This is a genomic window from Micromonospora sp. D93 (genome assembly GCF_018070365.1).
Lineage (GTDB): Bacteria > Actinomycetota > Actinomycetes > Mycobacteriales > Micromonosporaceae > Micromonospora > Micromonospora ureilytica.
This window is the reverse complement of record NZ_JAGPXW010000003.1, coordinates 108844-166514: the sequence shown is the minus strand read 5'-3', so window position 1 is coordinate 166514 and position 57671 is coordinate 108844. Positions and strand designations below refer to the sequence as shown.

Annotated in this window: 42 protein-coding genes and 1 pseudogene (2 of these 43 only partly in view); 17 read left to right on the top strand and 26 right to left on the bottom strand. The window is 71.7% G+C overall.

Annotated elements, in window-relative coordinates; all coding sequences use genetic code 11:
• Positions 1 to 2094, top strand: partial view of a Gfo/Idh/MocA family oxidoreductase gene (locus KBX71_RS05170; RefSeq protein WP_210816788.1) — the 3' portion only. Its footprint begins 75 nt before the window's first position; 2094 of the gene's 2169 nt are visible here — the last part of the coding sequence; its start codon lies beyond the left edge, outside the window; the stop codon is at positions 2092 to 2094.
• Positions 2095 to 2118: 24 nt separating this feature from the next.
• On the opposite strand, the gene KBX71_RS05165 is transcribed toward KBX71_RS05170, so the two are convergent.
• Positions 2119 to 3306 (bottom strand): glycosyltransferase family 4 protein, encoded by a 1188-nt coding sequence (locus tag KBX71_RS05165; RefSeq protein WP_210816787.1) that lies wholly within the window; start codon positions 3304 to 3306, stop codon positions 2119 to 2121.
• Entirely contained in the window at positions 3303 to 5303 is a 2001-nt protein-coding gene (locus KBX71_RS05160; protein WP_210816786.1) for a heparinase II/III family protein, read from the bottom strand. Before KBX71_RS05160 ends, KBX71_RS05165 begins: the two co-directional genes overlap by 4 nt.
• Before the next feature lie 484 nt (positions 5304 to 5787).
• Here KBX71_RS05160 and KBX71_RS05155 point away from each other — a divergent pair, with 484 nt between their 5' ends.
• Complete coding sequence (locus KBX71_RS05155; protein WP_307846961.1) at positions 5788 to 7125, top strand: hypothetical protein; 1338 nt, start codon at positions 5788 to 5790, stop codon at positions 7123 to 7125.
• Here the strand turns inward: KBX71_RS05155 and KBX71_RS05150 are convergent.
• From KBX71_RS05150 to KBX71_RS05130, 5 genes are all read right to left on the bottom strand, one after another.
• Entirely contained in the window at positions 7083 to 8276 is a 1194-nt protein-coding gene (locus KBX71_RS05150) for a glycosyltransferase (RefSeq protein ID WP_210816785.1), read from the bottom strand. The genes KBX71_RS05155 and KBX71_RS05150 overlap by 43 nt on opposite strands.
• 21 nt (positions 8277 to 8297) lie before the next feature.
• Positions 8298 to 9629 carry a glycosyltransferase gene (locus KBX71_RS05145; RefSeq protein ID WP_247682951.1) on the bottom strand — a complete coding sequence of 444 codons (1332 nt, stop codon included), beginning with the start codon at positions 9627 to 9629 and terminating at the stop codon, positions 8298 to 8300.
• 17 nt (positions 9630 to 9646) lie between these two features.
• Positions 9647 to 11065, bottom strand: a complete 1419-nt coding sequence (locus KBX71_RS05140; protein WP_210816784.1) for a lipopolysaccharide biosynthesis protein — start codon at positions 11063 to 11065, stop codon at positions 9647 to 9649.
• A 147-nt stretch (positions 11066 to 11212) separates the two neighbouring features.
• Positions 11213 to 13084, bottom strand: a complete 1872-nt coding sequence (locus KBX71_RS05135; protein WP_210816783.1) for a polysaccharide biosynthesis protein — start codon at positions 13082 to 13084, stop codon at positions 11213 to 11215.
• Positions 13085 to 13197: 113 nt separating this feature from the next.
• Entirely contained in the window at positions 13198 to 14457 is a 1260-nt protein-coding gene (locus KBX71_RS05130; protein ID WP_307846960.1) for an aminotransferase class I/II-fold pyridoxal phosphate-dependent enzyme, read from the bottom strand.
• 352 nt (positions 14458 to 14809) lie between these two features.
• Here KBX71_RS05130 and KBX71_RS05125 point away from each other — a divergent pair, with 352 nt between their 5' ends.
• Together KBX71_RS05125 and KBX71_RS34395 are read left to right on the top strand one after the other, a co-directional pair.
• Positions 14810 to 15364, top strand: coding sequence for a DapH/DapD/GlmU-related protein (locus KBX71_RS05125; RefSeq protein WP_231397247.1), 555 nt, complete (start codon positions 14810 to 14812; stop codon positions 15362 to 15364).
• Positions 15364 to 16062 carry a DapH/DapD/GlmU-related protein gene (locus KBX71_RS34395; protein WP_210816782.1) on the top strand — a complete coding sequence of 233 codons (699 nt, stop codon included), beginning with the start codon at positions 15364 to 15366 and terminating at the stop codon, positions 16060 to 16062. Before KBX71_RS05125 ends, KBX71_RS34395 begins: the two co-directional genes overlap by 1 nt.
• Before the next feature lie 20 nt (positions 16063 to 16082).
• Here KBX71_RS34395 and KBX71_RS33525 read toward each other — a convergent pair.
• A pseudogene (locus KBX71_RS33525) lies at positions 16083 to 16640 on the bottom strand (glycosyltransferase); the annotation flags it as partial.
• 815 nt (positions 16641 to 17455) lie between these two features.
• Between KBX71_RS33525 and KBX71_RS05115 the strand changes: the two are divergent.
• The 3 genes from KBX71_RS05115 (at position 17456) to KBX71_RS05105 (ending at position 21472) form a co-directional block, all read left to right on the top strand.
• Positions 17456 to 18916, top strand: a complete 1461-nt coding sequence (locus tag KBX71_RS05115) for a lipopolysaccharide biosynthesis protein (protein WP_210816781.1) — start codon at positions 17456 to 17458, stop codon at positions 18914 to 18916.
• Positions 18917 to 19091: 175 nt separating this feature from the next.
• Positions 19092 to 20192 (top strand): glycosyltransferase family 4 protein, encoded by a 1101-nt coding sequence (locus KBX71_RS05110; protein WP_210816780.1) that lies wholly within the window; start codon positions 19092 to 19094, stop codon positions 20190 to 20192.
• Between the two features lie 2 nt (positions 20193 to 20194).
• On the top strand, positions 20195 to 21472 hold the full coding sequence (locus tag KBX71_RS05105; RefSeq protein WP_210816779.1) for a glycosyltransferase: 1278 nt from the start codon (positions 20195 to 20197) through the stop codon (positions 21470 to 21472).
• A gap of 36 nt (positions 21473 to 21508) precedes the next feature.
• Here the strand turns inward: KBX71_RS05105 and KBX71_RS34235 are convergent, their stop codons facing one another.
• Positions 21509 to 22810, bottom strand: a complete 1302-nt coding sequence (locus tag KBX71_RS34235) for an O-antigen ligase (RefSeq protein WP_210816778.1) — start codon at positions 22808 to 22810, stop codon at positions 21509 to 21511.
• Between the two features lie 136 nt (positions 22811 to 22946).
• Positions 22947 to 24182, bottom strand: coding sequence for a glycosyltransferase family 4 protein (locus KBX71_RS05095; protein WP_210816777.1), 1236 nt, complete (start codon positions 24180 to 24182; stop codon positions 22947 to 22949).
• A 227-nt stretch (positions 24183 to 24409) separates the two neighbouring features.
• On the opposite strand from KBX71_RS05095, the gene KBX71_RS05090 reads away from it, so the two are divergent.
• From KBX71_RS05090 to KBX71_RS05080, 3 genes are read left to right on the top strand one after another with little or no spacing between them, the layout of a single operon-like run.
• Complete coding sequence (locus KBX71_RS05090) at positions 24410 to 25354, top strand: NAD-dependent epimerase/dehydratase family protein (RefSeq protein ID WP_210816776.1); 945 nt, start codon at positions 24410 to 24412, stop codon at positions 25352 to 25354.
• 8 nt (positions 25355 to 25362) lie between these two features.
• A complete protein-coding gene (locus KBX71_RS05085; protein WP_210816775.1) occupies positions 25363 to 26772 on the top strand; it encodes a lipopolysaccharide biosynthesis protein in 1410 nt (469 codons plus the stop codon).
• Positions 26759 to 28132, top strand: a complete 1374-nt coding sequence (locus KBX71_RS05080; protein WP_210816774.1) for a glycosyl transferase family 1 — start codon at positions 26759 to 26761, stop codon at positions 28130 to 28132. Before KBX71_RS05085 ends, KBX71_RS05080 begins: the two co-directional genes overlap by 14 nt.
• Positions 28133 to 28149: 17 nt before the next feature.
• Here the strand turns inward: KBX71_RS05080 and KBX71_RS05075 are convergent, their stop codons facing one another.
• Positions 28150 to 29406 carry an O-antigen ligase gene (locus KBX71_RS05075; protein WP_210816773.1) on the bottom strand — a complete coding sequence of 419 codons (1257 nt, stop codon included), beginning with the start codon at positions 29404 to 29406 and terminating at the stop codon, positions 28150 to 28152.
• 270 nt (positions 29407 to 29676) lie between these two features.
• Between KBX71_RS05075 and KBX71_RS05070 the strand changes: the two genes are divergently transcribed.
• From KBX71_RS05070 to wecB, 3 genes are read left to right on the top strand one after another with little or no spacing between them, the layout of a single operon-like run.
• Complete coding sequence (locus KBX71_RS05070; RefSeq protein WP_305798213.1) at positions 29677 to 30717, top strand: polysaccharide biosynthesis protein; 1041 nt, start codon at positions 29677 to 29679, stop codon at positions 30715 to 30717.
• Positions 30711 to 31835, top strand: coding sequence for an NAD-dependent epimerase/dehydratase family protein (locus tag KBX71_RS05065; RefSeq protein ID WP_210816772.1), 1125 nt, complete (start codon positions 30711 to 30713; stop codon positions 31833 to 31835). Before KBX71_RS05070 ends, KBX71_RS05065 begins: the two co-directional genes overlap by 7 nt.
• Positions 31836 to 31857: 22 nt before the next feature.
• Positions 31858 to 32982 (top strand): non-hydrolyzing UDP-N-acetylglucosamine 2-epimerase, encoded by a 1125-nt coding sequence (wecB, locus tag KBX71_RS05060; protein ID WP_210816771.1) that lies wholly within the window; start codon positions 31858 to 31860, stop codon positions 32980 to 32982.
• 58 nt (positions 32983 to 33040) lie between these two features.
• Here wecB and KBX71_RS05055 read toward each other — a convergent pair whose 3' ends face one another.
• From KBX71_RS05055 to KBX71_RS05025, 7 genes are all read right to left on the bottom strand, one after another.
• Positions 33041 to 34261: a glycosyltransferase gene (locus KBX71_RS05055; RefSeq protein WP_210816770.1), complete on the bottom strand. Its 1221-nt coding sequence runs from the start codon at positions 34259 to 34261 to the stop codon at positions 33041 to 33043.
• On the bottom strand, positions 34258 to 34905 hold the full coding sequence (locus KBX71_RS05050) for a NeuD/PglB/VioB family sugar acetyltransferase (protein WP_210816769.1): 648 nt from the start codon (positions 34903 to 34905) through the stop codon (positions 34258 to 34260). The genes KBX71_RS05055 and KBX71_RS05050 overlap by 4 nt, the downstream gene beginning before the upstream one ends.
• Positions 34902 to 35552 carry a sugar transferase gene (locus KBX71_RS05045; protein WP_210816768.1) on the bottom strand — a complete coding sequence of 217 codons (651 nt, stop codon included), beginning with the start codon at positions 35550 to 35552 and terminating at the stop codon, positions 34902 to 34904. The genes KBX71_RS05050 and KBX71_RS05045 overlap by 4 nt, the downstream gene beginning before the upstream one ends.
• Positions 35549 to 36736, bottom strand: a complete 1188-nt coding sequence (locus KBX71_RS05040) for a DegT/DnrJ/EryC1/StrS aminotransferase family protein (RefSeq protein WP_210816767.1) — start codon at positions 36734 to 36736, stop codon at positions 35549 to 35551. Before KBX71_RS05040 ends, KBX71_RS05045 begins: the two co-directional genes overlap by 4 nt.
• A 260-nt stretch (positions 36737 to 36996) precedes the next feature.
• Positions 36997 to 37461 (bottom strand): hypothetical protein, encoded by a 465-nt coding sequence (locus KBX71_RS05035; protein ID WP_210816766.1) that lies wholly within the window; start codon positions 37459 to 37461, stop codon positions 36997 to 36999.
• A gap of 24 nt (positions 37462 to 37485) precedes the next feature.
• Positions 37486 to 38376 (bottom strand): aminoglycoside phosphotransferase family protein, encoded by an 891-nt coding sequence (locus KBX71_RS05030; protein ID WP_247682950.1) that lies wholly within the window; start codon positions 38374 to 38376, stop codon positions 37486 to 37488.
• Positions 38377 to 38647: 271 nt separating this feature from the next.
• Entirely contained in the window at positions 38648 to 41113 is a 2466-nt protein-coding gene (locus KBX71_RS05025; RefSeq protein WP_210816765.1) for a Tex family protein, read from the bottom strand.
• 117 nt (positions 41114 to 41230) lie between these two features.
• Here KBX71_RS05025 and KBX71_RS05020 point away from each other — a divergent pair, with 117 nt between their 5' ends.
• Entirely contained in the window at positions 41231 to 42742 is a 1512-nt protein-coding gene (locus KBX71_RS05020) for a deoxyguanosinetriphosphate triphosphohydrolase family protein (RefSeq protein ID WP_210816764.1), read from the top strand.
• Between the two features lie 21 nt (positions 42743 to 42763).
• Here KBX71_RS05020 and KBX71_RS05015 read toward each other — a convergent pair whose 3' ends face one another.
• The 7 genes from KBX71_RS05015 to KBX71_RS04985 all read right to left on the bottom strand — a co-directional run bounded on the left by KBX71_RS05015 (position 42764) and on the right by KBX71_RS04985 (position 51034).
• Positions 42764 to 43903 carry an MBL fold metallo-hydrolase gene (locus tag KBX71_RS05015; protein ID WP_210816763.1) on the bottom strand — a complete coding sequence of 380 codons (1140 nt, stop codon included), beginning with the start codon at positions 43901 to 43903 and terminating at the stop codon, positions 42764 to 42766.
• Between the two features lie 124 nt (positions 43904 to 44027).
• Positions 44028 to 45032: a serine hydrolase gene (locus KBX71_RS05010; protein WP_247682949.1), complete on the bottom strand. Its 1005-nt coding sequence runs from the start codon at positions 45030 to 45032 to the stop codon at positions 44028 to 44030.
• Positions 45033 to 45144: 112 nt separating this feature from the next.
• Complete coding sequence (locus tag KBX71_RS05005; RefSeq protein WP_210816761.1) at positions 45145 to 46074, bottom strand: SDR family NAD(P)-dependent oxidoreductase; 930 nt, start codon at positions 46072 to 46074, stop codon at positions 45145 to 45147.
• On the bottom strand, positions 46071 to 47255 hold the full coding sequence (locus KBX71_RS05000; protein WP_210816760.1) for a zinc-dependent alcohol dehydrogenase: 1185 nt from the start codon (positions 47253 to 47255) through the stop codon (positions 46071 to 46073). Before KBX71_RS05000 ends, KBX71_RS05005 begins: the two co-directional genes overlap by 4 nt.
• Before the next feature lie 347 nt (positions 47256 to 47602).
• On the bottom strand, positions 47603 to 48367 hold the full coding sequence (locus KBX71_RS04995; protein ID WP_124818571.1) for a succinate dehydrogenase/fumarate reductase iron-sulfur subunit: 765 nt from the start codon (positions 48365 to 48367) through the stop codon (positions 47603 to 47605).
• Complete coding sequence (locus KBX71_RS04990; protein ID WP_210816759.1) at positions 48364 to 50301, bottom strand: fumarate reductase/succinate dehydrogenase flavoprotein subunit; 1938 nt, start codon at positions 50299 to 50301, stop codon at positions 48364 to 48366. Before KBX71_RS04990 ends, KBX71_RS04995 begins: the two co-directional genes overlap by 4 nt.
• Position 50302: 1 nt before the next feature.
• Positions 50303 to 51034: a succinate dehydrogenase cytochrome b subunit gene (locus KBX71_RS04985; protein WP_210816758.1), complete on the bottom strand. Its 732-nt coding sequence runs from the start codon at positions 51032 to 51034 to the stop codon at positions 50303 to 50305.
• Between the two features lie 35 nt (positions 51035 to 51069).
• On the opposite strand from KBX71_RS04985, the gene KBX71_RS04980 reads away from it, so the two are divergent.
• Positions 51070 to 51999 carry a LysR family transcriptional regulator gene (locus KBX71_RS04980; RefSeq protein WP_124818575.1) on the top strand — a complete coding sequence of 310 codons (930 nt, stop codon included), beginning with the start codon at positions 51070 to 51072 and terminating at the stop codon, positions 51997 to 51999.
• 165 nt (positions 52000 to 52164) lie between these two features.
• Entirely contained in the window at positions 52165 to 53205 is a 1041-nt protein-coding gene (gene rfbB, locus KBX71_RS04975; RefSeq protein ID WP_210816757.1) for a dTDP-glucose 4,6-dehydratase, read from the top strand.
• 45 nt (positions 53206 to 53250) lie between these two features.
• Here the strand turns inward: rfbB and hrpA are convergent, their stop codons facing one another.
• Complete coding sequence (gene hrpA, locus KBX71_RS04970) at positions 53251 to 57315, bottom strand: ATP-dependent RNA helicase HrpA (RefSeq protein WP_210816756.1); 4065 nt, start codon at positions 57313 to 57315, stop codon at positions 53251 to 53253.
• 144 nt (positions 57316 to 57459) lie between these two features.
• Between hrpA and KBX71_RS04965 the strand changes: the two genes are divergently transcribed.
• Positions 57460 to 57671 carry the 5' portion of a cytidine deaminase gene (locus KBX71_RS04965; protein ID WP_210816755.1) on the top strand. It continues 181 nt past the right edge of the window, so only the first 212 of its 393 coding nucleotides appear in the window; its start codon is at positions 57460 to 57462; its stop codon lies beyond the right edge, outside the window.

Sequence of the window (57671 nt, the reverse complement as noted above, 5' to 3'; positions counted from 1 at the left end):
ACCGAGGTGCTCGTCGCCACACGCCGGTCCCTGCTGTCGGCGGGTACCGAGCGCGCCGTACGCGAGTTGGCGTCCGCGAGCCTGCTGCGCAAGGCCCGGGCCCGCCCGGACCTGGTCCGCCAGGTCGTCAACCGGGCCCGCACCGGCGGGGTGCGCTCCACACTCGCCGCTGTGCGCAGCCGGCTCGACGAGGACATGCCGCTCGGGTACAGCGCTGCCGGTGTCGTCGTCACCGCCGGCGCCGCTGCGGACGGGATCCGACCCGGGATGCGCGTGGCCACCGCGTCCGCCGGGCACGCCGAGTACCAGACGGTGCCGGGCCTGCTCGCGGTACCCGTTCCGGAGTCGGTGTCGGACCAGGAGGCCGCCTTCGGCGCGGTGGCGGCCATCGCACTGCAGGGCCTGCGCCAAGCCGAGGTGGGCCTGGGCGGCTCGGTGGCCGTCGTCGGCCTCGGCCTGGTCGGGCAACTGACGGTGCGCCTGGCGCTCGCCTCGGGGCTCAACGTGATCGGCATCGACCTGCGCCAGTGGACCGCCGAGCTGGCCGGGGGTGGCGGTGCGGTCGGTCTCGTCGAGGCGGGTGCGGCGACCACGGAGCAGATCAGGGAACTGACCCGTGGTCGAGGTGTCGACGCGGTCCTGATCACGGCGGCGACGTCCTCGTCCGAGCCGGTCGCGCGAAGCGCCGAGATCGCCCGCGACCGTGGCCGGCTGGTCGTGGTCGGCGACGTCGGCCTGGACCTCGACCGGAGGCGGTTCTACGAACGTGAGCTGGACCTACGGTTCGCTCGCAGCTACGGCCCAGGCCGCTACGACCGTGCCTACGAGGAGTGGGGCGTCGACTATCCGATCGGCCATGTGCGCTGGACGGCGCGACGCAACATCGAGGCGTACCTCGACCTGGTGGCCAGCGGGCGGGTCGCGGTCGACGACCTGGTCACGCACGTCTTCGACGTGCAGCAGGCGACCTCGGCGTACGAGGTGCTGGCGTCCGATCCACGCTCGCTCGCCGTGCAGCTGAGCTACTCGGCTCCCGCGCAGGTGTCCCGGCAGACGATCACGGTTCGGCCGCGCCGCACCTCGGCGTCGCCACGGGCCGGTCTGATCGGGGCGGGTAACTACGCCAAGGCCACGTTCCTGCCCGCCCTGAAGGCGGCGGGCTGGGCGGACGACCTCGCCGCCATCACGTCCGCCAGAGGGTTGTCGGCGCGCCACGCCGCGGAGCGCAACGGCATCGCCGTGGTGGCGCCGACGGTCGAGGATCTGCTGGTCCGCGACGACGTCGACGTGGTGTTCGTCCTGAGCCGTCACGACTCGCACGCCCGCCTGGTGGTGCAGGCGCTCGACGCAGGCAAGCACGTCTTCGTGGAGAAGCCCCTCGCGCTGACGCAGGACGAGCTCGACCAGGTCACGGCCGCGTACGAGCGCAACGCCGGTCACCTGTTCGTCGGTTTCAACCGCCGGTATGCGCCCATGGTGGTCCAGGCCAGCGAGGCCCTGGCGGCCGGGTCCGGGCCGATAACCGTCGCCTACCGGGTCAACGCCGGGCAGTTGCCCGACTCGCACTGGTACCACGACCGGCGCCAGGGCGGGCGCGTCCGCGGCGAGGTGTGCCACTTCCTGGACCTCGCGTCGTGGCTGGTGGGCGAGCAGCCCCGGGTCGTGTCCGCGCACGGCAGCGGCCGTGGCGAACCGGGCCTGGAGGAGGACGTGAGCGTCCTGTTCGGATACCCGAACGGGTCCACCGCGACGATCACCTACTCCACGCGTGGGCACCGGCGCACACCCAAGGAACGCCTGGAGGTCCTCGGTCGAGGGCGGACGATACTGATCGACGACTTCCAGCGCCTGGAGATCGACGGCCGCGAGGTGAAGCGGGTCCCCGGCGGCAAGGGACACCGGGACCTGCTCGCCCACACGCGCCGGGTCGTCGTCGGCGAGGCGTCCGACGAGGGCCATCTGGAAGCCTCGTTCGGTACGACGAGGGCGGCGCTGTCCGCTGTCGCTGCCCTGACGGGTATCGAGGAACACTCGTCGCGCCTGCCCACGCAACTCGACGCGGACAGCGGTGTGCGCGCCGGCTTCACCCTCTGACCGGGTGGAACCGGCGGTGCCGGATCAGCGCGGTGCGTCACCCGCGCCGTCGACCAGCGGGGCGAGAAGGCGTGTGAGCGCGTGGGCCATCGCGGTGCGGGACTGGTGCTCACGGATCCAACACCGGCCGGCCGCACCCATCTTCGTCAACCCGTCCGGGCTCGCCTGCACCATCTGGGTGAGACCGTGGGCGAGGTTGCCCGGCGGGGTCACGTACCCGGCGGCCGCGCCCATGACGAGGTCACCGACGATCCCCGGGCTGTTGGTCAGGATTGGCAATCCGGCCGCCATGTAGTCGAACACCTTGTTGGGGCTGACGCCGGCCCGGAACAGTTCGACGTCGGCGAGCACGTGCAGGCCGACGTCCGCGGCGTGCAGCAGGTCGGGGATCTCGGTCTTGGGAACCGGGTCGAGGAATCGCACGTTGTCGATGCCGAGCGCCTTAGCCCGCAGGCGCGACTTCTCGACACCCGAGCCCACCAACACGACGTCGATCTCGGGCACCGCTTCGGCGGCGGCCAGAAGCAGGTCGAGCCCGTTGGCCGGGCCGTGCGCCCCCGCGTAGACGGCGGTGCGGCGGGTGAAGCCGTACCGGCGGCGCAGCTCGTCGCGCCCCACGCTGGGTGTGAAGTCGTCGGGGTCGGCCGCGTTGGGAATGAAGGCGATCCGGTCCGGTGCCACGCCCGTGGCCTCGATGGCCGCCCGTACGCCCGGCGCCATGATCACGATCCGGTCGGCGCGCCGGTACAGGAACCGTTCCAGGCGCTCCAGCGCACGGTTCGCCACCGACGTCTCCGACAACGTGCCCATCTCGACGAGCACGCGTGGCCACAGGTCCCGAACCTCCAGGACGAACGGCGTGCGCCGCAGTGCCGCCACGACGCAGCCGGAAAGGCCGGCCAGCAGATGCGGCGAGGACGCGTAGACCACGTCGGGGCGGGGCTGGCGTAGACCGGCCACCGTGGCCGTCACCGCGTAGCTCACCCAGTTCAGCACCCGACCCAGGCCGTTGCCCCGGTACGGCGTCACGGCGACCAGATGAAACCCCGGCTCCGGACGTTGCGGCGCCCCGGTGATCATGTTGCGGCGACCGGCGAGGATCACGTACGTCCAGCCGGGCAGCCGGCTGAACAGCTCGACGTGCCGGGTGCCGCCCGGATAGCCCGGGGGGACGGCGAAGTGGTTGAGCACCAGGACCCTGCGGTGTGTCATCGCGGCGCTCGGACGTGGTGGACCGTCCCGGATGCGAGATGCGTGACGGCGAGGGACGCCCCGCTGTCGCTCCAGGTCACCTCGAATCCCAGGCCGTCGAGGGCGTCCGGTTCGGGCCGCGGTCCGGCTACCGTGCCGAGCCCCCACACGACCGTGTCGTCCCGGCTCTCGGCCGTGATCCACGTCGCCGGCTCCCACCGACCGTACGTGCGGCTGTGCCAGCCCGCGAACGGCGCCGACCGCCCCCGCACCGCCTCGTGACCGTCCAGCCCGAAGAGGTGGAGTTTGCTCTCACCCGCCACGAGCGTGTCGTTGCGCACCGCCACGTCGGGGTGCAACGGAACGGTGAGCGACCAGGACCCGACTGCGGCCTGCGGGTCGGCGAACTCGACGATCGCCACGTACTCGTCGGCGACCAGGACGGCGCGGCCGACCCGGACCGGGCGCTCGCCGCGCTCGTACGCGTCGTGCCAACCGAAGAGGATTGTCCGATCCGGCAGGTCGAGCGGCGGTCCGAGGTGCCCACGTCCGGCGTGCAGCCAGCGGAACGCGCGATGGGGGACGAGCTGGTCCTGCCCGTCCGGCCGGCGCACCGGATGCGCGGCGGAGGTGCGCAGCCCGTTGCGGACCTCCAGTGGCCCGTTGTAGGTGCCGGTGCCCGGGTCGGCGATCAGCCATCGGCCGTTGTGCGTGACCCAGACCGAGGTCAGGTCGGCGTGGCCGTGCGAGGCGCCGCCGTCCACCTTGAACCACACCCGCCACGGCCCCCGGTCGACCACAGCGATGCCTCCGGAGGTCGTCGCCGAGGACCGAGCCGGCGGGCTCCAGGTGACCTCGTCCGCTGTGGTGTCCGGTGCTGGCGCGTACCATGCCAGTTCGTCGAATTCGGCGTACCACCGGGCCGGGAGTCGCTCACCGCACAGCGCGAGCCCGAGCGCGGTCGAGCCGGACACGTCGAGCGGGTCACCGGAGGACGCGAGCACCCGACCCTCGTCCCAGTCGCCGTACTGCGGGACGTCCCCGTCGAACACGCCGAGCCGGGCCAGGTGCAGGCTGGCCGCGCGCAGGTCACGCCGGACGCTCGACGGCGCGCCGCCGAGCAGCATCCGCACGGTGAGCATTTCGAGGACGAAGCGGTGGTACGACACCGAGTCCTCGATCATGCGGCCGTCGGGACCGAAGTGCCGGCGTTGCTGAGTCGCGAACATCCTCTCGCCGGTGCGCGCCCACCAGCGGGCGCGTGGAGCGGTCGGGTACATCCGGGAGAGCAGGATCAGGCCCAGCGCGTCGCCGAGCATGTGGTTGTTGCGCATGCTGCTCACCGTGTAGGGCAGCTCGACCATCAGGTGCCGGGCGCTGGCCAGCAGCAGCCGGTCCATGGCGCTCGCCACGTCGTGCGGAAGCCGGTCGCCGACAAGCGTCAGGATCTGGTTCCAGGCGATGGCGCGCAGGGCGAGTTCGAGGCTTGAGTACCAGTTCACGCCCTGTTCCGGCGGGCACTCGTCGCACCAGGACCGCAGCAGGCCGTTGAGTCCGTCCTGCCAGGGCCCGTCGGGGTCGAGTCGCGCGGCGCGGGCCAGGACGACCAGGTCGCGGTGGCGTGCCGCCTCCCAGATGTGCTTCACGTCCGACAGTCGTGCCTCGGACCGGATGTCGATGCGCCACCACGGCTCGCCGGCCGGCCACTGCCGCCCGGTCAGCGGGTCGGTGCACCACGGCGTCGACACGCCCGTGGTCACCCGACCGCCGAAGACCCGTAGCCCGTCGTGCAGCACACGCCCGGCGTCGTCGAGGCAGCGCTGCCGCGCCTCGTCGCCGAGCGGCAGCAGGTTCGTCAGCGTCACCGGTGCGGCCGGGTGGTGGCGGCGGGTCTCGGCGCGGAACAGGACGGCGTGGAAACCGGTGCGCTTGGACGCCTCGTACGCCGCGCGCAGTGGCGCCGAGCCGCCCAGGGCGCGCAGGTCCGCGGCGATCCCACGAAGAGCGTTCTTCACCATCAGCTTCCCCTTGGGCGCGGCGACGGAGGCGATCGCGGTCTGGGTGGATGCGAGTTGTTCGCGGATGCCGAGCTCAGGGCAGCTCGAAGCAATGCGGCCGACGATATCAGCTTGTTAAGGGTGATTAGCGCAATTAGAACGGACTCTGACCACGTGTTCAGGAATTCCCGATTCGAGGTCACACCGGCCGCGTCGCGCGTTGCCTGGTCGGTCGTGAGGTCGTTGCGCGTGGTGTGTCCTCGAAGGTGTGGCGTGGGGAATCGCAGAGTGCTCCTCGGGGTGACTCGCGGTGGCTCGGTGCTGCCCGATCGCCGGAGCGGGCCGCCGGGAGTGGGCAGTGCTGACCGCCGTTGACGGAACAAGCCGTGCTCGGCACCGGTCAGCACTGGGCGACGGCGGCGACGGGAGGTTCGCCGCGGCGCAGCCACGTGACGGTCGCGCGGGCCGGGTGGCGATCCACACCGGAACGCCGGCCTCTCCGACGGTGACCTGGCTCCCGTTGTGGCTGGCCCTGGCCTGGCTGCTCGGCACGTTCGGCGCGTTCTGGCTGACCGGGCTGTCCCGAAAGGTCGACAACCCGTTCCAGCTCTGCGTCTTCGTGTTCGCGGCGACAGCTCTCTTCGCCGTTGGATACGTGGCGCAGATGGCACGCCGCCCACCCGCCGTCGCTGTCGCGACCCACTCGGTCGATCGCATCCGACAGGTGCGCCAACTGGTCCTGGCCAGTTCCGTCTACTACATCGTGGTGAGTCTGACCCGGCTGGCCGAATTCGGCGCCACCGGTCCGCAGAGCGTGTGGACGAGCATTCGGACGCCGGCCACCGGCTATCTGAACAAGTTCGAGATCTACCAGCAGGGTGTCGGGACCACGAGCCCGTGGATGAACGTCCTGTTCCCGCTCGGCGTCCTCAGCGTGGCACTCGTGCCGCTGCTGGTGGTCCACTGGCGCAGTCTGCCCACCTGGCTGCGGCTCGCCGGCATCGTCGGCACGGCGCTGTACATGGCGTTCTACCTCTTCATCGGCACCACGAAAGGGCTCGGCGACGTCGTCATCATGTTGGCGGCGGGGATGCTGATCGCCCGCGCGTCGGTCCGGCGTCGGTCTCGGACGCGCTCGCGGCGTCGCGGGGTGCTCGTGCTGGTCGGCGCGGCGTTCGCGCTGCTGGCCATCTACATGACGTACAGCCACGCGGCGCGAGCGACCGAGTTCGGCACCACGGGCGCCCTGGTGCAGGTGAACCCCTCGGTGGAACGTGTCGTCGGGAAGCCGATGGCCGAGGGTATCGCCGACGTGATCGGCTACCCGACGCATGGCTACCTCGGGCTCTCCTACAACCTGCAGGTGCCCTTCGAATGGTCCCGTGGTCTCGGCAGCGCACCGTCTGCGGCGATCTTCGCCGAGCACACGTTCGGGGCGGACCTGACCGAACACCCGGCCTTCCCCGACCGCACCGAGCACGAGAAGGGGTGGCCGGCGCGCATGTACTGGGCCACCATCTATCCCTGGCTCGCCTCCGATCTCACATTCCCCGGTGCGGCGTTGTTCATGGGGCTGGTGGGTTGGCTCCTTGCCGGCTCCTGGCGCGCGGCGGTGTCCTCCCGGCGGGTGATCCCGACGTTGATCTTCGCGCAGCTCTGCATCCTCATCGTCTACGTGCCGGCGAACAACCAGCTCGGCATGGCGCCGGAATCCATCGTCGGGATGGCCACCCTGCTCGCGTTGTCCGCGATGCGGTCACTCACCGGCGGGCACCGGCAGCCCGCGGCGGCCCAGGACCGTCAGCCCCAGTTCCGGAAGAACCTGCCGATCGGCTCCGCGTAGGCCCGATAGTCGAACGACTCGAGCGCCTGGCTGCGCGCGGCCTGGCGCATCACGGCGCGCTGCGCGTCGCTCAGCCGGGCGGCGGCGCGTACCGCCTCGGTGACCTCGGCCACCGTGTGGTCCCGGCAGACCAACCCCTCAAGGTTGGGGCGCAGATACCTCCCCATGTCGCTGGTGAGGTTGGCGATCACCGGTGTGCCACTGGCCAGGCTCTCGCAGAACTTCGTCGAGAAGCCCGCGTCGGCCGCCCGCTCCGGGCGCCGGATGAGGACTGTGAAATCCGCCCCCTGTAGGGCGTTCGCCACCTCGGCCTGCGGTAGGCGACCCAGGCACCGCACACCGTCGGGCAACGGCCGGTCGGCGAAGAGCCGGCGTGCCTCGCCCGGCGTCGGCCCGTAGATGCGCAACTCGACACTCGCGCCTTCGCGCTGGACGCGACTCACCGCCTCGATGACGGTGCCCAGGAGGTCCTTCTTGTTCCCGTGCGGATTGCCGGCGTACGCGAGCGTGAGCCCGGACGAGCCCGCAGCCGTCTGCCGGGCGTCCACGGTCAGGCTCTTGACGTCGAGGGTTGGTGGCACGCGCAGGAGTGGCCTGCCGCTTCGACGGTAGTGGGTTTCCAGGTAGGAACTGATCGCGATGACGCCGTCGCACCGCGGGTAGTAGTGGCGCAGAGCGAGCTTCATGCTGGCGTGCAGCGGGCCGAGGTAACCGCCGCGCACGTGGTGCCCGTTGAACCAGTCGACGACGTCGACGATCAACGGCACGCCGTGGCGACGGCACCACCGCTGAAGGTGGAACATGTACTGCGCCTGACCACCGTGCACCAGGACGTGCGAGGGCCTGGTCGGCTGGGCGTCGAGCCACCGGACCGTCCGTTGCCCCCAGCGCACCAGGGTCTGTATCGAACTGGCGAGCGGCCCGGCCTCCGGCGGCGGCTTCTCCGCGAGGCCGACGTACGAGATGGAACCCGGTCCGTCGACACCCGGCAGCGGGGTGACGGTTTCTGGCTCGGCCCCGCCGCCGGCGACCACCACGTCGTAGCCGGCGGCGGCCAACGACGCCACCAGGCCGTAGACCCGTCGTGACCCCGCCTCGCCCCACGGGAAGAGGAACGGGCCCACGCAGGCGACCCAACCCGACCGTCTCATTCGCAGCACCTCGACTCGTCTCTAGGTCAGTTGCCGGACGGATTCGCCGTCCGCCGCCGAGCGGAGCGTGGCGGCGAACCGTGCCGCAACGCTGTCCTTCGCGTGCTCCTGCCGCGCGAAGTCGGTCCCGTTGCGGGCGAGCCTGCTGCGAAGCGCCCGGTCACGGCAGAGCCTCGTGAGGTCGCCGGCCAGCGCCGCCGTGTCGTTCGTGCCGACGATCACCCCGGCGTTCGCCGTGCGGATGTGCGCCATCGACGCCACCTCGGCGGGACCGTAGCCGAGAATGGGACGGCCCGAGGCGAGGTACTGGGGAATCTTGGTCGACACCGAGTAGCGGGTGTAGCGCCGGATCTCCTCGTCGAAGGACTCGATGTGCACCAGGACGTCCGCGGCCCGCAGCGCCGCGGACACCTCGTCGCTGGCGAGTGACGGCCCGAGCCGCACCCGCTCCAGATGGGCGAAGTGTTTGCCGTACTGGGCGAGGTCCCGCTCGGGGGCGTGGATGGTCAGCCGGACCGACAGGCCGTCCTCGGCCAACCTGTCCAGGCTCGCGCCGATGTCACGCAGCGATTTCCAACGGTTCAGGTGCAGGGCGCCGACATAGGCCAGTTCCGTCGTCGGTCGCTGATCCGTCTCGTCCCGAGCGGCGGCGAAGTAGGTCTCGTCGACGCAGTTCACGAAGGGGCTGAACGGAATGCCGTACCGTCGGGCGTACTCCTGCGCCATCGGCTCACTGATGACCATGCCGAGCGGAGCCAGGCGGATGAGCCGGGCGATGGCCTCCTGAACTGCTCGGTTGGCCCGCCCGAGGAGTTCGCCGTTGCCGTACAACGTCGCTGGCCAGTCGTCGGTGAAGTGTGGCACGACCGGGACGCCGCACGTGCGCGCCGCGAGAGCGGTGATCCTCGTCAGCCGCACACTGCCGAGCATCGAGTAGACGACGTCGGGACGGAAGTCTCGCATCCACCTGGTGAGCGTCGCGGGCACACGGATGGGGCTGAGATCGGCGGTCGCGCGTAGCTGCGCGTACGCCTTGGCCATCGCGGGGCGGCTCTCCGCGGCGGCGTGCACGGCGGCGATCGGCCGGCTCTGTTGCAGCGGCGTCCGCCCGTTCCAACCCAGCGTCCGCATGGCGTAGTACTGGACGGGCAGGTAATGGTCCCGCGGCGGGAAGTGGAAGTAGTTCTCACACACCTCGGTCGACGGTGTGATGTTGCCGGTGTGCACCTGCCCGAGGCGGTCTTTCGGCCAGCCGGAGAAGAGGTTCGACAGCGTCATGGCGGTGCCGCTGATCCGACTGAAGGGCGTGTGGCTCACCACCAGCACCCGGGGGAATTCCTCCTGCGACAACATCAGTGCATTCGCCTCTCTCAGGTGGGCCGCACGGTGAGCGCCCGCCGATAGCCGTAGATGGCAGCCGGGACGACCGTCAGGCTGTAGACGCCGACCGCGATGAACGGCGCGGCGGACAGTCCCAGCCAGTGCACGCCGAGGACCTTGCCGACAACGGACAGCGGTAGGTAGAGCAGATAACCCCACAGCTGGGGGCGTACGACGCCTGCCGCGTTCTGCACCATGAACCGCGGAGAGATCGCCGCCAGCACGAGCCACCAGCAGGCGAGGCCCACCAGCAGTGAGCGGTTCCCGATCGGAATCGGCAGCCATGCCGCGAAGAACTGCTCGCCGAACAGCACCAGGAAGGTCGACGGCAGCAGCGCGATGAGGGTGGAGACGACGGTCATCCGGCGAACGGTCCGGCGGACCCAGTCGAGGTCCCCGCGTGCCAGGGCCTCGCCGTGCATCGGCCACAGCGGCTGGTTCACCAACGTCACGAGCGCGCCGAGCTGGGTGAACAGTCTGGCCGGCACCGCGTACGCGGTCACACTGGCCAGACCCAGGATGTGCGCGATGATCAACGGGTCGGCGTTGTCCGCCAGCACCATCATCAGCGTCACCATGAAGAACAGGCCACCGAGGGCGAACAGGTCGCGTATTCCGCGACCGTCGACGAATCTCGGACGGGGTGCGAGCTGCGGCAGGCGCCACCCGAACGTCCACACCGTGTTGGCGATGTTGGCCAGCAACGGGGCGATCGCGATGCTGGCGATGACCGCGATCGGAGGAAGGTCCGCGAACACCGCGCCGAGCGCGAGGGGGAGCGAGAGCCCGCTCGCCGCCGCCTGCCAGACGTTGCTGACGGCCACCTGCTGGTACGCGTACTGCACCCGGGCTACCAACGACAGCGGAATGTTGAGCAGGAAGGCGGTCAGGCAGACCAGGGCGACGAGGCGGGCGTCGCGCGCGGCAGTTCCGGTGGCGTTGAACAGCAGCGGCCACGGGATGAACCCACCGAGCAGCCAGAGCAGACCACACGTCGGCAGCGCGATGCCGCAGACCGCCGCGTAGGCGCTGGAGACGTAACGCCGGGCGGTGTCCGAGTCGCCGCTCACCCGACACGGCGCGAGCCTGGTCATGAGTCCGAGGCCGACGCCCAGGTCCGCGAAGGCGACCATCCCGGTGACCGCGAGGACAGCGGCCCAGAGACCGTACAGATCGGCGCCGAGGTAGGAGAGGGTCACCGGCAGGAGAACGAGCGGTACGAGGGCGCTGACCGCTCGGCTCAGCGCCGCGGTGGCGATCCAGGACAGCAGCCGCCGACCGCGACGCGAGATCGGGGGAGCGGGGGCATCCGGCGCGGGCGGCTCGACAGTCTGGACGGCCCGGCCGGTCCCCACAGCCGCGAGGTCCGGCTGTTCCGGCCGCTCGAACCTGCCGTCGGGGGCCCGCAATTGTCGGTCCTATCGATCTCGGGGCGAGCGCCGGAAAGACGAGCCTGGCGATGCGAATGCCGCGACGCGGCCTCGCGTGGGAATCCTCATGACATAACTGTCGGCGTGGGGATTTGGATGCGCCGTTCATCGGCCGGGCCGGGCCGATCAGCGCCACCTCAGCGGGACGCCCATCGGCTCACCCACCGTCGGATCGCTCGGCTGGGCGCTGAGCAGCGCGAGGTGCTGAATGAGCTTCGCCGTGTCGTCGTACGGGTCGAGCCCGCTCACCTCCATCGGGTCCAGCGGCGGCACGCTCACGTGGGACACCAGCGGATGCAACGGCCGTCTGTCGGTCTCGCCGGAGCCGAGCAGTTCCTCGTGCAGCTTCTCTCCCGGGCGCAGGCCTGTGTAGACGATCGGGGCCGCGCTCGACGCCTGCTCGGCCATCTGCCGGGCGAGGTCGGCGATGCGGACCGGCTCGCCCATGTCCAGCACCAGCGCCTCCCCGTCCCGCCCGATCTCGGCGGCCTGGAGCACCAGGTGCACGGCTTCCTGGACGGTCATCAGGTAGCGACTGACCTCGGGGTGGGTGACGGTCAGCGGCTTGCCGTCCTCGATCTGCCGTTGGAAGGCCGTCACCACCGAGCCGCGGCTGCTCAACACGTTGCCGAACCGGACGCTGAGGAAGGTCCCGGGGAACCGGGAGGCGGCGTGCGCGGTCAGTCGCTCGGTGATCCGCTTGGAGTACCCGAGCACGCTGATCGGGTTGGCCGCCTTGTCGGTGGAGATGTTGACGAACCGGGCCACGTCCTGACAGGCGTCCAGCACCGAGAGGGTGCCCCACACGTTCGTCATGACGGCCTCGCCGGGGTGCCGCTGCAACAACGTCAGGTGCTTGAGCGCCGCCGCGTGCAGGATGATCTCCGGTCGGCGTTCCCGGATGATCCGACGGATGCCCTCGTCGTCCCGCAGGTCCGCGAGGATCAGCTCGGGACCATCCAGCAGGGCCCGTCCGGCGAGTGACATCTGAAGGCCGTGCAGTGCCGACTCGTCGCGGTCCAGCATCATCAGCTCACCCGGCCCGGCCTTCATCACCTGGCGGCAGAGTTCCGAGCCGATGGATCCGCCGGCACCGGTGACCAGGATCCGCCGTCCGGCCAGGCTGTTCGTGCTCAACGGCAGATCACCGACCACCTGGCGGCGACCGAGCAGATCGCCGATCTGCACGTCCCGGACGTCGGTGACGGTGATCCGGTGGTCGAGCAGGTCCCGCACCGGGGGCAGCACCTTGAACACCGCGTCCGCCGCCAGCGTGGCCTCCCGGATCTGACGGATCAGCGCGGCGTCGGCGTTGGCCACCGAGAAGATGACAGCTTTCGCGCCGGTGCGTCGGACGGCTCGGCCGACGTCGTGTCGCCCGCCGAGCACCCGCACTCCGCGGATGCGCAGGTCGCGCTTGTCCGGGTCGTCGTCGAGGGCCCCCACGGGGAGGTATCTGCCACGCGGATCGCCGAGCAGCGCGCGCAGCAACTCCTGTCCGGCGTCGCCGATCCCGAACAGCAACACCGGTGTCGAGGATCGGACGTCCGGTCGCAGGGACAGGTCCCGACGGTGCCGGTACGCGAACCGGGCCCCGAGCATCAGGAGCAGGGCGAGGGCGCCGCCGACCAGTGGGGTGCTCGCCGGCACCGGCCGTTGGTCGCTGGGCAGTAGCCCGAGCAACACGATGGCGGCCGTCGTGATGGCGGTGCCGGCGACACCCTGGACCTCCTGGATGCTGCCCAGGGGGTGGCGTCCGGAGTGCAGCCGACGTACCGCCGCCACTGCCACGTGCACGACTGCGGCGAGCACGCCGACCGCCGCGGCCCGGCCCAGCTGGCCCGGGGGGAGGTCCAACTCGAATCGGGTCCACGCGGCCGCCACGAAACCGCCGATCCAGGCGGTGGTGTCGGTGGCGAGGAACGCGGCGGCGCGGCGGCGGGCCCTGGCCCGCCGCCCCCGCTGCGCGTGGTCCGTGTGCTCGGTGTCCTGCGGCATGTCCTGGCTCCCCTGCCCGTGTCCCGACCGCTTCCGCCGTTCATGACAGAAGGGCTGTAGCACGCCTTTTGTCCTTGTTACAGGCAAACTGGGAGAAGATGGTCGTTTTTCGGCTATCGACGCGATTTCCTGCCTGTGTCGGCGGAGCCCAGCGAGCCGGTACGTCCCTCATCGCCACCTGATCGGCCCACATCCGTGCCAGTTCGGCCGTGCCTCCGGCGTCGAGGGGGCGACTGTCCCCGCACCCGGAGGCCGAGAAATTCATCGATTGCCGTAAACACCCGGGCCGTCTGCGGCTCGGTCAGGGCGCTCCCACTGGGCAGGGCGACGCCGTCGGTGAAGAGTCGCTCCGCAGCGCCGGTGAGCAGGCCCTCCGCTCCGCGGTGTACGGGCTGTAGATGCATCGGCTTCCACACCGGGCGGGTCTCGATGTCCCGCTCGGCCAGGTGGACCGCCAGGTCGTCCGCCCGCCAACCGCAGCGGTCCGGCTCGACGGTGATGACGGTGAGCCAACAGTTGGACTCGGTGTCCTCGGCGTTGAGCAGTCGCACGCCCGGCACCGGGGCGAAGAGTTTCGCGTAGCTGTCGCGCAGGTGGCGACGTCGGGCGATCATCCCGTCCAGCCGAAGCAGCTGGGCGCGGCCGAGCGCCGCGAGCAGGTTGCTGAGTCGGTAGTTGTAGCCCGTCTCGTGGTGCTCGTAGTGCCGTGCCGGTTCGCGGGCCTGGGTGGCGAGGTGGCGGGCCCGTGCGAGGAGTGTGGTGTCGTCGGACACCAGCATTCCACCGCCGGAGGTCGTCATGATCTTGTTGCCGTTGAAGGACAGCACACCGACGCGCCCGAAGGAGCCGGCGGGCCGGCCGTCGTGGCTCGCGCCGAGTGCCTCTGCGGCGTCCTCCACGAGGGGCACCCCGGCCTCGACGCAGACCGGGGTCAGCGCGCGATAGTCGGCGCAACTGCCGAACATGTCCACCGGGACGATCGCGCCGACGCGCTCACCGCGCGAGCGCAGCCGCCGGATCAGTTTGTCGACGAGGTCGACGTCCACATTGCCGGTCCGCGGGTCGCAGTCGACGAAGACCGGGCGGGCGCCGATGTACCGGACCGCGTTGGCCGTCGCGACGAAGGTGAGCGTGGGCACGATGACCACGTCGTCCGTCCCGACGCCGACACCCAGCAGGGCCAGGTGCAGGGCTGCCGTTCCCGAGTTGACGGCGACGGCGCCGTCGGTGCCGACCCGTCGGGCGATCGCCTGCTCGAATGCCTCCAGGTCCGGGCCGGCCGGCGCCGCCCAGCCCGAGCGCAGGGCGGCGATCAGGTACGACTCCTCGAGCGGCCCGATGTCGGGCGGTGAGAGGTGCACGGTGTCGGTCACGAGATCTTCCGGCGCCGATGCGTACGGACGTTCGGGGATTTGTGGACAAAAAGCATGTAACCGTTGTATCAGTGACGGACTGCGCAAACGTCATTTAGTTCCAGTCGGCACGTCGCGTCGTACCGGTCAACCTCGGAATCGCCGGCCGGATACGGCCAGACCGTGACCCGTTCGCGCCGGGTGGAGCGCTCAGGGGGAGCGCGTGGCTGGCGGAAAACGTAAGCAACATTCGTACTATTGGGGTCTTTGTCCATAATTTCGTGATTGTGGCAATGTGCGCAAGTCGGTGAATTTACACTTCGGACCGCGTGATCACCCACCGACGGAGGGAACGGAGACAGCGTTGCTGAGCATGGTGCGCGGCGTGGCGAACGCCCTGCGGGACCGGCGGGCCGCCGCCCGGGACCCGGAGGGATTCGCCAGGTCCCTCGGCGTCGACCTGCGGGGCCGGGTCCGGTTCTACGGCGTCGACCGGGCGATGTTCGGCTCCGAGCCGTGGCTCGTCTCCCTCGGCGACAACGTCTACGTCACCGCAGGGGTCCAGTTCATCACCCACGACGGCGGCACGCTGATCCTCCGCAAGGAGGTGCCCGATCTGGAGTGGACCGCGCCGATCACCGTCGGGGACGACGTCTACCTCGGCGTGCGGACGACCATCCTCCCCGGGGTCACGATCGGCGACCGATGCGTCATCGGCGCCGGTTCGGTGGTGACCCGCGACATCCCGGCCAACAGCGTCGCGGCCGGCGTCCCGGCCCGGGTGATCCGCAGCGTCGACGACTATCTCGACCGGATGCGCGCCCGGTCCCTGGGCTGCGGGCACCTGCCGGCCGCCGAGAAGGCCGCGGTGATCCGCCGGATCTACGGGGTGCCCGAGCAGCTCGCCGCCGGCCGGGCGGGATTCTGATGCGGGTGACGGCCGGCCGGCCCGGCGCCCTGCTCGGCGCGTTGGTCATGGCGCTGCACCGTCTCGAGGGCGCCGGCGCCCGGGCCCGTCGGGCCATCCGGGGCCTCGCCCTCGCCGGCCGGTTCGCCGCCCGGGGCGACAACTTCACCTTCGACCCCGACGGCGTCTACACCTGCGAGACGATCGAGGTCGGACACAACGTGGACCTCGGGTACCGGCCGATTCTGATGGCGGCCCGGGCGCGGATCCGAATCGGCGACAACGTCATGTTCGGCCCCGAGGTGACCATCCGGGGCGGCAACCACCGCATCGACCAGGTCGGCGTACCGATGATCGCGGTCGGCAAGAAGCCCGGCGACGACAGCCACGACCGGGGCGTGACCATCGGTGACGACGTCTGGGTGGGCACCCGTGCGGTGATCCTGCACGGCGTGACCATCGGCCGGGGCGCGGTGATCGGCGCCGGAGCCGTCGTCACCCGGTCGGTGCCACCGTATGCGGTGGCCGCCGGCAATCCGGCCCGGGTGATCCGACTGCGGTGGTCCTTGGAGACCATCCAGGACCATGAGCGGCAGCTCTACCCGTCGGAGCGGCGGCTGACCTCCGCCGAACTGGCCGGTCTGGCCGAGCTGCCGGTGCCCGAACCGCGCCCGGCGCCGGTGACGAAGTCGCTGACCAGCGGCCTCCAGGCGCGATAGTCGAAGCAGTGCGCCCGCTCGCGGGCGGCCCGGCTCATCGCCCGCCAGGCCGGATCGTCGAGCGACAGCGCCCGTTCCAGCCCGCGCCGGACGTCGTCCGCCCCGGCGCCGTCGAGAACGATGCCCTCCTGACCGTCCAGGATGTACCTGCGCAGATCACTTGTGTGGTTGAGCAGCACGGGACAGCCGGCGGCCAGACTCTCCGGCACCTTGGACGGGAAGCCCGCCTGCGCGTACCCGACCGGAGGGCGGACCAGCACCGAGAAGTGCGCCCGCCGCAGCTCGGCGAGCACCCGGTCACGGGGCACCCGGCCGAGGAAGACCACCTGCCCGGCGAGGTCGTCGGGGTCGGCATCGTCCAGGTCGGAGAGGCTGCCAGCCTGCTCCCGCGTGAGCCCGGCGATCACCAGGCGCACCCGAACCCGATGCTCGGGTGCGAGGCCGCGGATGCCTCCCAGCACCACGGCAAGTTGGTCCTTGGCGCCGGCCGAGCCCGCGTACAGCAGCCGGAGCCCGTCGTCGAGCGAGGGCGGCGCGGGGCTGTCGTAGTCGGCGCAGTCCACCTGGGGCGGCACCATCAGCGTCGCCCGGCCCCGGCCGACGAAGTGCCCCTCCAGCGTCTCGGAGATGGCGATGACCCGGTCGGCGAGCCGCCCGGCCAGGAAGAACGCCCAGCGGTGCCGGACGAAGTACGGCGTCAGCCAGCCCCGCGGGAACTGGGCCCGGTCGTGCCGCTCCAGCACGTCCACCGTCACCGGGCAGCGCACCGCCGTGCGCAGCACCATCCAGGTGAGCAGGCCCCACAGGCTGAGCGGCAGGTGGACGGCGGCCAGGTCACCCGGGCGAATGCCGGCGCGGCGCAGGGCGGCCAGCACCCGCAGGGGGCGGGTGCACCGGTGTAGCCAGCGGCCCGGCAGTCCGCCGCCGATGCGTCGGCGGGGCAGCGTGATCAGTCTGACGCCCGGGGGTAGGTCGCACGTGGCGGGCGGGCGCGACCCGTCGTCCGGCCAGTCGTTGACCACCAGGGTCACGCCACCGGGCGGGGTGGCCGAGCGGGCCAGTTGCAGCAGCCGGTTGGACATCGCGTCCCCGTGCGGGAACCGGTACGCGGCCACCGCCAGCACCTGTGGCGTCGCGGTGGACCGCGGGGCCGGGATCAGGCCCGCGATGGTGGTCGGCACGCCCACGCTCTACCCCTCCGAAGAATCAGGTATTCAGCCCCGTTATGGCCGTTAAGTCTAAATGGCCGTGGCCGGCGCGGCGCCGCTCGCGTGCTCGTGTCGGGGTGGCAATCACAGTGCGTTCGGTAATCATACGACTACTGATAGCAACCAGGGTCGACCGTCCTCGTTGAACCCGTTGACCTGTCGACGGGGCATGGAGGCGACACGGCATGGGACGACCGACCACCAGCGAGGCGCCGGTCGGGCCCGGTCTGGTCGTGGCAAACCGGCCGCCGCCCCTCGGCGGTGCTGCCCCGCCGGAGCCGCCGAGCACGGGAAGGTCCCGCAGCCGTGCGCTCGCCGGCGGCATCGTGTCCGCCCTGGCCGGCAAGATGGTCGGTCTGGCCGCGCCACTGCTGATCACCCCGTTGGCCTTTCGTGGCCTCGGCGCGGAGCGGTACGGGCTCTGGATGGCGGTCACGTCGCTCACCGGCATGGCGCTCTTCGCCGACTTCGGGCTCGGCAACGGGCTGCTGACCCGGCTGGCGAGGTTGCGCGGCACCCGCGAACGGCCCGCCGCGGCCAGGGAGATCTCCAGCGCGTACGCGCTGCTGGGCGCGCTGTCCGTACTGCTGATGGTGGTGCTGGTCGCGACCCTGCGGTGGGTGCCCTGGCCGGCGCTGCTGAACGCCGTGGACCCGACGGTGGCCCGCGATGCCCGGCCGGTGGTGCTGCTCTGCTTCGGCGCCTTCCTGGTCAACATCCCCCTCGCCCTGATCCAGCGGGTCCAGTACGCCCACCAGCAGGTGGCCCAGAGCAACCTGTGGCAGGCCGGCGGCAGCCTCGTCTCGGTCGCCCTGGTCTACGCCGCGGTCACCACCGGGGCCGGTCACGTCCTGGTCGTCGCCGCCGCGGTGCTCGCGGTGCCGGTGGTCAACCTGGCCAACTCGGTGTGCTACTTCGCGTGGCAGGACCGGGAGTTACGGCCCCGTGCCCGGCACGTGCGCCCGGCGGTGGCCCGGAGTCTGCTCCGGCTGGGCGCCCGGTTCTTCCTGCTCTCGGTGCTCTCCTCGGTGGTGCTCAACCTCGACGGCTTCCTGATCAGCCGGGTGCTGGGGCTGCCCGCCGCCGCGACCTACGCGGTCGTACTGCGGATGTTCGCCCTGCTGACCCTGTTCGTCACGCTGGTGAACCTGCCGTTCTGGCCGGCCAACGGCGAGGCGCTGGCCCGGGGGGACCTGGCCTGGGTGCGGCGGGTCACCCTCCGGATGGTGGGCCTGTCGGCCAGCGTCGTCGCCCTGCCCGGCCTCGCTCTCGTGCTGGTCGGCAACGACGTGCTGCGACTCTGGGTACGCGCGGCCGACCTCCCGCCGGTGTCTCCCGTGCTCTTCGCGGGGCTCGCCGCCTGGTCGGTGCTGCTGGCAGTGGCGGCCCCGCTGTTCATGGTGCAGAACAGCGTCGGCCTGCTCCGACCCCAGTTCGTCGGCTGGGCGGGCTGCCTGCTGCTGGCCGTACCCCTGAAGATCGTCTTGGCCGACCGGGTGGGCCTGCCCGGGGTGGCGCTCGCCTCGGCCGCGACCTACGGGCTCACGGTGCTGCCGGCCGCCGTGGTCGGCTACCGCCGGGTGCTGGCCGGCGGGTCGAAATGGGCGGAGAGGGGCGTCGCGACCGCGACGGTGGGCGGGCCGTGAGGGTTCGGGCGCGGCGGGTCGGCGTCACTTCGCCGCTCGTGCCGCAGTTACCACCCGTGGTGCGGTCCGCACGTCCGGACCGGCTCGTCATCGAGCCACCGTCGGAATGGGGGGTCATGCAGCGTCTCGCCGTGCGCGACACCCGACGCCGCCAGGCGTCGGTCGGAGTCGCGTCGTGACGCGGCCGGTGGTGGTGCAGCACTCGGCCGGTGTTCCAGGAGCCAACGGCCCGCTGACCGCCGTGCAGCGCGTGCTCGCTTCGCCGCTGGCCGACCGGTACGAGTTCGTCCGGATGCACCAGAGCGCGGGCAACGGCAGCCTGAACGTGCCGCTGCTGCGCGAATGGGTGCGCCTGCTGCGGCGGGTCCGCCCCGACCTCGTGCACGTGCGGGGTCTGCAGAACGAGGGTCTGCACGGGGTGCTCGCCGCCCGCCTCGCCGGCTGCCGCCGGATCCTGGTCACCGTGCACGGCACCGTACGCGACCTGCGGCAGCCCGGCCGGACCTGGCGCCGCCGGCTGCTCGTGCACGGCGCCGAACCCGCGACACTGCGGATGGCCAGCCACGTCGGCACCGTCTGCGAGTACGCGGCCCGCCGGGACTTCCTGCGCGAGCTGGGCGGGAAGTTCGTCGGGGTGATCCCCAACGGGGTGCCGCTGCCGGCCCACCCCCGCGCGTCGCGGGACCGGGTCCGGGCCGAGTTGGGCCTGCGCCCCGACGACGTCGCCATGATCGCGGTATCCCGGCTGACCTGGGAGAAGGGCTACGGCGTCCTCGCCGACGCGTTGCGCCGGCTGCCGCCGTCCACCGTGCGCCGGCCGGGACAGTCCGGCGTCCGCCGGGTTCTGCTGGTCGCCGGTGACGGCCCCGACCGGGCGGGGGTCGCCGCGGCCCTGGCCGACAGCGGAGAGGTCGAGGTACGTCTGCTCGGCAACCGACTCGACGTGCCGGACCTGCTCGCCGCGGCTGATCTCTTCGTCTTCCCGACCCTGCACGAGAACCTGTCCAACGCGCTGCTGGAGGCCATGGCGCACGGACTGCCGGTCATCGCGTCGGCGGTCGGCGGCAACGTGGAGGTGCTGCGCTCCGGCGGAGGGCGGCTGGTGCCGGCGGGTGATCCCGAAGCGCTGGCCGGGGCGCTGTCGCCGCTGCTGGACGACTCGGCCGAGCGGCGCCACCTGGGAGAGCTGGGTCGCAAGGTGGTGGCCGAGGGCTACAGCCTGGACGTCATGCTCGGTTCGCTCGACAGCGTCTACCAACGGATCATCGGGGAGTGAGGATGGCCGACCACCGCAGCCCCCGGGTCACCCTGTTGGGCTTCACCGTGCCGGACGACCTGCTGGCCGAGATCATCGCCCGGGACACCATCATGCCCACCCAGACGCACACCTTCGCCTGGGGCCTGGTCCGCAGCCTGCGCGCCGCCGACTGTCCGGTGCACCTGCTCTCCGCCGCCCCGGTGTCCACCTGGCCGAGCAACCGTCAGATCCGCTTCCGTCCCGGCCGGTTCCGACAGGACGACGTGGACGGTCACCTGCTGGCGTTCGTCAACCTGCTCGGCCTCAAGCACCTCACCCGGTTCGTGGCGGCGTGGCGCACCGGAAGCCGGGAGCTGCGCGGGCAGCGGACGGATGTGCTGCTGGTGCACGGCGTGCACTCGCCCTTCCTGTGGTTCGGTGTGCTGCGGGCACGGCGGCGTGGCGTACGGGTGGTGCCGGTGCTCACCGACCCGCCGGGTGTCGCGCTGCCCACCGACGGCCGGGTGGTCCGGCTGCTGCGGGGGCTCGACGTGGCGCTGGTCCGGGCCGCGCTCGCCCGTTGCTCCGGGGTGATCGCGTTGACGCCCGCGCTGGCCGACGACTTCGCCCCCGGCCGGCCCCGGCTGGTGCTGGAGGGCATCTGTACCGCCGGGCCGGCCACCGTCGACGATGCCCGGCCGGGTGCCACCGGGGCGACCCGGGACATCGTCTACGCCGGCGGCCTGAGCCGCGCCTACGGCGTCGACCGGCTCGTCGAGGCGTTCGGCGAGTTGCCCGGGGACGACCTGCGGCTGTGCGTGTACGGGCGGGGCGAGCTGGAGGGCTGGTTGCGGGAGCGGGCCGCCACGGACCGGCGCATCGTGCCCCCGCAGTTGCTGCCCCGGGCCGAGTTGCTGCCCCGACTGTCCCGGGCGAGCGTGCTGGTGAATCCCCGCCCGGTGGATCAGGACTTCGTCCGCTGGTCGTTCCCGTCGAAGATCATCGAGTACCTGGCGACCGGTGTGCCGGTGGTGAGCACCCGCCTGCCGGGCATTCCGGCGGAGTACGACCCCTGGCTGTCCTTCGCCGAGCCGGACACCGCCGAGGGGCTGCGCGCCGCCATCGCCGGGGTGCTGCGCCTGCCGCGCCACGCGGCCCGTGAGCTGGGTTCCGGTGGGGCCCGGTTCGTGCGGGAGACCCGCAACCCGGCGGCCCAGGGGCGGCGGATGCACGACTTCCTCGCCGACCTGACCGGGCTCACCGGCCCGCGGCCCGCCCCGGCCGACGCGGGGGCGTTCGCCCCGGACCGGGTCGGCTGACCCGCAGCGCCTGACCCCGGCCGCCGCCGAGTCCGCTCAGCGCATCAGGCCCACAAGCGGTCGTTTCGGTCCGCTGTTCGGCGTGGCCGGTGGCTTCTCGGCGGCCGGCTCCAGCAGCGCCACCGGCAGCCGGGACCACAGGGCCAGCATCAGCCACGCCACAGGTGAGATCTCCCAGTGCCCGCTGAGCCAGATCGGCGTCCATCCGACGATCAGCACGCCCACGAGCGTCCCGTGCCGGCGGCCCAGTCCGGGTGCCGCGTCCCGGATGAGGAAGCCGACAAGCGCCGCGAACAACGCGATCCCGATCAGGCCGAGGTCGTTGCCGAGGGTGAGCAGCAACGAATGGGCACCCACCCCGTAGTACGGATTGGTGCTCGGAAAGGCACCCACACCGATTCCGACGAGTGGCGAGTCCCAGAATGACGCCTCGGCGACCGGCCAGACGGCCAGCCGCCCGGAGAGGTCGTCCAGGGGACGGTCGAACACGGTCGCCAACCACTGTGGCTGGTAGCGCGTGAGGTGCCCGAACGGCACGAGGGCCAGCAGGACGGCCGAGGCGCCGACGGCGAAGGCCCAGGTCCGCCCGGCCAGCCGGTCCACGATCAGGTACGCCACGACGGCGGCCAGCGCGATCTGGCTGGCGCGCGTGCCGGTGAGCATCGTCGCGTACCCGAACAGTGGCAGCAGCAGCCAGAGCCCGGCGCGGACCAGGCGGTTCCCGGCCCGGGCCAGCACCAGCAGGACGGTGACCAGGGCGGCGGTGGCCAGGCAGTACGCGGTGTAGTTGACGCCCACGCCCTCGAGTGAGACGCGTAGCGCGGTCTCGTCCAGGCGGCTGGCCCGGATCAGTTGGATGGCGGTCCATCCCGCGCCGCCGAGGAAGGCGCCGGCGACCAGTAGTACGCGGCGCCGACTGGACAGCACGTGCCGCGCGGCGATCAGCAGCAGGGCCACGGTCCACCAGGCGCGTACCGCGATCTGGCTGCCGTCGATGTCCCGGGTCCACATCAGCGTGGTGGTGGCCCAGCAGCAGATCAGGATCGCCAGGTAGTCCGCCGGGCCGATGCGGGGGATCCGGCCGCTGGTCAGCAGCGCGGCGGCGGCGAGCCAGAGCCCGCCCTGGTAGACCAGGTTCGGGCTGACCGGACCCAGGACGGCGGAGAGGCAGATGGGCAGCACGCTCAACCACGCCAGGTTCCACCGGCTGCTGACGGGCGTCGCGGCGGGGCGGGCCGGCCGGAGCTGACCGATCAGCGACGGGGTCGGGGTGATGCCCGCCGAGCGTCCGGGCGGTTGCTCCACGATGGACCGCGCTGCGCCGTACCCCTGAGCCACAGGCTCTCCTCCTGCCGAGCGGTGATCCGGCCGGCGGGTGCCGTACCGTGCCGCAACGAGCCTAGGTGGAGATTGAGGGACGTACCTCTACTTTGCCCAACAAACGGTTTATATCGGGCATTTCAACGATGGGGCGTCAGCCTCGACCACGCGCTGCGGCCTTGCTCAACAGATCCTCGATCTGGTCGACACCGACCCGCAGCGACATCCGGTCCAGGTAGAGCTGGCGACCCCGACAACCCATCGCGAGCCGTTGCTCGGTGGACATCCGTGCCGCGGCCACGAACTGGTCGGCCAACGCCCGCCAGTCGTCGGGCGGGCAGACCAGGCCCGCCCCGCCGGCGCTGACCAGCCGGGCGGCGTCGCCATCAGCCGACATCAACACCGGCACGCCGCAGGCGAGCGCGGCCTGCAACTTCGACGGCACCGTCCCGCGCAGCCACGGAAGGTCCCGCAGCATCACCAACTGGTAGTCGGCGGCGGCGTACAGCTCGGCCATCTCCGCCGCCGGACGCCGGCCGAGGAACCGGACGTTGACCGCGCCCAACTCGTCGGCGAGCTTGCGGGCCTGCTCCGCGCCCAGCCCGGTGCCGACGAAGGCCAGATCCACCGCGTCCGGCGCGGCCGCAGCAGCCCGGATCGCCACGTCCACGCCCTGCAACAGCCCCAGGTTGCCGGCGAACATCACGGTGGTCCGTCCCCGATGGCCGATCGCCGCCCGGGCGGCGTCGGTGCACGGCACCGGCCGGAACAGCGCCTCGTCGGTCCAGTTGAAGACGGTGCGCACCGCCCCCGGGTCGACGCCGCGCTCGATCACCTGCTCCGCCATCGCGGGCGCGATCACCGCGATGCCCGCGCAGGAGTGGTAGATGCGACGCATCGACGCGGTGAGGACGCGGTCCAACGCCCTGCCGGCCAGCCCCGGCGGGGCCATCCCCGAGGCGGTCACCGACTCCGGCCACAGGTCCTGGACGTGCAGCACCGCCGGTACGCCACGCAGCAGGCGCAGCAGCCCGGCGGCAGCGTACGAGGTGGGCGGTGGGTGGTAGACGTAGAGCGCGTCGACACCGCGCAGGTGTCGCGGGGCGGCGAGGGTGCTGGTGGCCGCGAACGACAGGTAGCTGACCGCCCGGCGCAGGCCGGAACGGTCGTGGCTCGGATACGCCGGCACCCGGCGCACCGTCACCCCGCCGTCGGTGCTCAGGTGGTTCCACCGCTGTCGCCAGCCCGGGTAGATCCGCCCGAGCGGCAGGCTCGGAAAGGTGGTCAACACGCGCACCTCGTGCCCGCGCCGGGCCAGTTCGGTGGCCAACTGACCCGGCACGAAGGTGCTCTCCGGCGGGTACCACTGGCTGATCAGTCCGATTCGCATCTCCGGCACTCCCGTCCGGGTCGGCCGGGCCTCGCACCGGCTTGCTGTCCGCAGGGTCAGCTCACCACATCAAACGGGCTACTGCCCCCAACTCGCCCACTAGGGTCCAGAACGGGCGGAAGTGAAACGGGACACGCGTTCCGGTGCGTGACCTGCACCGGAAGCGCTCGTTGTCCCACTGGGTAGCCGACGCCGGGCCGCCACCGACGGGCCGAAGGGGAGACCTCGTGAAGGTAGTGGTGACCGGGGGAGCCGGGTTCATCGGCGCCAACCTGGTGCGGGCGCTGGACGAAACCCCACAGGTGACCGAGATCGTGGTCGTCGACGACCTCTCCACCGGCCTGCTGGACAACCTGCACGGCCAACCCGTTCGGCTGCACCAGGGGACCGTGCTCGACCCCGACCTGCTCGACGAGGCGTTCGCCGGAGCAGCCAGCGTCGTGCACCTGGCTGCCCTCGGCTCGGTGCCGCGCTCCATCGACCGGCCGCTGCCCAGCCACCACGCCAACGCCACCGGCACGCTGATGGTGCTGGAGGCCGCCCGCCGGCACGGCGTGCAGCAGGTCATCCTCTCCTCGTCCTCGTCGGTGTACGGCGCCAACCCGGTGCTGCCCCGGCAGGAGGGGCTCCGCCCCATCCCGGTCTCCCCGTACGCGGTGTCCAAGCTGGCCGCCGAGGCGTACGCGGTCGCCTACGCCTCCTGCTACGACATGGGCGTGCTGCCGTTCCGCTTCTTCAACGTCTTCGGCCCACGGCAGGCGGCGCACCACGCCTACGCCGCCGTGCTGCCCCGGTTCGTCACCGCAGCCCTCGCCGGCGAGCCGCTGCGGGTGCACGGTGACGGCCGACAGACCCGTGACTTCACGTTCGTCGGCAGCGTCACCACGGTGCTCGTCGACGCCATCGTCCGCCGGGTGTCCACCACCGACGTGGTGAACCTGGCCTTCGGCGCACGGGTCTCCCTGCTCGACATGATCGCCGAACTGGAGGACATCATGGGCCGGCCGTTGCCCGTGGTGCACGAGCCGCCGCGTCCCGGCGACGTACGGGACTCGCAGGCCGACTGCGGCCGGTTGTGGGAGCTGTTCCCCTCGGTGCGCCAGGTGCCGCTGCGCACCGGCCTGGAGCAGACCGTGTCCTGGATGTCCGGTCGCGTGCTCACCGGCCAGTAGGCCGCGTCATGTCGTCCGGGGTCGTCGATCGGACCCGGCGGGCCGGTATGCCGGGCGGGTGGCGTGGCCGCTCGGCGCGCAGCCGGCGGCTGGTCACCGGCATCACCACCGCGCTGGTCAGCCGGGCCGCCGGGCTGATCGTGCCGATCGTGCTGGTCCCGGTGACGCTGCCCTTCTTCGGCAACGACCTGTACGGGCTGTGGATGGCTGTCGCGTCGCTGGCCGGCATGGCGGCCTTCGCCGACCTGGGGCTGGGCAGCGGCCTGATGACGAAGCTGGCTTCCTGCTACGCCCACGGTGACACCACACGGGCCCGCCGTTACATCTCCAGCGCGTATCTGACCCTGACGGTGCTGGCGTTCGCGCTGACCGGCCTGCTCTGGCTCACCGCCGGGGTCGTGCCGTGGTCGTCGCTGTTCAACGTGACCGGGCAGGTCACCCCGGAGCAGACCCGGATGATCTCGCTGATCTGTCTCACCGGGTTCGCGCTGAACGTGCCGCTGTCCCTGATCGCCCGTGTCCAGTACGCCTACCAGCAGGTCGGCCCGAGCAACGTCTGGCAGACCGCCGGCAGCCTCGGCGCGCTCGTCGCCGTTCTCGGGGTGGTCTGGGCCGACCTGTCGCCGATCCTCGTGATCGCCGTGTCCGTCGCCACGCCGCTGCTGATCAACCTGCTCAACACGCTCTGGTTCTTCGGTCGGCAGGAGCCGCGGATCCGACCCACTCCGAGAGCCGTCCAGGCCGGCGCGGCCCTGGAACTGACCCGGCTCAGTGGGTTGTTCTTCGTGCTGACCGTGGTCATCTCGTTCGCCACCAACGCCGACACGCTGATCATCGCGCACGCGCTCGGCCTGTCCGCGGTGGCCGGGTACGTGGTGCCGGCGAAGTTGCTGTCCCAGCTCGGCCAACTCGTCGTCCTGGTCAACGTGCCGCTCTGGCCGGCCAACGGTGAGGCCCTGGCCCAGGGCCACCTGGACTGGGTACGGCGAACGACCCGACGGATGACAGTGCTGTCGGTGCTCGCCGCCGGCCTGCCCATCGCGGTGCTTGTGGCGTTCGGCGACCGGATCTTCGCCGCCTGGCTGCCGGTGCCGATGGGTGACGACCGCTGGCTGCTCGCCGGGCTGGGTGTCTGGTGGCTGCTCCAGGCCGCGTTGTCGCCACGGTTCATGGTGCAGAACGCCGACGGTGTCATCGTCCCGCAGCTCGTCGGCTGGGGGGCGTTCCTGCTGCTGTCGGCGCTCGGCAAGTGGTACGCGGCCGGCCGGCTCGGTGTCGCCGCCGTGCCCTGGGTCGGCGCGCTCGGCTACGCGCTGACCGTCGTCCCGGCCGCGCTCTACGGATATCACCGGACGTTGCGCCGGCACCGCCGCCCGGCCACCGAACAGGAGGGAGTCGTCACCCATGCCGTCCGTTGAGGAGTATCCCCGGGTCCTGGTGGTGAGCGCCGCCGTCTTCGACCGCACCACCGGCACCGGCATCACTCTGTCGAACCTGTTCGCCGGCTGGCCACCGGACCGGCTCGCCCAGCTGTACACCGAGGACGCCAGCCCCGGTGCGGAGGTGCGTGGCACGTTCGCCCGGTTCGCGCCGCGCAACGCCCCGGTGGAGTACCACCTGTTCCGGCTCCGGCAACGCACCCGCCGACCCGACCCGGCCGGCGTTCCGGCGGCCGAGGTCGTCGACCCGCTGCCCGGCCCGGTGCGCGCCCGGCTGCGCGCGCAACTGCGGGCCTTTGTCGATCTCAGCCCGGTCCGCGTGCCCGTCGATGTTCGGGGCTGGCTGCGGGAGCAACGTCCGGACGTGGTTTACGCGACGCTGGGCAGCATCCGGATGATGCGCCTGGCGGTGACCGCCGCGCAGGAGTGCGACGCGCCGCTGGTGCCGCACTTCATGGACGACTGGCCCAGCACCCTGTACGCCAACGGGCAGGTGCTCGGTGTCCCCCGGCTCGCGGTCCTCGCCGGCATGCGGGAGGTGGTGCGGCACTCGTCGTACGGGATGGGGATCAGCGAGGCGATGGCCCGCGAGTTCGAGCAGCGGTACGGGCTGCCGTTCGCCGCGTTCGGCAACTGCGTGTCCCCGTCCGACTTCGCCGACCCCGACCAGCCGGCGTCGCCACTGTCGCCGGACGGCACTGTCGATCTCGTCTATGTGGGTGGGCTGCACCTGGACCGATGGCGTTCGCTGCGCCGGATTGGCGAGGTGGTGCAGCGGCTGGCGCAGCGCGGCACACCGGCCCGACTGACAGTGCATGCCCCGGCGACCAACCTGGCCCAGTACGGCGGTGTCTTCGCCGGGCTGCCCTCGGTTCGGCTGGGCCGGTCGTTGAGCGCGGGCGAGGTTCCCGGGGTGCTCCGGCAGGCCGACGTGCTGGTGCACGTCGAGGCGTTCGCCGAGGAGTTTCGCCGGTACATCCGCTACTCGCTGTCCACGAAGATCCCGCAGTACCTGGCGGCGGGCCGGCCGGTGCTCGGGTTCGGTCCCGCCGAACTGGCCTCGATGGCCCACCTGTCGGCGGCCGACGCCGGCCCGGTCGTCGGCGTCGACGACGAGGCGGCCCTGACCGAGGCGGTCGGCGTGCTCTGCGCCGACGCCGAGCTGCGGGACCGGTTGGGCCGGCAGGGTCTGGCGTACGCGGTGCGGCACCACCGCACCGACCGGGTGGCCGCCCGCTTCGCCGAGGTGCTGCGGGAGGCCGCCCACCGCCGGGTGGCCCGGCCACCGGCGCCCCGGTCCGGCTCGGGGACGACGCTGCGGGGCGTCGACGCCGGCTGACCGGCCTCGCCCGACGATCAGCGGCGGCTGAACCTGGCGGCGCCGGCCATCGGCGCCGGCGTCGTCCGGCGCAGGAGGGAGCGGGCGTGTCGGGGCGCGACGCCGCGCGCCCGCTCCGGACCCCAGATCCCGGGGAGCACGGTGAGCAGGCCCAGGGCCAGCCAGAAGCCCAGCGCGGTCTCCCACTGACCGGTCAACCAGATCGGCAGCATGGCGGCGGTGAACGCGCAGGCCAGCAGTAACGCCGTCCGACCGGTGCGGGCGGCGGTGACCAGCGCCACGGCCATCGTGCCGAAGTAGAGCAGCACCCCGACCAGACCCAGGTCGTTGCCGACGGTCAGCAGCAGGTTGTGCGGCCCGATCTCGTACGGGTTGGTGGAGATGAACACGCCGGCGCCGGAGCCGGTCAGCGGTGACTCCCACCAGGTCGACAGGGCGTACGGCCAGATGGAGAGCCGCCCGGAGATGTCGCCGGTGGGGCGGCCGTACAGCCCGTCGAGCCAGAGCATCTCGTTCTGCGGGGTCATCCCGAACGGCACCGCCAGTACCGCGATCCCGGCGATCCCGGCGACGGTGATTCCCGTGAGTCGGGGCAGCAGGTGCGCCGCCAGTGCGGTGAGCAGCCCGAGCAGCACGCCGATGGCCGCGCCACGCGAGCCGGTGAGCAGCACCGCGTACCCGAGCAGCGCGACCAGCCCCAGCGGCGCCAACCACAGCGACCGCCGGTGCGCGCCGGCCGAGGCGAGCACCAGGGCCACCACCACCCCCACGGCCAGGGTGTACGCGGTGAGGTTCACCTCCCTGCCGTCGACGCCGTAGCGGTGGGCGAAGAGCAGCACGTCCCCCTGCGAGCGCGCGCCGGTGACCACCTCGACGGCGACGACGGCACAGCCGGCGAGGTAGGCCCAGCCGACCAGCAGCAGGTCCCGTCGAGTACGGACGACGTGCCGGCAGGCCACCAGGAGCAGGCAGACCGAGAGGTAGCGGTAGGCGGCGGGCAGGGTGAGGTCGGTGCGGCTGCTCCAGAGCGGGCTGGCGGCGGCCCAGAACGCGAGGAGCAGCGCGAGCGTGTCGACGGCGCGCAGCCGGGGCAGCCGGCCACTGAGGCCGATCGCCAGCAGGGCCAGCAGTGCGGCGTAGTTGAAGGACCACCAGGGTGGGCGGGCGGCCATGAAGGCGACCACGCAGAGCACCAGGACGGCGGGGAGGCTGCCGCTGGGTCCGCAGGGGCGGGGCTGGGGGCGCGCGCGACCGGTCGAGAGAGGGAGCGGCACGGAACCGTTTCTATCAGGTGAAGGCCGACGAAGTGCCGAATTCACCCGACAAACACGGACCTTTTCGACCCAGTTTTGCGCCAGCTGGTGCTCGTTTGGGGTGTTTGGGTTGAACACGTATCCGGGCTTCCCACCTCTCGTTGACCCGAGTGCCGCATCCGGTGGGGCTTTCGCCTGGGCACCGGAGATCGGCGCCCGCGCGGCAGCGCGCAGCGCTGCGTCCGGGTTGGCGGGTGACAACCGCCCGTCGGGTGACGAACGGGAGAACCAATGAGCGTGATGACCGCGGGCCGCCGGGTGCTGATCACCGGCGGGACCGGATCCTTTGGACAGACCATGGCGCGACGTCTGCTCGACCGGGACGTCGCCGAGGTGCGGATCCTCAGCCGGGATGAGGCCAAGCAGGAAGCCATGCGGCGTTCCTTCGGCGACGAACGGGTGCGCTACCACGTGGGCGACGTCCGCGACGTCGACACCGTGCTGCGGGCCACCAGGGGCGTCGACTTCGTCTTCCACGCGGCGGCACTCAAGCAGGTGCCGTCCTGCGAGTTCTTCCCCCTCGAAGCGGTGCGCACCAACATCCTGGGCAGCGGCAACGTGGTCGAGGCCGCCGCCCACAACGGGGTCAGCTCGGTGGTCGTGCTCAGCACCGACAAGGCCGTCTACCCGGTGAATGCGATGGGCATGAGCAAGGCGCTGATGGAGAAGGTCGCCCAGGCGTACGCCCGGAACAACCCGAACAGCGCCACCACCGTCTCCTGCGTCCGGTACGGCAACGTCATGTACTCGCGCGGCTCGGTGATCCCGCTCTTCATCGAGCAGATCAAGGCCGGCCGTGCGCCGACCGTCACCGAGCCGAGCATGACCCGGTTCCTCATGTCGCTGGCCGACTCGGTCGACCTGGTCGAGCACGCCTTCCACCACGCCCGCCCCGGCGACGTGTTCATCCGCAAGGCCGCCGCCTGCACCATCAGCGACCTCGCCGAGGCGATCTGCCAGCTCTTCGACGTGCCGTTCAAGCTGGAGGTCATCGGCGTACGGCACAGCGAGAAGTGGCACGAGACCCTCGCGAGCCGGGAGGAGCTGGTCCAGGCCGACGACTTCGGTGACTTCTTCCGGGTGCCGCTGGACGCCCGGGACCTGAACTACGCGCTCTACGTCTCGGAGGGTGAGCTGGGCGAGGTGCCCCACGAGGACTTCAACTCGGCCAACGCCACCCGGCTCGGCGTACCCGAGGTGGTGGAGCTGCTCAAGACGCTGCCCGAGATCCGGGCGGAGCTGGCGCTGCGCGACCCGGTGCTGGCGTGCTGAGCCTCGCCGTCACCGGCGCCGGCGGTTTCCTCGGCTGGCACGTGCGGGTCCTGCTGCGGGCGCTCGGCTGGCCCGAGCCGACAGTGCTTTCCCGCGCCGACCTGGCCGACCCGGCGGTGGTCGCCCGCAAGATCGCCGGAGTGGACCGGGTGCTGCACCTGGCCGGGGTCAACCGCGGTGAACCCGCCGACGTGGCCGCCGGCAACGTCCACCTCGCCGCCCAGCTCGCCAACGGTCTGCGGGCCTGCCCGGACCCGCCGATCGGGGTGGTCTTCGCCAACTCGGTGCAGGCCGGCAACGGCACCCCGTACGGCGACGCCAAGGCCACCGCCGCCGGCATCCTCGCCGACACCGGCGTTCCGTTGGACGACCTGTTGCTGCCCAACCTGTACGGCGAGCACGGGCGGCCCTGGTACAACTCGGCGGTCGCCACCTTCTGCCGGGTGCTCGCCGAGGGCGGCCAGCCGGAGGTGCACGCCGACCGTGAGATGGACCTGGTACACGTCACCGACGCCGCGGCCCGGCTGGCCGGCGTCGCGGCAGGCGGCTCCTGGGATCCGGCCATGCCGGCGCTGCGGATCGGGGTCCGTGACCTCGCCGACCAGCTCGCCTCGTACGCCGACGTCTACCGCACCGGCGAGATTCCGGCACTGCGCGACCGGCACGACGTGCGGCTGTTCAACACCTACCGGTCGCACTGCTTCCCGGCGCACTATCCACTCGCCCTGCCGACCCGGGCCGACGCCCGGGGCGCGCTCGTCGAGACGGTGAAGGCGCACGGGGGAGCGGGGCAGACGTTCTGCTCCACCACCCGGCCCGGCGTCACCCGCGGCGAGCACTTCCACCTGGCCAAGGTGGAACGGTTCGTGGTGCTGCGCGGCTCGGCCGACATCAGCCTGCGCCGGGTCGGCGACACCGACGTCGTCCGGTTCCCGGTCAGCGGCGACGAACCGGTCGTGATCGACATGCCGACCATGTGGGCGCACAACATCACCAACACCGGCCCCGACGAGCTGCTCACCCTCTTCTGGACCAACGAGCTGTTCGACCCGGAGCGGCCCGACACGTGGCCGGAGCCGGTCGGGGACGAACACCGGGTGCCGGCCGGCGTCCGGTGACTGACCTGCAGAGGGAGACCACATGACCCGGGTGATGACCGTCGTCGGCACCCGTCCCGAGATCATCCGACTGTCCCGGGTGCTCAGCCGGCTCGACGACACCGTCGAGCACGTGCTGGTGCACACGGGGCAGAACTGGGACACCACCCTCTCCGACGTGTTCTTCACCGAACTGCGGTTGCGGGAGCCCGACCGGTTCCTCCGCGTCGACACCTCGTCGCTGGGACGGGTGCTCGGCGGGGTCCTCGTCGGCATGGAGGCGGCGATCGCCGAGGTGCGGCCGGACGCGCTGCTCGTCCTCGGCGACACCAACAGCTGCATCGCGGCGCTGATGGCCCGGCGGATGCGGGTGCCGGTCTACCACATGGAGGCCGGCAACCGCTGCTTCGACCTGAACGTGCCGGAGGAGACGAACCGGCGGCTGGTCGACCACGTCGCGGACTTCAACCTGGTCTACACCGAACACGCCCGACGCAACCTGCTCGCCGAGGGCCTGCACCCGCGCCGGATCCTGCACACCGGCTCGCCGATGCGCGAGGTGCTGGAGCACTACCGGGAGCCGATCGCCAGCTCCGGCATCCTGCGCCAGTTGGAACTCGACCGGGGCGGCTACTTCCTGGTCAGCGCGCACCGGGAGGAGAACGTCGACCGGCCCGACCGGCTCCAGCGGCTGCTGGACTGCCTGGTAGCGGTCCGGCATCGCTGGAGTCTGCCGGTGCTGGTCTCCACGCACCCACGCACCCGCAAGCGGTTGGAGGCGCTGGCTCCGGATGCCACCGCGCTGGACGGCATCGCCTTCCACGAGCCGTTCGGCCTGCTCGACTACGTGCACCTGCAGACCATGGCGTACTGCACGCTGTCGGACAGCGGGACGATCAGCGAGGAGGCCGCCATCCTCGGCTTCCCGGCGGTGACCCTGCGCGAGTCGATCGAACGCCCCGAGGCGCTCGACGCCGGCGGGATCATCATGACCGGCCTCGACCCGCAGGGTGTGGTCGAGGCCGTCGAGGTGACGGTGGCGCAGGTCGCCGCGCAGGGTGTGCCCTGCCCGGTCGACTACCAGGTGCCGGACACCTCCCGGCGGGTCGTCGACTTCATCCTCTCCACCGTGCGGCGCCACCACGACTGGGCCGGCATCCGGCACTGACCCGTGGCGGGCGGTCGGTGGTCCGGCAAGACCGGCCACCGGCCGCCCGCCGTCGTGCTCACCGTCGGCGGGCCGCCACGTCCTCCACGATGTCCGCCACCTCGGCCGCCGCCCGCAGGTCGTCGAAGGACGCCAGCACGTGTTGACGGGCCAGTCGGCCGCGTAGGGTCAGCGTTCCGGTGACCCAGCCCCGGTACGCCGCGTCGAGCGCGTCCACCAGGGCTGTCGGGTCCGCCGCGGGCACCACCCACCCGGACCGTTCGGTGACCGCCTCGGGTAGTCCACCGGCAGCGCTGACGATGCTCGGCACACCCATCGAGCCGGCCTCGACCGCCGTGCCCGGACTGTCGCACAGCGACGGCGAGACGCTCACGTCGGCGGCGGCGTAGCAGGGGCGCACGTCCGGAACCGACTCCACCCAGGTCACCCCGGGATTGTCGGCCACGCCGAACCGTTCGCCGAGCTGCCGCCGGTAGCTCTCCCCGGCGGCCGTCCAGCCACCTCCGACCAGCAGCAGGTGCGCGTCCGGGTGCCGGCGGCGGAACGTCCTCCACGCGGTCAGCAGCACGTCGTGCCCCTTCACACCGCGACCGGAGTGCACGAGGCGCTTGGGCGGGTAGACGTAGGACACCATCACCGCCAGGAACGCGGCCTGGTCGATGCCCAGCTCGGCGCGGAGCTTCGCCCGCTGGTCCGGGCCGGTGGCCTCCGGGCTGAACGCGTCGGTGTCCACCCCGTACACCGCGACCGGCCGTCGCTGCGGCGGGCAACCCAGCTCGCCGTACCGGGCCGAGGCGTACCGGCAGCCGCAGATCACCACGTCGTCCAGCTGCCACATCAACCGCTCCACCGAGCGGACCAGCCGGGACTCCAGGTACGCCGGACCGGCCACCATGTGCACCCGGCGCACCGGCAATCCCAGGGTGGCCAGTCGCACCGCGTACGCCGAGGCGATCAGGTGGTACTGCACCACGTCGGGTCGCAGCCGCCGCAGCAGCGCGCGCAGCCGCAGCAGCCCGATCGGCACCTGCCAGCCGATCGTGAAGTCGTACGGGCAGCTCAGCACCTCGAAGCCCCGCCGCTCCAGCTCGTCGGTGAGTCGACCGGCCCCCCGGGGCAGCACCACTGTCACCTCGTGCCCGCGATGGCGCAACTCCTCGACCTGCGGCAGCAGCCACAGGCCGCCGGCGTTCGTCTTGACCAGCACCGCGACGCGCAGCCGGCGGACCCCGAACGGGTGACCCACGCCGGGGCCACCGGAGCCGCCGAGGGCGCTCACCGGGCCGGGACTCCCTTGACCACCGTGCCGGCCGGCACGTCCCGGACCACGCAGGCCCCCGCGCCGACGGTGGCGCCGGCGCCCACCCGCAGCTTCTGCAACACCACCGCCCCGGCCCCGATCAGCACGCCGTCGCCCAACCGGCAGTCACCCGAGACCGCCCCCAGCGGGTTGACCGAGACGTGGTCACCCAGCTCACAGTCGTGCGCCACAGCGCTGTTCTGGTTGAGGTGCACGTGCCGGCCCAGCGTGACGTTCGTGGTGACCCGGGCGCCGGGGAACACGATCAGGCCCTCGCCGTAGACGGCGTCCGGGCCGAGGGTGGCATCCGGGTGCACCAGCACCGCGGCCGGCAGCCGGTACCCGGCCAGCCGCGCGTCCACCGCCCGGCGGGCCGCCGGGTCCCCGATGCCCAACGCCAGGTACGTGCCGGCGGGCTGCTCGGCGAGGCGGCCGGTGCTGCCCAGGTAGGGCACCTCCAGCCGCTGGACCCGCTTCAGGTTGACCTCGCTGGGCCGATCGTCGACGAATCCCCGTACCCGCCACGGCGGCCCGTCGCCGGCTGCGGCGTTGACGGCACGGACGATGCCGAGCACCTCCCGACCGTGCCCGCCGCAGCCGACGATGACGATGTCCGGGCTCACCGCCGGGCCTCCGCCGGCCCGGCGCCGGCACCGGCCAGCTCGGACGGGCCCAGGTACTCGTGGGCGGTGGCCGCACCGGAAGCGGTGATCCCCTCCCGCAGCAGCACGGTGCGTACCGTGCGCAGCAGGATGCGCAGGTCGAGCCCCAGCGAGCGCTGCCGCACGTACCGCACGTCGAGGGCGAAGCGCTCCTCCCAGCTCAGCGAGTTGCGCCCGTACACCTGCTGGAGGCCGGTGATGCCGGGGCGGACGTCGTGGCGGCGGAACTGCTCCGGGGTGTACCGGGTCAGGTACGCCGGCAGCAGCGGGCGCGGCCCGACCAGGCTCATCTCGCCGCGCAGCACGTTCCACAGTTGGGGAAGCTCGTCCAGGCTGGTAGTGCGCAGCCACCGGCCGAACCGGGTGAGCCGGGCGCCGTCGTTGGCCGGTGCGCCGCCCTCGCCGCCGACTGTCATCGACCGGAACTTGACCAGCTCGAACAGCTGCCCGTGCCGCCCCGGCCGGGCCTGTCGGAACAGCACCGGCCGACCCATCGTGATCAGGACGGCGAACGCCACCGCGGCGATCACCGGGGTGGCCAGCAGCAGACCGACGGTGGCCGCGAGCACGTCCAACACCCGCTTGGCGGCGTCATAGGGCCGGCTCATCGGCGCTCCGCGAGGAAGTCGGTGATCCCGCCGGTGACGCGCTCGACCTGCTCGTCGCTGAGGGCGGAGCCGCTGGGCAGGGACAGGCTGGTGGCGAAGAGCTGATCGGCGGCGCCGCTGAGGACGACCTGCCGGTCGGCGTACACCGGTTGGCGGTGCATCGGTTTCCACATCGGCCGGCTCTCCACCCCGAGGCCGGCCAGGTGTGCGGCGAGGTCCCCGGCGTGCCAGCCGGCCCGCTCCGGCTCGACCACGAGGGAGGTCAGCCAACAGTTCGAGCCGGGGTCGCCATCGCCGAGGATTCGGGTGCCCGACACGGAGGCGAAAAGTCGCGCGTACCGGTCCCGTAGCGCCCGCCGTCGGGCGATCATCGTGTCCAGTCTGCTGAGCTGCGCCCGGCCGAGGGCGGCCAGCAACGTGCTGAGCCGGTAGTTGTAGCCGACGTCGCGGTGCTCGTAGTGCGGCACCGGCTCGCGGGCCTGGGTGGCGAGGTGGCGGGCCCGGGCGACGAGCGCGGCGTCGTCGGAGACCAGCATCCCGCCCGCTGAGGTGGTCATGATCTTGTTGTGGCTGAACGAGTAGATCCCGACCCGGCCGAAGCTGCCGGCGCACCGGCCACGGTAGGTGGAGCCGAGCGCCTGCGCGGCGTCCTCCACCACCGGGACGCCGGTGGCCGCGCAGAGCGGCAACAGTCGGTCGTAGTCGACGCAGCGGCCGTTGATGTCGACGGCCAGCACGGCGGCGACCCGTCGCCCGGCGTCGGTCAGTTGGCCGAGCAGGGCGGAGAGCAGACCGACGTCGAGGTTGCCCGTGGTCGCGTCGCAGTCCACGAAGACCGGTTCGGCGCCGGTGTAGGTGACCGCGTTGGCCGTGGCGGCGAAGGTGAGCGTGGGCACCACCACCACGCTGTCCGGTCCGGCTCCCACGGCGAGCAGCGCCATGTGCAGTGCGGCGGTGCCGGAGGAGAGCCCCAGCGCGTACCCGACGCCGACCCGGGCGGCGACCTCCCGCTCGAACGCGCCCAACTCGGGCCCGTCGGGGTCGAAGCGGCCGGCGCGGACGGCGCGCAGGAGATAGGACTCCTCCAGCGCGCCGATGTCCGGTGGGGAGAGGTAGACCGGGTCGGTGACGGCCGGGCCGCCACTGCGCGGCGCTACGGGCGGACGGTGGTGGATCAGGTCCACGGACGGCGCCTCCGATCGGACGTGACAAAAGACCACAATGGTTATAACAGGGCTTATAACGCCGCAGAAGAGGTTTGGCCGATTACGTGTCGGATCAACACGAATGGCCTCCGTCGCCCGAACCGGTCAGCGCCCCCGCCCGGCTGCAGTGCTGCCGGCCCTGCACGCGCGACGCGTACACAGGGAGAACGAGTGCCGAACCCCGGGGTGATCGCCTCCGGAGGGCCGGGTCCGGGGAAGTTGTCGTGCGGCCGGGCCGCTCAGGCTCCCGGCGCTGCCGGGCCGGTGGTGGAACCGGGCTCGCCGAACCCGTCCAGCAGTCGGGTGAGCAGGGTGCGCAACGGTATCGACTCGCCGTCGCGACCACCCGCCCCGACGACAAGAGGCGCCGGGCTGGGCTGTGGGTCGACGCCGAACAGCAGGGCACGCAGGCCGCCCGGCACGGTCAGCAGATGGAACCGGCCGTCCACGTCCACCGCCCGGGACTCGGCCCGGTCGACGTACCAGCCGGTCAGCCGGGTGCGGTAACGCCCGCGTCCGTCATATCCCCGCGCGGTCAGGCGGGTGGTGGGCAGCCCTCGCCGGGTCGCCTCGGCCACGAACCAGGCCACCAGCTCCGCGGCCTGCGCCTGCTCGGCGGCCCGCCGCCGGTCGTCCGCGTCGGCGTGCGCCCGCACCGCGTGCCGCTGCTGATCCCGCCACTCCCGGCCGTCCCGCTCACCCACGACGCCGACGGTACGCGAGCCGACTCAGTCGAGCACGGCCCGCAGCGTGTGCCGGGCGATGCCGGCCATCACGGGGTTGGTCTCCACGTAGTACGGCAGCGCGTTGATCGCCTGCTCCAGGGCCCAGCCGCGTCCCCGCTGCCAGGTCGCGTCGTCCACGCCCAGCGCCCGCCGGTACGTCTCCCGGGAACCCGCGTCGAACAGGTTCCACGCCGGCATCAGGTCCACCGCGGGGTCGCCCACACCGACCGTACCCAGATCGATGACAGCGGCCAGCCGGCCGTCGCGGACCAGCAGGTTGCCCGGCATCAGGTCGCCGTGGATCCACCGGTCGACGGGGTCGTTGCGGCGCGCGTCCCGGCACCGCTCCCACACCTCGGTGAGCGCTGTGGTGTCGGTGAGCGCACCGCTGACCGCGAGCGCGGCCCGTACGCCGGCGTCCTCGGCGGCCAGCCGCCCGCCGCGCCCGTTCCCGGACCAGACCCGCCCGCCGGTGTCGATGTCGCGCAGGGCCGTCACCACGTCGGCCAGGTCCCGGGCGAAGACGTCGAGGTCGCCGACCCGGTCGGGCTGGGCCGTCTCCCCCGGAATGAACCGGTACGCCGTCCACGGCCCGGGGTACCCGTCGCCCGGCTCGCCGAGGCCGAGCGGTTCGGGCACCGCGACCGGCAGGTGCCCGCCGAGCAGCACAGCGTGCTCCTGCTCGCGCCGCAGCTCGGCGCGCAGCCCGGGGTCGGTCGAGGGGAGCAGTGGGAACCGCAGCACGATGTCCGGGCCGAGCCGGAACAGGGCGTTGACCGTGCCGGTCGAGGGCAGCGGCCGGATCGGCCGGCCCCGCCACCGCGGAAACTGCTCGGCCACCAGCGCGGAAACCACGTCCACGCTCACGTCCACCTGATCGGCGTGCATCCTCATTCGCGAGATCATCACCCCGAACCCCGCAGCCAAGCGAGCGCATTTCCCCCCGCCGCGCCCTTTGCCCGCGCCGATCTTGCACTTTCGGTCGTCGAGATAGGCGGAATGCCGGCTTATGTCGGGACAGTAAGTGCAAGATCGACGGAGAAGGGCAGCTCGGCTCCGTCGATCATGGAGTTGTGGTGCCTGGCTTGGCGTTGTGCGGGCGGTTTGTCACCCACCACAACTCCATGATCGACGAGACGGCGCGGGGTTGACGTGTCGAACGGGGTCAGGCCAGTCCGGCGCGGCGCAGGGCTTCCGCCATCGCGTCGTTGGCCGGCGCCGGTGCGCCCTGCCGCTGCTGCCCGCCACGACCGCCCTGCCCGCCGCCCTGCCCGCCGCCCTGGCCGCCGCCCTGCCCGCCGCGACCGCCCTGCGGCGCGCGCTGCGCCGGACCCCGGCCCTCCTGGCCGGTCCGGCTGCTACTACTACTACCACCACCGTCGCCGGTGGCCGGCTCGTCGTCCAGGCGCAGGGTCAGCGAGATCCGCTTGCGGGGTACGTCCACGTCGAGCACCCGGACCTTGACCACGTCGCCGGACTTCACCACCTCGCGGGGGTCCTTCACGAAGGTCCGGGACATCGCCGAGACGTGCACCAGGCCGTCCTGGTGCACCCCGACGTCGACGAAGGCGCCGAACGCGGCCACGTTGGTGACCACGCCCTCCAGCACCATGCCCGGCGTCAGGTCGCCGATCTTCTCCACCCCCTCGACGAAGGTGGCGGTGCGGAACTCCGGGCGAGGGTCACGGCCCGGCTTCTCCAGCTCGGCGAGGATGTCGGTGACGGTGGGGAGGCCGAACCGGTCGTCGACGAAGTCGGTGGCCCGCAGCCCCCGCAGGATGCCGCTCCTGCCGATCACCGAGCGCAGGTCCTGCCCGGTGGTGGAGAGGATGCGGCGCACCACCGGGTACGCCTCGGGGTGCACGCTGGAGGAGTCCAGTGGGTCGTCGCCGCCGGGGATGCGCAGGAAGCCGGCGCACTGCTCGAACGCCTTCGGCCCGAGCCGGGCCACCTTCTTCAGCTCGGTACGCGTACGGAACGGCCCGTTGGCGTCCCGGTGCAGCACGATGTTCTCGGCCAGGCCGGCGCCGATCCCGGAGACCCGGGTCAGCAGCGGCGCGGAGGCGGTGTTGACGTCCACCCCGACCGCGTTGACGCAGTCCTCCACGACCGCGTCCAGCGACCGGGACAGCTTCACCTCGGACAGGTCGTGCTGGTACTGGCCGACGCCGATCGACCGCGGATCGATCTTGACCAGCTCCGCGAGGGGGTCCTGGAGGCGGCGGGCGATGGAGACCGCGCCGCGCAGCGACACGTCCATCCCGGGCAGCTCCTGCGAGGCGTACGCGGACGCGGAGTAGACCGACGCGCCGGCCTCGGAGACCATCACCTTGGTCACATTGAGCTGCGGGTGCCGGGCGATCAGGTCACCGGCGAGCTTGTCGGTCTCGCGGGAGGCGGTGCCGTTGCCGATCGCGATCAGCTCCACCCCGTGCGCGCCGGCCAGCCGGGCCAGGGTCTCCACCGAGGCGTCCCACTGCCGGCGCGGCTCGTGCGGGTAGATGGTGTCGGTGGCGACCACCTTGCCGGTGGCGTCCACCACTGCCACCTTCACCCCGGTCCGCAGGCCCGGGTCCAGGCCCATCGTGGGCCGGGTGCCGGCCGGCGCGGCGAGCAGCAGGTCCCGCAGGTTGGTCGCGAAGACCCGGACCGCCTCCTCCTCGGCCGCCTGCCACAGCCGCATCCGCAGGTCCGCGCCCAGGTGGATGAGGATCCGGGTACGCCACGCCCAGCGGACCGTGTCGGACAGCCAGCGGTCGGCCGGGCGGCCCGCGTCGGACACCCCGAACCGGCCGGCGATGGCCGCCTCGTACCGGGTCGGGCCGGTCGGTACGGCGTCCGCCTCGCCCGCCTCCTCCGACTCCATGGTCAGGTCGAGCACGCCCTCCTTCTCGCCCCGGAACATCGCCAGGATCCGGTGCGAGGGCAACTTCGGGTACGGCTCGGAGAAGTCGAAGTAGTCGGCGAACTTGGCGCCGGCCGCCTCCTGACCCTCGCGTACCCGGGAAACCAGCCGGCCGCGCGACCACATCTGCTCGCGCAGCGTGCCGATCAGGTCGGCGTCCTCCGCGAAGGTCTCGATGAGGATCGCCCGCGCGCCCTCCAGCGCGGCCGCGGCGTCAGCGATGCCCTTCTCCTCGTCGACGAACCCGGCGGCGGTGGCGCGCGGGTCCTGACCCGGGTCGGCCAGCAGCGTCTCGGCCAGCGGCGCCAACCCGGCCTCGCGGGCGATCTGCGCCCGGGTCCGCCGCTTCGGCTTGTACGGGAGGTAGATGTCCTCCAGCCGGGACTTCGAGTCGGCGGCCATGATCTGCGCTTCCAGGGCCTCGTCCAACTTGCCCTGGCCGCGGATCGACTCCAGTACCGCGGCCCGCCGTTCGTCCAGCTCGCGCAGGTAGCGCAGCCGCTCCTCCAGGGTGCGCAGCTGGGTGTCGTCGAGCAGGCCGGTGGCCTCCTTGCGGTAGCGGGCGATGAACGGCACTGTGGAACCGCCGTCGAGCAGCTCCACGGCCGCCCGCACCTGACGCTCGGCCACGCCGAGCTCGTCGGCGATCCGCTGATGAACAGACTGGGTCACGATCTCGATCCGCCTTCGACTCGATCCGCCTTCAAAGAGCGGGTACGCCTGCATTCTGCCGGGCGGGTCGGTGCGCTGTCGCCGCGCCCGGCCGGGGCGGGGGACCGAACCACCGCGCCCGGCCGGGGTGACCTGCGGCGGCCCCGTCGGGTCTGCGCTAGCGTGGCGATCATGGAATCTGCTGCGGAGCCGCGCGCCCGGCGGCTCTTCGGCGGCAGCGCCCGGGCCCTCGGTGACCTCACGGCCAACCCGTTCCGCGCCGACCGGGACCGGATCGTCGGCTCGCCGTTCTTCGCCCGCCTCGGCGGCGTCACCCAGGTGATCAGCCCGGTCGGCTCCGGGCTGCTGGTGCACAACCGGCTCACCCACAGCCTCAAGGTCGCCCAGGTGGCCCGAGCGGTCGCCGAGCGGTTGAACGCCGACGAGCGGTGGCGTGACCTGCTGGACAAGCTCGGCGGCTGTGATCCCGACGTGGTGGAGGCGGCGGCGCTCGCCCACGACCTCGGCCACCCACCGTTCGGGCACCTGGGAGAGCGGGTGCTGGACCGGCTGGCCCGCCAGCGCCTGGGCCTCTCCGACGGTTTCGAGGGCAACGCGCAGTCGTACCGGATCGTCACCAGCACCGAGATCCGCGGCGCGGCCACCACCGGGTTGGACCTGACCGCGGCGGTCCGCGCGGCCATGTTGAAGTACCCGTGGACCCGCCTGGACCACCCCGACCCGCACCCCCGCACCATGGATCCCCCGCCGCGCGGCGCCACCCCGCCGCCGGACGACCCGGAGAGCGGCTCGTCGAAGTTCGGCGCGTACCGGACCGAGCTGGACGACCTGCGGCAGGCCCGGGAGCCGTTCGCCGGCCGCATCCCGGACTGGCAGCAGACCGTGGAGGCGTCCGTGATGGACACCGCCGACGACATCGCGTACGCCATCCACGACGTGGAGGACTTCTACCGGGTCGGCGTGCTCCAGCAGGGTTCGGTCTCCGCGGAGTTGATGGCCTGGCAGCGCGAGAGCGGGCACTTCCGGGCGATCACCGACGCGGCGCTGGCCACGGCGGCCCGGCGACCCGGGGCGGCGATCGAGCGGCTACGCCGGCAGCTGCACCGCAAGGACGCCTGGATCGCCGACGACGACGCGTTCGCCGCAGCCGTCGAGCACGTCCGCGAAGAACTGGTGGACGGGCTGCTCGCGATGCCGTTCGACGGCTCGATCGAGGCCGAGCAGTACGTGGCGCGGTTCTCCGCCCGCTGGTCCACCCGCTTCGTCGAGGCCATCACGGTCACCGACCAACCGTCGGTGCGCTCCGGGCACGTGCTGCTCGGCTGCGCGCAGTGGCACGAGGTGCAGGTGCTCAAGTTCGTCCACCACCGGTTCGTGCTGGCCCGCCCGGATCTCGCCCTGCACCAGCGCGGCCAGGCTCGACTGCTGGGCACCCTGGTCGAGGCGCTCTGGGAGTGGCTGCTCGACCCGGAGGAGGAGTCCCGTCTGCCCCGCCGGCTGCACGACCTGGTCGAGTTGGCCGAGGCGGAGCTGCACCCGCGTACCCCGGACCGGATCGGTCGCGCCCGGGGGCGAGCCATCGTGGATTTCGTCGCGCAGCTCACCGACGGTCAGGCGGTCGCCATGCTGGACGCGCTGTCCGGCCGGTCCGGCGCGCTCTGGACCGACGCGTTCGTGCTCTGATCTGGCTCAGCGACGGCCTGCTCAGGCGATGGCCTGCCACCAACCGTCGACGGCGGGCGGCTCGTCGACCACCACCCGCTCGCCCGGCCGGGGCACGGCGAGTCGCACGTCGCGGGCCTTCGCCTCGGCCCACAACCGGTCGACCGGCTCCGACCAGTCGTGCAGGGCCAGGTTGAACGTCGCCCAGTGCACCGGCAGGAACAGCCCGCCGCGCAGGTCGAGGTGGGCGCTGACCGCCTCCTCCGGGAACATGTGGATCGTCGGCCAGGCCCGGTCGTACGCCCCGATCTGCATCAGCGTCACGTCGAACGGCCCGTGCTCGGCGCCGATCTCGGCGTACCCGTCGAAGTAACCGGAGTCGCCGGTGTAGAAGACCTTGCGGCGGGCCCCGGCCACCACCCACGAACTCCAGAGCGTGCCGTCGCGGCGCAACCCGCGACCGGAGAAGTGCTGCGCGGCGGTGGCGGTGATCTCCAAGCCGGCGACCTGGTGCGACTCGGACCAGTCCAGTTCGATGATCCGCTCGGCGGGTACCCCCCAGCGGTCCAGGTGCGCGCCCACGCCGAGCGGCACCAGGAACGGCGCGGACTGCCCGGCGAGCAAGGCCCGCACGGTGGCCATGTCGAGGTGGTCGTAGTGGTCGTGCGAGATCAGGATGGCGTCCAGTGGGGGCAGCTCGTCGATGCCGACCGGTGGCTCGTGCAGTCGGCGCGGGCCGACCAGACCCGAGGGGGAGCACCTGTCGCTCCACACCGGGTCGAGCAGCACCCGCCGGCCCTCGATCTCGATAAGCGTCGAGGCGTGGCCGTACCAGACGATGTTGAGCTCGTCGGCGGCCTCCGACGCTCCGGCGCTGGGGCGCAACAGCGGAACCGGCGCGGTCGGACGCCGCTTCTGCTTGCCGAAGATCAGCTCGCGGACCAGGTTGCGCCCCGGCTCGGCGATCATCGTGCGGGTGCCGGCCCGGTTGTGGAAGGTGCCCTCGCGAAACTGCGGCGAACGGGCCGCCCGTTCCGCCCGCGCCCCGCTGAGCCGGCCACCCAGCGCCGCCGGCACATCCCGGGCGACCCAGGCCAGGCCGGCCAGCGCGGCCAGGCCAGCCGCGCCCCGCATCCGCCGCCCGAGCGACCGTTCGACGTCAGTGCTCTGCGCTCGTGCCATTGCCGTCCCTCCGACGTGTCCGCCCTACACGGTAGTCACCCCGACGGACCCGTGCCTCGGCGGTCGCCACGCCGGGTCGGTCGCCGGCAGCGGCGACCGACCCGGGACGAGCTCAGAGGGCGATCTAGCCGCCGTTGCTGGGGCGTCGGGCGGTGATCCGGAACGTCCTGCCCACGCCCGCGATCCGGTCCACCGCGGCCAGGAACTTGGGCCCCATGGCGGCCCGGGCCTGCACCGCCGGGTGGGTCGCGCCGAAGTCCTCCGGGTTGGCCTGCCCGTCGGCGAAGAGCGCGTAGGTGAGCACCGCCGCGCCGGAGCGGTCGAAGATCACACCGGCCTCGTGCCGGGCGTCGGCGTACCAGCCGGCCTTGGTGGCGATCCGGGCCCGCTCGTCGGAGGACATCGTGCGCCGGATGCCGTCGGTGAACGCCACCGGGGAGCGCAGGATGCCCAACAGGTAGGTCGTCGAGGCGGGGGAGAGCAGCGTGCCAGCGACCAGGGCGCGCAGCAGGTCGTGCGTCTCCCGAGGCGTGCTGGTGCCGAGGAAGAACCGGTTCGGGTTGGCCACCGGCTGGACCTGCGTGTTCGGGAAGCCCTTGGCGACCAGGATGGAGTTGATCTCGGCGGCCGGGGCGACCAGCCCGCACAACCGCACCGCCGTGTCGTCCGAGACGGTCAGCAGGTTGGCCAGCACGTGCCCGATGGTCACCAGGCTCGGGTACGCGCCGTCCAGGCTGAAGATGCCGTCACCGCCCGGCACGACGATCGCCGCGCTCACCTCGACCTGCTGGTCCAGGGTCAGCAGCCCGCGGTCGACCTTGTCGAGCACCGCCGTGGCGACGGCGATCTTGTTGACGCTGTACGCCTCGATCCGCCGGTCCGCGTCAGCCTCTACCGCAACCACCGGCGTGCCGGCCGGGTCGGCGACGCTGACGTACGCCTGCCAGTTGCCGCCGGCCGCGGCGCTGTGCTTGGTGAAGACGGAGGCGACCCGGCGGGCGGCCCGAGCGGGGGTGGTCGGCGACGCCTCGGTGGCCTCGGCCGCGCTCGCCGGGACGGCGGCGCCCAACACCGTGCCGGCGGTGGCCACCGTGCCCAACCCGAGTGCCGTTCTGCGGTTCAGTCGCATTGTCAATCGTCTCCCCGATCGTGGTGCGCCAGAGCGCTTGCTGGCCCACCACCCTAGGCGAGTTGATCGACGCACGATGCCCCCGAACATGTCCCGAACAGTTCCGAACAGGTCAGCCGAATCGTCTGCGCAGGGCGGCGCTCACCGCGCCGACCGGTCCGAACAGGAGTTGCCGCACGTCGGGCAGGTGACCGCCGCGTACCGCCTCGCCGGCCGGGTTCGGAGCGAAGACGCTGCCGTCGTGCGCGGCGACTGAGCGTCCACTCAGGCCGGCCGTCCGCATCAACGGTCCGACGAGTACGTCGTAGACCCCCGGCAGCACTGTGAAGCCGGCACGCAGCACCACGTTGAGCCGACCCACGGAGATCTCCCGACGGGGTCGGTCCACACAGTCCACTATGGCCCGGGCCACCCGCTGCGGGCTGGCAATCGGCGCCGGAGGTCGCCCGACCCGGCCCAGATAGTTGGCCGCCTGCTGGTAGACGGGAGTGTCCACGCTGCCTGGGTTCACCAGACACAGCCGGATCTCCGGGCTGTCGCGCAACTCCTGCTGCACCGTCCGGACCAGACCCTGCAACCCCCACTTGCTCGCCACGTACGCGCTCATGTACGGCGCGGTGACGTGCCCCAGCACCGAACCAGTGAGGATCACGGTGCCGGCCCCGGCGGCCCGGAAGTGCCGCACCGCCACCCGCACCGAACCGGCTGCGCCGAGCAGATCGGTCCGCACCACCTGGTCGAAGACCCGCCCGGGCAGCTCGTCGAAACGCCCGTAGGCCATCACCGCCGCCGTGTGCACCCACACGTCGACACGGCCGAACCGGTCGATGGCCGCATGCGCGAGCGCGTCCAGCGCGTCCGGTTCGGTCACGTCGGTCGACACGGTCAGCACGTCGACGTCGGCGCACTCCGCGCGTACCTCGGCCAGGGTCGTGGTGGCGCGAGCGGCGAGGACCAGGCGGTCGCCGCGCTCGGCGAACGCCCGGGCCGTCGCCCGGCCGATCCCGCTGCTCGCACCAACGATCACGACCACCCGGCTCATGGCTCTAGCACGACCTTGACGCAGCCGTCCTCCTTCTTCTGGAACATCTCGTACGCCTGCGGCGCCCGGGCCAGCGGCACCCGGTGGGTACGCAGGTCCTCCACGCCCAGCGGGTCGTCGTCACCGGAGAGCAGCGGCAGGATCTCGTCGGTCCACCGGCGCACGTGACACTGCCCCATCCGCAGCTGAACACCACGGTCGAACATCTCCATCAGCGGCATCGGGTCGGCCTCGCCGCCGTACACCCCGGAGATCGACACGGTGCCGCCGCGGCGGACCCCCTTGACCGCGGCGTGCAGGACGGACAGCCGGTCCACACCCGCCCGGTCGGTCATCGTCTGGGCCAGCTTGTCCGGCAGCAACCCGACCGCGGCGTGGGCCAACTTCCCCGCCGGCGAACCGTGCGCCTCCATCCCCACCGCGTCGATCACCGCGTCCGGGCCGCGCCCGTCGACGAGGTCGATCAACGCGCCCGGCACGTCGGACAGCTCGCTGACGTCGAGCACCTCGATGCCGTGCCGGCGGGCCAACTCCAGGCGCTCGGGCACCAGGTCCAGCCCGATCACCCGTCCCGCGCCGAGGTGGCGGCCGATCCGCGCGCATAACTGCCCGACCGGGCCCAGGCCGAAGACGGCCAGGGTGCCGCCCGGCGGGGTGTCCGCGTACCTCACCGCCTGCCATGCCGTCGGCAGAATGTCGGACAGGTAGAGGTAGCGCTCGTCCGCGCCCGTCTGCGGAACCTTGATCGGCCCGAAATGCGCCTGCGGGACCCGCAGGTACTCGGCCTGCCCGCCCGGCACCGACCCGTAGAGCGAGGTGTACCCGAACAGGGCCGCGCCCTTGCCCTCGCTGGTGACCTGGGTGGTCTCACACTGGGCGTAGAGCTGGCGCGCACACATCCAGCAACTGCCGCAGGCGATGTTGAACGGCACCACCACCCGGTCGCCCGGCTTGAGCCCGGTCACCTCCGACCCGACCTCCTCGACGATGCCCATCGGCTCGTGGCCCAGGACATCACCGGGCTTCAGGTACGGCCCGAGCACCTCGTACAGGTGCAGGTCCGAACCGCAGATCGCGGTGGAGGTGATTTTCACGATCGCATCGGTCGGCTCCTCGATCCGCGGGTCCGGGACCTCCTCGACCCGTACGTCTCGCTTGCCCTGCCAGGTGAGCGCCTTCATGTCCCTGTCCCTTCTCCCTGCCGTCTCGCAAGACTGCTACCCGGGCTCGGGCACTTGAACCGGCCGCCTGCCTCCGGTCCTGTCTCTCTCGGGCTTGCCTCGGGCTGGTCGGTGGTTGCGGTGGGGGGCTGGGGGGCGACTGCGGACGCGCCGTGACCAGGGTCAGGGCTGGGGCGACCGTCCCCGGCGCAGGGATCAAGCCTGACCGCCCGGAGCCGGGGACGGTCGCCCCAGCCCCCACCGCAACCAAAGACCAAAGACCAAGACCCAGACCAAAGACCAAGCCCAAACGCCAAGACCGCCGTACCCCCAGGAAAGCGCGGGGTACGGCGGTCTTGCGGCGAACCTCAGGAACCGGGGGTGTTGTTGGCTCCCTTGGCGGTGGCCGTGAGGTAGTCGCGGTTGAGGCGGCCGATGGTGTTGAGCGGGATGCCCTTCGGGCAGGCAGGGGTGCATTCGCCGGCGTTGGTGCAGCCGCCGAAGCCGGCCTCGTCGTGCGCGTCGACCATGCCGATCACCCGGGTGTAGCGCTCGGGTTGGCCCTGCGGCAGGAGCGAGAGCTGGGTGAGCTTGGCGGCGGTGAAGAGCATGCCGGAGCCGTTCGGGCAGGCTGCCACGCAGGCGCCGCAGCCGATGCAGGCCGCTGATTCGAAGGCGGCGTCGGCGTTGGCCTTGGCGACCGGGGTGGAGTGGGCTTCGGGCGCGCTGCCGGTGGGCGCGGTGACGTAACCGCCGGCCGCGATGATCTTGTCGAAGGCGCTCCGGTTGACGACCAGGTCCTTGACGACCGGAAAGGCGCTGGCCCGCCACGGCTCGATGTCGATGGTCTCGCCATCGGAGAACTGCCGCATGTGCAGCTGGCACGCTGTGGTGCCGCGCTGCGGCCCGTGCGCGTCGCCGTTGATCATGAGGCCGCACATGCCGCAGATGCCCTCGCGGCAGTCGTGGTCGAATGCCACCGGGTCCTCGCCGGACAGGATCAGCCGTTCGTTGAGCACGTCGAGCATCTCCAGGAACGACATGTCCGGGGACACGTCGTTGACCGGGTAGGTCACCATCCGACCCTTGTCCTCGGGGCCCTTCTGGCGCCAGATGCGCAGGGTCAGGTTCACTTGTAGCTCCGCTGCGTGGGGTGGACGTATTCGAACTTGAGGTCTTCCTTGTGCAGCACCGAGGGTTCGCCGTCGGCGGTGAACTCCCAGGCCGCCACGTACGCGAACCGGTCGTCGTCGCGCTGCGCCTCCCCGTCGGGGGTTTGGTGCTCGGCCCGGAAGTGGCCGCCGCAGGACTCCTCGCGGTGCAGGGCGTCGATGCACATCAGCTCGGCCAGTTCGAAGAAGTCGGCCACCCGGCCGGCCTTCTCCAGTGACTGGTTGAGTTCCTCGCCGGTGCCGGACACCTTGACCCGCTGCCAGAACTGCTCGCGCAGGGCGCGGATCTCGTCGATCGCCTTGCGCAGCCCGGCCTCGCTGCGTTCCATGCCGCAGTGTTCCCACATGACCTGGCCCAGTTCCCGGTGGAACGAGTCCACGGTCCGGTCGCCGTCGACAGCGAGCAGCCGCTGGACGCGGTCCTCGACGTCGGTGCGCGCCTCGACGGCAGCCGGGTGGCTGGCGTCGACCTTCTCCAGTGGACCGGAGGCCAGGTAGTTGGCGATGGTGGTGGGCAGCACGAAGTAGCCGTCGGCGAGGCCCTGCATCAGCGCCGAGGCGCCGAGTCGGTTCGCTCCGTGGTCGGAGAAGTTCGCCTCACCGATCACGAACAGACCGGGGATGTTCGACTGGAGGTCGTAGTCGACCCACAGGCCGCCCATCGTGTAGTGCACGGCGGGGTAGATGCGCATCGGCACCTCGTACGGGTCCTCGCCGGTGATCCGCTCGTACATCTCGAAGAGGTTGCCGTACTTGGCCTCGATGGCCTTGCGGCCCAGCCGGCCGATCGCGTCGGCGAAGTCGAGGTAGACGCCGAGCTTGGTCGGCCCGACGCCCCGCCCCTCGTCGCACACGTTCTTGGCGGCGCGGGAGGCGATGTCGCGGGGGACCAGGTTGCCGAAGGAGGGGTAGATCCGTTCCAGGTAGTAGTCCCGCTCGGCCTCGGGAATGTCCTTCGGGCTGCGGTCGTCGCCCTTGGTCTTCGGCACCCAGACCCGGCCGTCGTTGCGCAGCGACTCGCTCATCAGGGTCAGCTTCGACTGGTGGTCGCCGGAGACCGGGATGCAGGTCGGGTGGATCTGCGTGTAGCAGGGGTTGGCGAAGTACGCGCCCTTGCGGTGCGCGCGCCAGGTGGCGGTGACGTTGCAGCCCTTGGCGTTCGTGGAGAGGTAGAAGACGTTGCCGTAGCCGCCGGAGGCGAGCACGACGGCGTCGGCCATCTCGGTGCTGATCTCGCCGGTCACCATGTCCCGGACGACGATGCCGCGGGCCTTGTCGTCGACGAGGACCAGCTCCAGCATCTCGTGCCGGGTGTTCATCTCGACGTTGCCCAGGCCGATCTGCCGTTCGAGTGCCTGGTACGCGCCGAGCAGCAACTGCTGGCCGGTCTGGCCCCGGGCGTAGAAGGTGCGCTGCACCTGGGCGCCACCGAAGGAGCGGGTGTCCAGCAGGCCGCCGTACTCGCGGGCGAAGGGCACTCCCTGGGCGACGCACTGGTCGATGATGTTGACCGACACCTCGGCGAGCCGGTGCACGTTCGACTCGCGGGAGCGGAAGTCGCCGCCCTTGACGGTGTCGTAGAAGAGCCGGTGCACGGAGTCGCCGTCGTTGCGGTAGTTCTTCGCCGCGTTGATGCCGCCCTGTGCCGCGATGGAGTGCGCCCGGCGCGGGCTGTCCTGGTAGCAGTAGGACTTGACGTGGTAGCCCTGCTCGGCCAGGGTCGCGGCGGCCGAGCCGCCGGCCAGGCCGGTGCCGACCACGATCACGGTCATCTTGCGGCGGTTGGCGGGGTTGACCAGCTTGGCCTCGAAGCGCCGGGTCTCCCAACGCTTCTCGACCGGGCCGGCGGGAGCCCTGGTGTCGGCGATCGGGTCGCCCTCGGTGAAGAGTTCCATGTCAGGACACCAATCCGGTGAGTACGGCGAACGGGACCACCAGGTACCCGGCGCAGAGCAGCACGGCGAAGATCAGAGCCGCGGTACGCGCCCTGCGCTCGCCGCGCGGTGTCTGCTGGCCGAGGCTGCGGAACGCGCTGAACGCGCCGTGGCGCAGGTGGAAGCCCACCGCGAGGATGGCGAGCGTGTAGAAGAGCGTGACGTACCAGCGTTCCGGGGCGAAGTCGGCGACGACGTTGCCGTACGGCTTGCTGGCGTCGCCGACCGGGTTCAGCGTGCCGGTGGTCAGGTCCAGGAGGTGGTAGATCACGAAGAGCAGGATGATCACTCCACCCCAGCGCATCGTGCGGGCCGCGTAGCTGCCGTTGACCTTCTTGCGGTGGGCGTACTTGACCGGGCGGGCGGCGCGGGCGCGCCTGGCGAGCACGGTGGCGGCGACGATGTGGGCGACGACCGCCACCACCAGCCCGGTGCGCAGGATCCACAGGAACCAGACGCCGGGCAGGAGGGGCTTGCCGATGTCGCGCAGCCAGTGCGCGTAGTGGTCGAACGAGGTTTCCCCCGTGAACACCTTCAGGTTCCCGAGCATGTGGGCGATGAGGAACAGCGCCAGCAGGATGCCCGTCACCGCCATGACGGCCTTGAGGCCGACGTTCGAGCGGATGGGCGACCGAGTTTTCGTGATTACCACACGACCGACGCTAGGAGCACTTGGATCAGTCGTCCAATGCATCAAACTCGCAGTGTTGATAGCCGTAGGCTATTTAGATGCAGCTCCATCAGCTCCGGTACTTCGTCGCGGTGGCCGAAGTACGACATTTCACCCAAGCCGCCGACATCGTGGGCATCACGCAGCCCTCGCTCAGTAAGCAAATTCACGCTCTGGAGGCCGACCTCGGGGCCCCGCTGTTCGAGCGGCTAAGGGGCAACATCGCGCTCACCGCGGCGGGTGAGGTGCTGCTGCCGTTGGCCACCCGCATCCTCGCCGACGTGGAGACCGCGACCCGGGAGGTCCAGGAGTTGGTAGGGCTACGGCGGGGCCGGGTCCGGCTCGGGGCCACCCCCAGTCTGGCCACCTCACTCGCCCCACCTGTGCTGCGCCGGTTCCGCGACGCGCACCCCACCATCGACCTGCGCGTCGAGGAGGGCGGCTCCCAGGACCTGGTGCGTGACCTGCTGCGCGGCGACCTCGACCTGGCTCTGATCATCATGCCGGCGCAGGGGGCCGACCCGGGGCTGCGCGTCGACCCGATCCTGCGGGAGAGCCTGGTGGTGGCGTCGGTGGGGGAGGTGGCGACCGCGTCGACGACCGGGGAGCTGCGCATCACCGACCTGCGGGACCAGCCGATGGTGATGTTCCGGGAGGGGTACGACCTGCGCGACGCGACCATCCAGGCGTGTCGGGAGGCGGGCTTCGAGCCGACCTTCGCGGTGGACGGCGGCGAGATGGACGCCGTGCTCAGCTTCGTCGAGGCGGGGCTCGGCATCGCGCTCGTGCCCGGCATCGTGCTGGCCCGCCGTCCGGGCGTGCGGATCACCCCGCTCGCGCCGCCCGGGGTGCGGCGGACCATCGCGGTGGCCCGTCGACGCGACGTCGTGCCCACCCACGCCGGTCGGGAGCTTCGGCGCATCCTGCTCGACTACATCCAGTCGGCGATCGACCGGGACGAGCTCCCGCCCGGTGTGGATCCGCTCTGATTCGGTCTGGTAGTCGACCCGTTGGGTTAATTCATCCTTAAGGACGCAGTATCACTCTCAGTGTCAGTTGTGGTCACCTAAGGTGGGTTCTTGCACGGGGCAAAAGCCCCATTCGTCTCAGCAGAGCTCACCGGTGCGCGTTTCTCGCCGGCAGGGAGGCCAAACATGAGGATCCTGGTTACCGGCGGCGCTGGCTTCATCGGGTCGCATTTCGCGCGCAGTCTGCTCGCCGGGCGCTACGTCGGGTTCGAGCACTGCGACGTGACGGTGATCGACAAGCTGACCTACGCCAGTGATCGGGCCAACCTGCCGGCCGTGCACCCCCGCCTGACGTTCGTGCGTGGGGACATCTGCGACCGGCAACTGCTCGCCGACGTGGTGCCCGGGCACGACGCGGTCGTGCACTTCGCCGCCGAGTCACACGTCGACCGGTCCATCGACGATCCGACGCCGTTCTTCGAGACCAACGTGATGGGCTCGTACCACCTGCTGGCCGCCTGTGCGCGCAGTGCCGTCGGCCGGATCGTGCACGTGTCCACCGACGAGGTGTACGGCTCGATCAGCGAGGGCTCCTGGAACGAGACCTGCGTGCTGGAACCCAACTCCCCGTACGCGGCCTCGAAGGCGGCCAGCGACCACGTGGTCCGCTCCTACTGGCGCACGTACGACGTCGACGTCTCCATCACTCGCTGCGCCAACAACTACGGGCCGTACCAGAACGTGGAGAAGGTCATCCCCCGGTTCGTCACCAGCCTCCTCGCCGGCCAGGACATCACCCTGCACGGCGACGGCAGCGCGGTGCGTGAGTGGCTGCACGTGGACGACCACTGCCGGGCCATCGCGCTGGTCCTGGCGAAGGGCCGCGCCGGCGAGGTCTACAACATCGGCGGCGACATCGAGCTGACCAACCGGGCGCTCACCGAGCGGATCCTGCGGCTGGCCGGCGCCGGCTGGGAACGGGTCCGGCACGTGCCGGACCGCAAGGTCCAGGACCAGCGCTACTCGCTCGACTACCGCAAGATCTCCGAGGAACTCGGCTTCGAGCCGCAGATCCGGTTCGAGGACGGGCTGACCGAGGTCTTCCACTGGTACCGGGAGAACCGAGCCTGGTGGACGCCCACCGCCACGGAACCCCGCAGCGCGGCGCTGACCAGCGCGGTGCGCGGCGTGCCGGCCAGCCGGTCGCTGTCCGTCCGGGCACACTGACCGGTCCGCCACCCGGCCCGGCCCGCACGGCCGGGCCGGGTCGGATCAGCGGCCCTCGGCGTCGTCCATCGCCCGGTAGATCCGCTGTTCGGAGACGGGGTACGGGGTACCCAACGCCTGGGCGAAGACGTTCACCCGCAACTCCTCGATCATCCAGCGGATCTGCCGCACGGCCGACTCCTGGCGGCGGGCCGGCGACAGGTTGGCGAGCAGGTCGGCGTACTCCTTCTGCACCACAGCGATCCGGTCCTGCTGCTGGCGGTCCCGCTGCGGGTTGCCGCCCAGCCGCTCCAGTCGACGTTCGATGGCGGTGAGGTAGCGCAGCACGTCGGGCAGCCGCGCGTACCCGGTCTCGGTGATGAACCCGGCGTGCACCAGCCCGGCGAGCTGGCCGCGGATGTCGGCCAGCGCCGCCACCACTGTGAGGTTGCGGGTCGCGCCGAGCCGCTGCTCGACGGCGTACGCGGCGGCGAGGACCCGGCGGACCCGGTCCATCACCTCGACCACGGTGTCGACCAGGTCGGCGCGGACCTTCTCGCGTAGGGCCGCGAAACCGTCGGCGTCCCACGCCGGCCCGCCGGCCGCACCGATCAGCCGGTCGATGGCCGCGCCCGCCGCGTCCTCGATCAACTCCTGGACGCCGCCGTGCGGGTTGCGGCTCAGCGCCAGCTTCGCCTCGTTGTCGAGGCGCCCCTGCAGGAACCGCGCCGGGGACGGCACGGTGAGCCGCAGCAGCCGGCGGGTGCCGGCCCAGTGCGCCGCCTCCGCCTCGGCGGGGGAGTCGAACACCTTCACCCCGACCGTCGAACCCTCGTCGACCAGGGCCGGGTACGCGGTGACCGCGTACCCGGCGCGGACCTGCTCGATGGTCCGTGGCAGCGTGCCGATGCTCCACTCCCGCAGCCCGGTCCGGGCCACCTCCGGAGCGGCGGCCGCCACCACCTGACGTACCTCCTGGCGGAGCTGACGTTGCAGGGCCGGCAGGTCCTTGCCCTCGGCGACCGGCTTCTCGTCGTCGCCGAGGACCCGGAAGGTCACCCGCAGGTGCGCCGGGAGCTTGCCCGGCTCCCAGGCGTCGCGGGGCACTGTCACCCCGGTCATCCGGCGCAGCTGCCGGGTGAGCGCGTCCAGCAGCGACTCCTCGCCGGGAGCGATCGCCGCCAGGGCGGCCCGCGCGTAGTCAGGCACCGGGACGAAGTTGCGGCGGATCGCCTTGGGCAGCGAGCGGATCAGCGCGATCACCGTCTCCTCGCGCAGCCCCGGCACCTGCCAGTCGAAGTTCTCCGCCGGCACCTGGTTGAGCAGCGGCAGCGGGATGTCCACTGTGACGCCGTCGTCCGGCGTGCCCGGCTCGAACCGGTAGGTCAGCGGCAAGCTCACTCCGTGGGCCTGCCACTCGTCCGGGTAGTCGTCCTCGTCCACCCCCGGCCGGCCGTCGTTGACCAGCAGGTCGCGGGTGAAGGTGAGCAGGTCGGGTTGCTCGCGGCGGGTCTTCTTCCACCAGCTGTCGAAGTGCCGGCCGGAGGACACGTCGGCCGGAATCCGCTGGTCGTAGAAGCCGAAGATGGTCTCGTCGTCGACCAGGATGTCCCGGCGTCGGGCCCGACTCTCCAACTCCTCGATCTCGGCGAGCAGCCGCTTGTTGTCCGTCCAGAACTGGTGGTGGGTCTGCCAGTCGCCCTCGACGAGGGCGTGCCGGATGAACAGCTCCCGGCTCAGCGTCGGGTCGATCCGCCCGAAGTTGATCTTGCGGGAGCTGACCAGCGGGACGCCGTACAGGGTGACCTTCTCGTAGGCCATCACCGCGGCCTGCTTCTTCTCCCAGTGCGGCTCGCTGTAGCTGCGCTTGACCAGGTGCTGCGCGAGCGGCTCGACCCACTCCGGCTCGACCCGGCCGGCGATGCGGCCCCACAGCCGGGAGGTCTCCACCAACTCGGCGGCCATCACCCAGCGCGGCGGCTTCTTGAACAACGCCGAGCCGGGGAAGAGGCCGAACTTCGCGCCCCGCGCCCCCAGGTACTCGTGTTTCTGGGCGTCCTTGAGGCCGATGTGCGACAGCAGGCCGGGCAGCAGCGACTGGTGCACCTTCGGGGTGTCGATCTCCTCCGGCAGGTCCGCGCCACCCCGCCGGCTCGCACTCCGGCCGGCGTCCGCGTCGTCCGAGGTGTCGCGCGCCGGCCGCCCACCACGCCGGTCGCCGTCGGCCGGGGTACGCAGCACCTGCCGCAGTTGGCTGACGATGTCCTGCCACTCGCGGATCCGCAGGTAGTTCAGGTACTCCGCCTTGCACATCCGGCGGAACGCGCTGGACGACAGCTCCCGCTGCTGCTCGCGCAGGTAGCGCCACAGGCTGAGGTACGCGACGAAGTCCGATTCCTTGTCGGCGAACCGGGCGTGCGCCTGGTCGGCCTGGGCCTGCTTCTCCGCCGGCCGCTCCCGCGGGTCCTGGATGGACAGCGCGGCGGCGATCACCAGCACCTCGGTGGCGCACCCGTTGCGTTCGCCCTCGACCACCATCCGGGCCAGGCGCGGGTCGACAGGCAACTGCGCCAGCCGCCGGCCGAGCGCGGTGAGCCGCTTCGCCGGGTCGGCCTCGGTCGGGTCCAACGCGCCCAGCTCGTGCAGCAGGTTGACGCCGTCGGTGATGTTGCGCTTGTCCGGTGGGTCGATGAACGGGAACGCGGCGAGGTCGCCGAGCCCGATCGCGGTCATCTGGAGGATGACCGACGCCAGGTTGGTCCGCAGGATCTCCGGGTCGGTGAACTCCGGCCGGGACAGAAAGTCCTGCTCGTCGTAGAGGCGGATGCAGATGCCGTCCGAGGTACGGCCGCAGCGGCCCTTGCGCTGGTTGGCCGACGCCTGGGAGACCGGCTCGATCGGCAGCCGCTGCACCTTGAGTCGACTGGAGTAGCGGGAGATGCGCGCGGTGCCCGGGTCCACCACGTACTTGATGCCGGGCACGGTCAGCGAGGTCTCCGCGACGTTGGTGGCGAGCACCACCCGGCGCGAGGAGTGCGCGGCGAAGACCCGGTGCTGCTCGGCGCTGGACAGCCGCGCGTACAGCGGCAGGATCTCGGTGCCGAGCAGCGAGCGTTTCGTCTGCACCAGCTTGCCCAGCGCGTCGGCGGTGTCCCGGATCTCCCGCTCACCGCTGAGGAAGACCAGGATGTCGCCGGGCCCTTCGGCGGCCAACTCCTCGACGGCGTCGCCGATCGCCTGGATCTGGTCGCGGACGTTGTCCTCGTCGGCGTCCTCCTCGCCGTCGGCCAGCTCGACGAGGGGCCGGTAGCGCACCTCCACCGGGTAGGTGCGTCCCGACACCTCGACCACCGGCGCGGGCGCGCCCTCCGGCTCGTCGGCAGTGGGTGCGCCGGCGAAGTGCCGGGCGAACCTGTCGGTCTCGATGGTCGCCGAGGTGATGATCACCTTGAGGTCGGGTCGTCGGGGCAGCAGCTCCCGCAGGTACCCGAGGATGAAGTCGATGTTGAGGCTGCGCTCGTGCGCCTCGTCGATGATCAACGTGTCGTACTGGCGCAGCATCCGGTCGGTCTGCAACTCGGCCAGCAGGATGCCGTCGGTCATCAGCTTCACCAGGCTGCGCTCGCTGACCTGGTCGGTGAAGCGCACCTTGTAGCCGACCACGTCGCCCAACTCGGTGCCCAGCTCGTCGGCGATCCGGTCGGCCACCGTGCGGGCGGCCAACCGTCGGGGCTGGGTGTGCCCGATCAGGCCGTGCACCCCGCGCCCCAACTCCAGACAGATCTTGGGAATCTGGGTGGTCTTGCCGGAGCCGGTCTCGCCGGCCACGATCACCACCTGGTGGTCGCGGATGGCGGCGGCGATGTCGTCCTTGCGTTCACTGACCGGCAGACCCACCGGGTACGTGATCACGGGCACCGCTGCCTGGCGGGCAGCGAGCCGCTGCTCGGCCCGGACCAGGTCGGCGGTGATCTCGGTCAGCGCCGCCTCCCGACGCTGCGGGTCGCGCAGCTTGCGGGCACCGTCGAGGCGCCGCTGGAGCCGGCGCTGGTCGCGGAACATCAGAGGTGTGAGGCGGCGGTGCAGCTCGCGAACGGGGTCGGACGCGACGGAGGCGGTTGGATTCTGCATGTCGTGCCCAAGGATAGGCAGCCCGGCGGCGCGCCGCCCCCGGGTTACCGAGCGGCCGGCTCTCCGAAGGCCACCCTCCGTCCCTTGACGGCCACGAGCGGGCCCTAGAGTTGGCGGCCGACGTCGAGCGCTGGGGGAGCCGGGATGGAGATGCGCGACACCGACCGCGCGTTGGTGCAGGCCGCCACGGCGGTCTCCAAGCTGCGCTGCCGCAGCCAGCACCACACTGTCGCGTCGGCGGCCCGGACCGCGGACGGCCGGGTCTTCACCGGCGTGAACGTCCAGCACGCCACCGGAGGGGCCTGCGCCGAGGTGGTCGTGATCGGCACGGCCGCCACCCAGGGCGTCACCGCGTT

Excerpts from the sequence above, each read along its gene's own strand:
- KBX71_RS05165 (WP_210816787.1), bottom strand. The coding sequence starts at position 3,306 with ATGACACACCGCAGGGTCCTGGTGCTCAACCACTTCGCCGTCCCCCCG.
- KBX71_RS05160 (WP_210816786.1), bottom strand. The coding sequence starts at position 5,303 with ATGGTGAAGAACGCTCTTCGTGGGATCGCCGCGGACCTGCGCGCCCTG.
- KBX71_RS05150 (WP_210816785.1), bottom strand. The coding sequence starts at position 8,276 with ATGAGACGGTCGGGTTGGGTCGCCTGCGTGGGCCCGTTCCTCTTCCCG.
- KBX71_RS05145 (WP_247682951.1), bottom strand. The coding sequence starts at position 9,629 with ATGTTGTCGCAGGAGGAATTCCCCCGGGTGCTGGTGGTGAGCCACACG.
- KBX71_RS05135 (WP_210816783.1), bottom strand. The coding sequence starts at position 13,084 with ATGCCGCAGGACACCGAGCACACGGACCACGCGCAGCGGGGGCGGCGG.
- KBX71_RS05125 (WP_231397247.1), top strand. The coding sequence starts at position 14,810 with ATGGTGCGCGGCGTGGCGAACGCCCTGCGGGACCGGCGGGCCGCCGCC.
- KBX71_RS34395 (WP_210816782.1), top strand. The coding sequence starts at position 15,364 with ATGCGGGTGACGGCCGGCCGGCCCGGCGCCCTGCTCGGCGCGTTGGTC.
- KBX71_RS05115 (WP_210816781.1), top strand. The coding sequence starts at position 17,456 with ATGGGACGACCGACCACCAGCGAGGCGCCGGTCGGGCCCGGTCTGGTC.
- KBX71_RS05105 (WP_210816779.1), top strand. The coding sequence starts at position 20,195 with ATGGCCGACCACCGCAGCCCCCGGGTCACCCTGTTGGGCTTCACCGTG.
- KBX71_RS05095 (WP_210816777.1), bottom strand. The coding sequence starts at position 24,182 with ATGCGAATCGGACTGATCAGCCAGTGGTACCCGCCGGAGAGCACCTTC.
- KBX71_RS05085 (WP_210816775.1), top strand. The coding sequence starts at position 25,363 with ATGTCGTCCGGGGTCGTCGATCGGACCCGGCGGGCCGGTATGCCGGGC.
- KBX71_RS05080 (WP_210816774.1), top strand. The coding sequence starts at position 26,759 with ATGCCGTCCGTTGAGGAGTATCCCCGGGTCCTGGTGGTGAGCGCCGCC.
- KBX71_RS05070 (WP_305798213.1), top strand. The coding sequence starts at position 29,677 with ATGAGCGTGATGACCGCGGGCCGCCGGGTGCTGATCACCGGCGGGACC.
- wecB (WP_210816771.1), top strand. The coding sequence starts at position 31,858 with ATGACCCGGGTGATGACCGTCGTCGGCACCCGTCCCGAGATCATCCGA.
- KBX71_RS05045 (WP_210816768.1), bottom strand. The coding sequence starts at position 35,552 with ATGAGCCGGCCCTATGACGCCGCCAAGCGGGTGTTGGACGTGCTCGCG.
- KBX71_RS05030 (WP_247682950.1), bottom strand. The coding sequence starts at position 38,376 with ATGAGGATGCACGCCGATCAGGTGGACGTGAGCGTGGACGTGGTTTCC.
- KBX71_RS05025 (WP_210816765.1), bottom strand. The coding sequence starts at position 41,113 with ATGCAGGCGTACCCGCTCTTTGAAGGCGGATCGAGTCGAAGGCGGATC.
- KBX71_RS05020 (WP_210816764.1), top strand. The coding sequence starts at position 41,231 with ATGGAATCTGCTGCGGAGCCGCGCGCCCGGCGGCTCTTCGGCGGCAGC.
- KBX71_RS05015 (WP_210816763.1), bottom strand. The coding sequence starts at position 43,903 with ATGGCACGAGCGCAGAGCACTGACGTCGAACGGTCGCTCGGGCGGCGG.
- KBX71_RS05010 (WP_247682949.1), bottom strand. The coding sequence starts at position 45,032 with ATGCGACTGAACCGCAGAACGGCACTCGGGTTGGGCACGGTGGCCACC.
- KBX71_RS05005 (WP_210816761.1), bottom strand. The coding sequence starts at position 46,074 with ATGAGCCGGGTGGTCGTGATCGTTGGTGCGAGCAGCGGGATCGGCCGG.
- KBX71_RS05000 (WP_210816760.1), bottom strand. The coding sequence starts at position 47,255 with ATGAAGGCGCTCACCTGGCAGGGCAAGCGAGACGTACGGGTCGAGGAG.
- KBX71_RS04990 (WP_210816759.1), bottom strand. The coding sequence starts at position 50,301 with ATGGAACTCTTCACCGAGGGCGACCCGATCGCCGACACCAGGGCTCCC.
- KBX71_RS04985 (WP_210816758.1), bottom strand. The coding sequence starts at position 51,034 with ATGCATTGGACGACTGATCCAAGTGCTCCTAGCGTCGGTCGTGTGGTA.
- KBX71_RS04980 (WP_124818575.1), top strand. The coding sequence starts at position 51,070 with ATGCAGCTCCATCAGCTCCGGTACTTCGTCGCGGTGGCCGAAGTACGA.
- rfbB (WP_210816757.1), top strand. The coding sequence starts at position 52,165 with ATGAGGATCCTGGTTACCGGCGGCGCTGGCTTCATCGGGTCGCATTTC.
- hrpA (WP_210816756.1), bottom strand. The coding sequence starts at position 57,315 with ATGCAGAATCCAACCGCCTCCGTCGCGTCCGACCCCGTTCGCGAGCTG.